The 53,618-nt window shown below is 67.2% G+C and carries 45 protein-coding genes and 1 tRNA gene (1 of these 46 only partly in view); 27 read left to right on the top strand and 19 right to left on the bottom strand.

Annotated features, from left to right (window positions below; translation table 11 throughout):
- Window positions 1–455 carry the beginning of an acyl-CoA dehydrogenase family protein gene (locus tag QSJ34_RS12410; RefSeq protein ID WP_285575644.1) on the bottom strand. Its footprint begins 691 nt before the window's first position, so the window shows 455 of its 1,146 coding nt (coding positions 1–455); its start codon is at window positions 453–455; the stop codon falls past the left edge of the window.
- A gap of 166 nt (window positions 456–621) precedes the next feature.
- On the opposite strand from QSJ34_RS12410, the gene QSJ34_RS12415 reads away from it, so the two are divergent.
- The 7 genes from QSJ34_RS12415 to hypD all read left to right on the top strand — a co-directional run bounded on the left by QSJ34_RS12415 (window position 622) and on the right by hypD (window position 9,577).
- The gene (locus QSJ34_RS12415; RefSeq protein ID WP_285575647.1) at window positions 622–1,977 is read left to right on the top strand and encodes an aminotransferase class I/II-fold pyridoxal phosphate-dependent enzyme; all 1,356 of its coding nucleotides are present in this window, start codon (window positions 622–624) and stop codon (window positions 1,975–1,977) included.
- 17 nt (window positions 1,978–1,994) lie between these two features.
- Window positions 1,995–2,762, top strand: a complete 768-nt coding sequence (locus tag QSJ34_RS12420) for an SDR family NAD(P)-dependent oxidoreductase (protein WP_285575650.1) — start codon at window positions 1,995–1,997, stop codon at window positions 2,760–2,762.
- Window positions 2,763–2,935: 173 nt separating this feature from the next.
- Window positions 2,936–4,318 carry an aminopeptidase P family protein gene (locus QSJ34_RS12425; protein ID WP_285575653.1) on the top strand — a complete coding sequence of 461 codons (1,383 nt, stop codon included), beginning with the start codon at window positions 2,936–2,938 and terminating at the stop codon, window positions 4,316–4,318.
- Between the two features lie 36 nt (window positions 4,319–4,354).
- A complete protein-coding gene (locus QSJ34_RS12430; RefSeq protein ID WP_285575656.1) occupies window positions 4,355–5,035 on the top strand; it encodes a GntR family transcriptional regulator in 681 nt (226 codons plus the stop codon).
- A complete protein-coding gene (locus QSJ34_RS12435) occupies window positions 5,032–6,315 on the top strand; it encodes a peptide MFS transporter (RefSeq protein ID WP_285575659.1) in 1,284 nt (427 codons plus the stop codon). The genes QSJ34_RS12430 and QSJ34_RS12435 overlap by 4 nt, the downstream gene beginning before the upstream one ends.
- Window positions 6,312–7,214, top strand: coding sequence for a glycyl-radical enzyme activating protein (locus tag QSJ34_RS12440; RefSeq protein WP_285575662.1), 903 nt, complete (start codon window positions 6,312–6,314; stop codon window positions 7,212–7,214). The genes QSJ34_RS12435 and QSJ34_RS12440 overlap by 4 nt, the downstream gene beginning before the upstream one ends.
- Window positions 7,211–9,577, top strand: coding sequence for a trans-4-hydroxy-L-proline dehydratase (hypD, locus tag QSJ34_RS12445; protein WP_285575664.1), 2,367 nt, complete (start codon window positions 7,211–7,213; stop codon window positions 9,575–9,577). The genes QSJ34_RS12440 and hypD overlap by 4 nt, the downstream gene beginning before the upstream one ends.
- 130 nt (window positions 9,578–9,707) lie before the next feature.
- Here hypD and QSJ34_RS12450 read toward each other — a convergent pair whose 3' ends face one another.
- Complete coding sequence (locus QSJ34_RS12450) at window positions 9,708–10,931, bottom strand: MFS transporter (RefSeq protein ID WP_285575667.1); 1,224 nt, start codon at window positions 10,929–10,931, stop codon at window positions 9,708–9,710.
- A gap of 49 nt (window positions 10,932–10,980) precedes the next feature.
- Window positions 10,981–12,177 (bottom strand): MFS transporter, encoded by a 1,197-nt coding sequence (locus QSJ34_RS12455; RefSeq protein WP_285575669.1) that lies wholly within the window; start codon window positions 12,175–12,177, stop codon window positions 10,981–10,983.
- Window positions 12,178–12,309: 132 nt separating this feature from the next.
- On the opposite strand from QSJ34_RS12455, the gene QSJ34_RS12460 reads away from it, so the two are divergent.
- Window positions 12,310–13,905, top strand: coding sequence for a methyl-accepting chemotaxis protein (locus QSJ34_RS12460; protein ID WP_285575672.1), 1,596 nt, complete (start codon window positions 12,310–12,312; stop codon window positions 13,903–13,905).
- An 84-nt stretch (window positions 13,906–13,989) separates the two neighbouring features.
- On the top strand, window positions 13,990–14,346 hold the full coding sequence (locus QSJ34_RS12465) for a CZB domain-containing protein (RefSeq protein ID WP_285575676.1): 357 nt from the start codon (window positions 13,990–13,992) through the stop codon (window positions 14,344–14,346).
- Here the strand turns inward: QSJ34_RS12465 and QSJ34_RS12470 are convergent.
- Window positions 14,343–14,495 carry a cupredoxin domain-containing protein gene (locus QSJ34_RS12470; RefSeq protein ID WP_285575680.1) on the bottom strand — a complete coding sequence of 51 codons (153 nt, stop codon included), beginning with the start codon at window positions 14,493–14,495 and terminating at the stop codon, window positions 14,343–14,345. The genes QSJ34_RS12465 and QSJ34_RS12470 overlap by 4 nt on opposite strands.
- Window positions 14,492–14,668: a hypothetical protein gene (locus QSJ34_RS12475; protein ID WP_285575682.1), complete on the bottom strand. Its 177-nt coding sequence runs from the start codon at window positions 14,666–14,668 to the stop codon at window positions 14,492–14,494. Before QSJ34_RS12475 ends, QSJ34_RS12470 begins: the two co-directional genes overlap by 4 nt.
- Before the next feature lie 68 nt (window positions 14,669–14,736).
- On the opposite strand from QSJ34_RS12475, the gene QSJ34_RS12480 reads away from it, so the two are divergent.
- The 5 genes from QSJ34_RS12480 to QSJ34_RS12500 all read left to right on the top strand — a co-directional run bounded on the left by QSJ34_RS12480 (window position 14,737) and on the right by QSJ34_RS12500 (window position 21,204).
- The gene (locus QSJ34_RS12480; RefSeq protein ID WP_285575684.1) at window positions 14,737–15,258 is read left to right on the top strand and encodes a DinB family protein; all 522 of its coding nucleotides are present in this window, start codon (window positions 14,737–14,739) and stop codon (window positions 15,256–15,258) included.
- A 93-nt stretch (window positions 15,259–15,351) separates the two neighbouring features.
- A complete protein-coding gene (locus QSJ34_RS12485) occupies window positions 15,352–16,257 on the top strand; it encodes a DUF3667 domain-containing protein (RefSeq protein WP_285575686.1) in 906 nt (301 codons plus the stop codon).
- A 248-nt stretch (window positions 16,258–16,505) separates the two neighbouring features.
- Entirely contained in the window at window positions 16,506–17,984 is a 1,479-nt protein-coding gene (locus tag QSJ34_RS12490; protein WP_285575690.1) for a hypothetical protein, read from the top strand.
- 48 nt (window positions 17,985–18,032) lie between these two features.
- Window positions 18,033–20,246, top strand: a complete 2,214-nt coding sequence (locus QSJ34_RS12495) for a TonB-dependent receptor (protein WP_285575694.1) — start codon at window positions 18,033–18,035, stop codon at window positions 20,244–20,246.
- A gap of 10 nt (window positions 20,247–20,256) precedes the next feature.
- Complete coding sequence (locus QSJ34_RS12500; RefSeq protein ID WP_285575697.1) at window positions 20,257–21,204, top strand: PKD domain-containing protein; 948 nt, start codon at window positions 20,257–20,259, stop codon at window positions 21,202–21,204.
- Window positions 21,205–21,245: 41 nt separating this feature from the next.
- Here QSJ34_RS12500 and QSJ34_RS12505 read toward each other — a convergent pair whose 3' ends face one another.
- A complete protein-coding gene (locus QSJ34_RS12505; RefSeq protein WP_285575700.1) occupies window positions 21,246–22,013 on the bottom strand; it encodes an outer membrane protein in 768 nt (255 codons plus the stop codon).
- Window positions 22,014–22,124: 111 nt separating this feature from the next.
- Between QSJ34_RS12505 and QSJ34_RS12510 the strand changes: the two genes are divergently transcribed.
- Window positions 22,125–23,003: a 2-oxo acid dehydrogenase subunit E2 gene (locus tag QSJ34_RS12510; protein WP_285575703.1), complete on the top strand. Its 879-nt coding sequence runs from the start codon at window positions 22,125–22,127 to the stop codon at window positions 23,001–23,003.
- A complete protein-coding gene (locus tag QSJ34_RS12515) occupies window positions 23,000–23,872 on the top strand; it encodes a phosphatase PAP2 family protein (protein WP_285575705.1) in 873 nt (290 codons plus the stop codon). Before QSJ34_RS12510 ends, QSJ34_RS12515 begins: the two co-directional genes overlap by 4 nt.
- Here QSJ34_RS12515 and dtd read toward each other — a convergent pair.
- Window positions 23,856–24,290: a D-aminoacyl-tRNA deacylase gene (gene dtd, locus QSJ34_RS12520; RefSeq protein ID WP_285575707.1), complete on the bottom strand. Its 435-nt coding sequence runs from the start codon at window positions 24,288–24,290 to the stop codon at window positions 23,856–23,858. The genes QSJ34_RS12515 and dtd overlap by 17 nt on opposite strands.
- Before the next feature lie 198 nt (window positions 24,291–24,488).
- Here dtd and QSJ34_RS12525 point away from each other — a divergent pair, with 198 nt between their 5' ends.
- The 3 genes from QSJ34_RS12525 to QSJ34_RS12535 all read left to right on the top strand — a co-directional run bounded on the left by QSJ34_RS12525 (window position 24,489) and on the right by QSJ34_RS12535 (window position 32,087).
- Window positions 24,489–27,224 carry a S9 family peptidase gene (locus QSJ34_RS12525; protein WP_285575710.1) on the top strand — a complete coding sequence of 912 codons (2,736 nt, stop codon included), beginning with the start codon at window positions 24,489–24,491 and terminating at the stop codon, window positions 27,222–27,224.
- Window positions 27,225–27,338: 114 nt separating this feature from the next.
- Window positions 27,339–30,038, top strand: a complete 2,700-nt coding sequence (locus QSJ34_RS12530) for a hybrid sensor histidine kinase/response regulator (RefSeq protein WP_285575713.1) — start codon at window positions 27,339–27,341, stop codon at window positions 30,036–30,038.
- A 54-nt stretch (window positions 30,039–30,092) separates the two neighbouring features.
- A complete protein-coding gene (locus QSJ34_RS12535; RefSeq protein ID WP_285575715.1) occupies window positions 30,093–32,087 on the top strand; it encodes a hybrid sensor histidine kinase/response regulator in 1,995 nt (664 codons plus the stop codon).
- 4 nt (window positions 32,088–32,091) lie between these two features.
- Here the strand turns inward: QSJ34_RS12535 and murJ are convergent, their stop codons facing one another.
- From murJ to acnB, 8 genes are all read right to left on the bottom strand, one after another.
- Window positions 32,092–33,693, bottom strand: a complete 1,602-nt coding sequence (murJ, locus tag QSJ34_RS12540; RefSeq protein ID WP_285575718.1) for a murein biosynthesis integral membrane protein MurJ — start codon at window positions 33,691–33,693, stop codon at window positions 32,092–32,094.
- A 117-nt stretch (window positions 33,694–33,810) separates the two neighbouring features.
- The gene (locus tag QSJ34_RS12545) at window positions 33,811–35,874 is read right to left on the bottom strand and encodes a TonB-dependent receptor plug domain-containing protein (RefSeq protein WP_285575721.1); all 2,064 of its coding nucleotides are present in this window, start codon (window positions 35,872–35,874) and stop codon (window positions 33,811–33,813) included.
- 214 nt (window positions 35,875–36,088) lie between these two features.
- A tRNA-Thr gene (locus tag QSJ34_RS12550) sits at window positions 36,089–36,164 on the bottom strand.
- Window positions 36,165–36,629: 465 nt separating this feature from the next.
- Window positions 36,630–38,060 (bottom strand): acetyl-CoA carboxylase biotin carboxylase subunit, encoded by a 1,431-nt coding sequence (accC, locus tag QSJ34_RS12555; RefSeq protein WP_285575724.1) that lies wholly within the window; start codon window positions 38,058–38,060, stop codon window positions 36,630–36,632.
- A gap of 2 nt (window positions 38,061–38,062) precedes the next feature.
- On the bottom strand, window positions 38,063–38,542 hold the full coding sequence (gene accB / locus QSJ34_RS12560) for an acetyl-CoA carboxylase biotin carboxyl carrier protein (RefSeq protein WP_420798852.1): 480 nt from the start codon (window positions 38,540–38,542) through the stop codon (window positions 38,063–38,065).
- 222 nt (window positions 38,543–38,764) lie between these two features.
- A complete protein-coding gene (gene nusB / locus QSJ34_RS12565) occupies window positions 38,765–39,232 on the bottom strand; it encodes a transcription antitermination factor NusB (RefSeq protein ID WP_285575729.1) in 468 nt (155 codons plus the stop codon).
- Entirely contained in the window at window positions 39,233–39,718 is a 486-nt protein-coding gene (gene ribH / locus QSJ34_RS12570) for a 6,7-dimethyl-8-ribityllumazine synthase (protein WP_285575730.1), read from the bottom strand.
- A 113-nt stretch (window positions 39,719–39,831) separates the two neighbouring features.
- On the bottom strand, window positions 39,832–42,408 hold the full coding sequence (gene acnB / locus QSJ34_RS12575; RefSeq protein ID WP_285575732.1) for a bifunctional aconitate hydratase 2/2-methylisocitrate dehydratase: 2,577 nt from the start codon (window positions 42,406–42,408) through the stop codon (window positions 39,832–39,834).
- 194 nt (window positions 42,409–42,602) lie between these two features.
- Between acnB and QSJ34_RS12580 the strand changes: the two genes are divergently transcribed.
- The gene (locus tag QSJ34_RS12580) at window positions 42,603–43,805 is read left to right on the top strand and encodes an HD-GYP domain-containing protein (protein WP_285575734.1); all 1,203 of its coding nucleotides are present in this window, start codon (window positions 42,603–42,605) and stop codon (window positions 43,803–43,805) included.
- Window positions 43,806–43,817: 12 nt separating this feature from the next.
- On the opposite strand, the gene ggt is transcribed toward QSJ34_RS12580, so the two are convergent.
- Window positions 43,818–45,530 (bottom strand): gamma-glutamyltransferase, encoded by a 1,713-nt coding sequence (gene ggt / locus QSJ34_RS12585; protein WP_285575736.1) that lies wholly within the window; start codon window positions 45,528–45,530, stop codon window positions 43,818–43,820.
- Between the two features lie 96 nt (window positions 45,531–45,626).
- Between ggt and QSJ34_RS12590 the strand changes: the two genes are divergently transcribed.
- The 3 genes from QSJ34_RS12590 (at window position 45,627) to QSJ34_RS12600 (ending at window position 47,340) form a co-directional block, all read left to right on the top strand.
- A complete protein-coding gene (locus QSJ34_RS12590) occupies window positions 45,627–46,112 on the top strand; it encodes a DinB family protein (RefSeq protein ID WP_285575738.1) in 486 nt (161 codons plus the stop codon).
- A 69-nt stretch (window positions 46,113–46,181) separates the two neighbouring features.
- Window positions 46,182–46,562, top strand: coding sequence for a tautomerase family protein (locus tag QSJ34_RS12595; RefSeq protein WP_285575740.1), 381 nt, complete (start codon window positions 46,182–46,184; stop codon window positions 46,560–46,562).
- On the top strand, window positions 46,552–47,340 hold the full coding sequence (locus QSJ34_RS12600) for an arylamine N-acetyltransferase family protein (RefSeq protein ID WP_285575742.1): 789 nt from the start codon (window positions 46,552–46,554) through the stop codon (window positions 47,338–47,340). The genes QSJ34_RS12595 and QSJ34_RS12600 overlap by 11 nt, the downstream gene beginning before the upstream one ends.
- Window positions 47,341–47,347: 7 nt before the next feature.
- Here QSJ34_RS12600 and QSJ34_RS12605 read toward each other — a convergent pair whose 3' ends face one another.
- Together QSJ34_RS12605 and QSJ34_RS12610 are read right to left on the bottom strand one after the other, a co-directional pair.
- Window positions 47,348–48,478 carry a rhomboid family intramembrane serine protease gene (locus QSJ34_RS12605; protein WP_285575745.1) on the bottom strand — a complete coding sequence of 377 codons (1,131 nt, stop codon included), beginning with the start codon at window positions 48,476–48,478 and terminating at the stop codon, window positions 47,348–47,350.
- Window positions 48,479–48,519: 41 nt separating this feature from the next.
- Window positions 48,520–49,191, bottom strand: coding sequence for an SDR family oxidoreductase (locus QSJ34_RS12610; RefSeq protein WP_285575746.1), 672 nt, complete (start codon window positions 49,189–49,191; stop codon window positions 48,520–48,522).
- 35 nt (window positions 49,192–49,226) lie between these two features.
- Here QSJ34_RS12610 and ybaK point away from each other — a divergent pair, with 35 nt between their 5' ends.
- The 3 genes from ybaK (at window position 49,227) to QSJ34_RS12625 (ending at window position 52,659) form a co-directional block, all read left to right on the top strand.
- Window positions 49,227–49,706, top strand: a complete 480-nt coding sequence (gene ybaK / locus QSJ34_RS12615; protein WP_285575747.1) for a Cys-tRNA(Pro) deacylase — start codon at window positions 49,227–49,229, stop codon at window positions 49,704–49,706.
- A 196-nt stretch (window positions 49,707–49,902) separates the two neighbouring features.
- Complete coding sequence (locus tag QSJ34_RS12620) at window positions 49,903–50,505, top strand: DinB family protein (protein ID WP_285575748.1); 603 nt, start codon at window positions 49,903–49,905, stop codon at window positions 50,503–50,505.
- 126 nt (window positions 50,506–50,631) lie between these two features.
- Window positions 50,632–52,659 carry a molybdopterin-containing oxidoreductase family protein gene (locus QSJ34_RS12625; protein WP_285575750.1) on the top strand — a complete coding sequence of 676 codons (2,028 nt, stop codon included), beginning with the start codon at window positions 50,632–50,634 and terminating at the stop codon, window positions 52,657–52,659.
- Here QSJ34_RS12625 and QSJ34_RS12630 read toward each other — a convergent pair.
- Window positions 52,656–53,297: a DUF5655 domain-containing protein gene (locus QSJ34_RS12630; RefSeq protein ID WP_285575752.1), complete on the bottom strand. Its 642-nt coding sequence runs from the start codon at window positions 53,295–53,297 to the stop codon at window positions 52,656–52,658. The genes QSJ34_RS12625 and QSJ34_RS12630 overlap by 4 nt on opposite strands.
- A 170-nt stretch (window positions 53,298–53,467) precedes the next feature.
- On the opposite strand from QSJ34_RS12630, the gene QSJ34_RS18575 reads away from it, so the two are divergent.
- Window positions 53,468–53,618: leucine zipper domain-containing protein (locus QSJ34_RS18575; RefSeq protein WP_420798853.1), on the top strand; the 151-nt coding region annotated here is incomplete at its 3' end.

Genomic DNA, 53,618 nt, shown 5'->3' on the forward strand with positions numbered 1-53,618 from the left:
CCGTTGATGATGTATTTATCGCCCTTCTTCTCGGCGCGGCAGCTCATGCCGCCGGCGTCGGATCCGGCATTGGGTTCGGAAAGGGAGAAGGCCGCGAACTTGGGTTCTTCGGCCAGCATGCCCAGCCACTTCTTCTTCTGCTCGGGGCTGGCGGCGATGAGCAGGGGCGTCATGGCCAGGCCGTTGGCCATGATGGAGGTGTAGAGGCCGCCGCAACCCCAGGACAGTTCCTCGCAGACGATGGCTTCCTCCATCTGGCTGGCACCGGGTCCGCCGCAATCCTCGGGCACGAGGGCCTGCAGGTAGCCGTAATCGAAGGCCGTCTTGTAGACGTCTACGGCCCATTCGCCGGTTTCGTCGTACTTGCGGGCCACGGGACGCATGACCTTCTCGGCGAAGGTATGGGCGCGTTCTTTTTCGGCCAGCTGCTCGGGGGAAAGGGTGAAACCAATCATGCATGCCTCTTGGAGAAAAAGGAGGGGAGGGGGCTGGGCTTTGGGGGAACCGAACCTCCAGTCTATCGCCGCCGCGGCCTCCGCCAAGAGTCGGGCCTCCTGACGCGGAGTAGGATGACGCCAGTCACACGGGGATCCCGCGTTAAACTCAAGGGTTGGAGCGCTCATGACCATTCAATTGACAGATCTTGGAAAAGCCGTGCTCGAAACCGAATACGCGGTGCGCGGTCCCATCGTGGCGCGGGCGGCCGAGCTGGAGAAGCAGGGACGCGAGATCATCTACTGCAACATCGGTAACCCGCAGTCCCTGGGGCAGAAGGCCCTCACTTGGAACCGGCAGATCCTCGCCCTCTGCGAGTATCCCGAGCTCATGACTCAGGCGCCCGGGGCCTTTCCGGCGGATGTGGTCGAAACGGCCAAGGCGATCCTGGGCGGCACCAGGCATGGCCTGGGGGCCTACAGCGAAAGCCGCGGGGTGCGCTTCATCCGCGAAGCCGTGGCCGAGTTCATCCTCGAACGCGACCACATCGGCGTGGATCCCGACGCCATCTTCCTCACGGATGGCGCCAGCAAGGGCGTGCAGACCATCCTACGCCTGCTCATCTCGGGACCCCAGGACGGCATCATGGTGCCCATCCCGCAGTACCCGCTCTATTCGGCCACCATCACGCTCTATGACGGACGCATGGTGCCCTACTACCTCGACGAGGCCAACGGCTGGAAGCTGAGCCACACCATGCTGGAAACCTCCCTGGCCCAGGCGAAGGCCCAGGGCACCCATGTGAAGGCCATCTGCGTGATCAACCCCGGCAACCCCACGGGGGCCGTGCTGGACGAAGCCAACATCGAGATGATCATCGCGTTCGCGAAGGAGCACGGGCTCTCGATCCTGGCCGACGAGGTCTATCAGGAGAACATCTACCTGGCGGGTGATGAGTTCACCTCGTTCGCCAAGGTGCTCCACCAGATGGACGTGAAGGATGTCTCCCTCTTCAGCTTCCACTCCTGCTCCAAGGGTTTCCTCGGCGAATGCGGCGTGCGCGGCGGCTACTTCGAGTACCGGAACGTGCCCGACGACGTGGCCGCGCAGATCCTCAAGCTGCAGAGCGTGAGCCTCTGCGCCAACCTCGCGGGCCAGACCGCCACCTACGCGATGGTGCGTCCCCCCAAGCCCGGCATGCCCTCGTACGCCCAGTACGCCGCGGAGAAGGGTGGCATCCTCGATACGCTCAAGCAGCGCGCCATCCTGCTGGCCGAGGGCCTGAATCGCGTGGAAGGCATCAGCTGCAACGTCATCGCGGGGGCCATGTACGCCTTCCCCAGCATTACCCTGCCAGCCGGGCGCTCGGATTTCGACTACGCCATGGCCTTGCTGGAACAGACGGGCATCTGCGTGGTGCCGGGATCGGGTTTCGGCCAAGCCGAAGGTACCGCCCACTTCCGCACCACCATCCTGCCCCCCACCGAGAAGATCAAGAAGGTCGTGCAGGCGCTCGGTGATTTCCATCGCACCTACAAGTGATTCACCAGGGAGTCCCCATGCGCCCCGAGCATCCCATCGTCCTGATCACCGGCGCCTCCAGCGGGTTTGGCGAAGCCATGGCCCGGCTGCTGGCCTCCCAGGGCTGCCATCTCGCGCTGGGCGCCCGTCGCGTGGAGCGCGTGAAGGCCCTGGCCGAGGAACTCCAGAAGGCCTACGGCATCCGGACCTTCGCGGGCTCTGTGGACACGCGCCACACCGCCAGCGTGGATACCTTCGTGGCCGAGGCCGTCGAGGCGCTGGGTGGCCTGCACGTAATCGTCGCCAATGCGGGCCTGGCCAGCGGCACCTTCAAGATGTGGGAGACGCCGGACGAGGATCTCGAGGCGATGATGCGCACCAACGTCGAAGGTGTGGTGAAGACCATTCGCGCCGGGCTTCCGCACGTGCGCAAGGCGGGCTGGGGCCACGTGTTCTTCATTGGATCCACCGCAGGGCACCAGGCCTACGAGGGCGGTAGCGTCTACTGCGCGTCGAAGTTCGGCGTGAAGGCCATGGCGCGCAGCCTGCGCCTGGAAGTGAACGGCGAGCAGATCCGTGTGACCTCCGTGGATCCGGGCATGGCCGAGACCGAGTTCTCCAACGTGCGCCTGAAGGACGACGCCAAGGCCGCCGCCGTCTACCAGGGCGTGAAGCCCCTCACGGCCTACGACGTGGCCGAATGCGTGCGCTGGTGCCTCATGCTGCCTGATCATGTGAACATCGACGAAATCCAGGTGAAATGCACTGACCAGGCCGCCGTCCACAAGCTGCACCGCCGATCCTAGGGCTGTGGCCTGCTTTGACGGGGTATTGATTCCCTCCGGACGTTTTTGAAGGTCATTTTTTAAAAGAATTGCCCGATCTGTTTTAGGAAATAAGAAGCAAAAAAGAGTATTGTCGAGTCCATTTCTGATATATTAAGGATCAGATCCGAAAGTCCCAGACCCGGGAGGTGTCCTTGTCCTCAACCCAGTGCCACACGGAAAGGCGGGTCCGCCTGCAGAAGCAGATGGAGGGCGGTCTGCTGCTTTTGCTGGGGAATGACGAGAGTCCCATGAACTACCGGGACAACGCCTATCCGTTCCGCCAGGACAGCACCTTCCTCTACTTCTCGGGCATCAACCGCCCCGGCTGCGCCATCGTGATCGATCTGGACGAGGGGCGGACGACGCTCTTCGCCGATGATGCGACGGTGGACGACCTGGTCTGGACCGGGCCGCTTCCCAGGGTCCAGGAGTTCGCCAGCTCGGCTGGCATTGCGGATTCGGCACGGTTCCATGCCCTGGGCGACGTGCTCCGCAAGGCCCAGTCCGCGGGCCGTCCCATCCACTTCCTGCCCCCCTACCGCGCCGAGCACCGGATCCTGCTGCACGATCTGCTGGGGCTTTCGCTCAAAGGGCAGAGCGCGGCCGTCTCCGTGCCCTTCATCCGCGCGGTATCCGAGCTCCGCATCCGCAAGAGCGCCGAGGAAGTGGCGGAAATCGAGCGGGCCGTGAACACCTCGGTGGACATGCACTTCGAGGCCATGGCCATGGCCCGGCCGGGCATGAAGGAATCGGACATCGCGGGGCGGATGACGGAGATGGCCATCGCCGCGGGCGGGGGCCTGTCCTACCCCGTCATCGCGACGGTGCATGGCGAGGTGCTTCACAACCATGACTACACGCACACGCTGAAGCCCGGCCAGCTCTTCCTGCTCGACGCGGGCGCGGAAACCGCGAGCGGTTACGCGGGGGACCTGACCACCACCTTCCCCATCGCCCCGACCTTCACGAGCCGCCAGCGGGACATCCACAACCTCGTCCTCAAGGCCTTCCTGGATGCGGTGGATGCGCTCAAGCCCGGCGTGCCCTACCGCGAGATCCACCTGATGGCCTGCCGCACGCTGGCCGGAGGGCTGAAGGACCTGGGCCTGATGAAGGGCAACGTGGGAGATGCGGTGGACCTGGGCGCCCACGCGCTCTTCTTCCCCTGCGGCCTGGGACATCTGATGGGCCTCGACGTGCACGACATGGAGAACCTGGGCGAGGTGTGGGTGGGCTACCAGGGCCGCCCCAAGAGCACCTTGTTCGGGCTGAAATCCCTGCGCCTGGCCCGGGAGCTGGAAGAATGCTTCGTCCTCACGGTCGAACCCGGGATCTACTTCATGCCCGGCGTGATTGATCGTTGGAAAGGCGAGGGGCGCTTCCTCGATTACATCAATTACGAAGCGCTCGATGCCTACCGGGATTTCGGCGGGCTGCGCATCGAAGAGGATTTCCTCATCACCGCAAACGGGCGTCGGCTCCTGGGCCGGCCCAAGCCGCGCACGGTGGAGGAATTGGAAGCGCACCGATCCTGAAGGACCTAGGCTGGACGATCGAGGGAGGTTCCAGGCATGACCCAAGGCAACCCGATCATCGTGAAGTCGCTGCGCGAGCAGGTCTACGAGTACCTGAGGGCCGAACTGAAACGCGGAAGCCTGGATACGGGCGCCTTCCTGGATTTGAACCGGCTCGCCGCTGACCTCGGCATCAGCCGGACGCCCCTGCGGGACGCCCTGATCCAGCTGGAGGTGGAGGAATTCGTCACCATCTCGCCCCGGCGCGGTGTGGCGGTGAGAAGCCTCGACCTGCGGGACATCCAGGAGATCTACCAGCTGGTGGGGGCCCTGGAATCCGCCGCTGTCCTGGCCGTCGGGCCCACCATGACGCCCTCGGATTTCGTTCATCTGAAGAATCTGGCCTACCGGACCAGGCGCGCCATCGACGAGGGCGACCACGAGGGCTACTACGAATCCAACTACGCCTTCCATGACTTCTTCCTCGACCGCCTGGGCAATGGGCGGATCAGCGCCCTCGTCCACTCGAAGAAGCAGCAGCTCTACGACTGGAACCGCAAGTTCGAGCGGCTCCACGTCAACTGGGAGCACAGCGGCATGAACGAGCACGAGGAGGTCATCCGCCTGCTTGAGACGGGGGCCTTCCAGGAGGCCGCGGCCTACCTGAGGGATGTGCACTGGGGCTTCAACGTGCAGGAATCCTTCGTCCACCAGGTCTATTTCCAGGAGCAGGGATGAGCACAACCGAACGGCATCCCGCGGGGCTCCGCACCCTGTTCCTCACCGAGATGTGGGAGCGCCTCGGCTTCTACATCCTCATGGCCATCCTGACCCTCTACATGGACCAGGAGATGGGGTGGAACGACGCCACCAAGGGCACCATCTACGGCGCCTTCCTGGGGCTCAGCTACTTCTTCCCCGTGGTGGGCGGCTGGCTGGGCGACCGGGTGCTGGGGCGCACGGGCACGGTGCGCACGGGGGCCGTGCTCATGACCCTGGGCTACGCGAGCCTGGGCTGCTCCTCGCGAGTTGCGGTCACGCCCTTCTTCGCGGGCCTGCTGCTGGTGGGCATCGGCGCGGGCATCCTCAAGGCCAACCTGTCCGTGCTGGTGGGCAGTTTGTATGAAGACCGGCCGCAGCTCAGGGACGCGGGCTACAACCTCTACTACATGGGCATCAACATCGGCGCCGCAGTCGCCCCGCTGGTGGCGACGGCCATGAGCATCTGGTTCGGCAGCTACCGGGTGTCCTTCTGGATCGCCGCCGTCGGGATGGTTTTCGCCCAGGTCTTCTTCCTGCGAGGCCTTCGGCATTTCCCCGCGACCAGCGCCGCAGCGGCGGAGCAGCAGCGTCTGGAGGATTCCGCGGCGCCGGAGGAATTCATGCCGCGCCTGCTCGCCCTGGGCGGGCTCTTCCTCGTGGCCATCTTCTTCTGGACGGCCTTCTACCAGAACGGCTTCGCCATGACGCTCTTCGCGCAGCGCTCCACGAAGGCCTACAACCTGCTGCGCCCCGAGACCTACCAGTTCTTCCAGCCCTTCTTCATCCTCGTCGTCACGCCGCCCATGCTGGCCCTGTTCGCGCGGATGAAACGGAAGAACTGCGAGCCCTCCACGCCCGGCAAGATCCTCGCCGGCATGCTCATCATGGGCGGCTCCATGCTCGTCATGGCCTTGGCCAGCCGTTTGGGCGGCAACCTGGACCGGCCCCTCATGTCGCCGGGCTGGCTCATCGGCGCCTACGGCTTCATCACGCTGGCGGAAGTGCTCATCTCGCCCATGGGGCTCTCCTACGTCTCCAAGGTGGCGCCGCCCAAGATCCGCGGCCTGATGATGGGCTGCTGGTTCGCAGCCACCGCCACGGGATCATACGGCTCCGGCTTCCTCGGGCGCAGCTACGGGCGCTTCCCCCACGACCACTACTACCTGCTACTGGCGGCCCTGCTGGGCTTCTCCGCCTGCCTGACCCTGCTCCTCTTCCGGCGCCTCAAGACCTTCGATACCCAGGTCGTCCCGTGAACACGGGCTTGGGTTCGGTCCCTGCGGGAAAAGGCCGGATCTTCAACATCCAACGCTACTCCCTCCAGGATGGGCCCGGCCTGCGCACCACCGTGTTCCTGAAGGGCTGTCCGCTGGATTGCGCTTGGTGCCACAACCCCGAAAGCCAGTCCCTGGCCAGGGAGCTGATCACCCAGGAGAACCGCTGCATCGCCTGTGGCAGCTGCTTCAGCCTCTGCGGACCGGGAGAGGATCCGAGCTCGCGACCCGAGGCCTGTGTGGAGATCTGCCCCACGGGCGCGCGGCAACTGCTGGGCCGCGACGTGGACGTGGACGAGCTGATGGATGAGGTGTTGCGGGATCAGCCCTTTTTCGATGAGTCCGGCGGCGGCGTCACCCTCTCCGGCGGAGAACCGCTGCTGCAGCCGGTCTTCGTGAAGGACATGCTCGCGGCCCTCCGGCGTCGCAGTGTGCACACGGCGCTCGATACCTGCGGCCTCGGGCGCTTGGAGGATCTGCTGGAGGCCGCGGCCCTGGCGGATCTGGTGCTCTTCGACCTGAAGCACATGGATGACGTCAAACACCGCGAATGGACCGGCGCGGGCAATGCCGCGATCCTCGCGAACCTGGAGTCCCTGGGCCAGGTGCATGGCCAGATCTGGATCCGCGTGCCCGTCATCCCAGGTGTCAACGACGACGTGGAGAACCTCGAGGCCACGGCCCGCTTCGTGGCCGGGATCCCCGGCGTGCGGCGCCTGGACCTGCTGCCCTATCACAGCACCGGCGCGGCCAAGTTCCGCCGCATCGGAAGGCAGTATCTCCTGGACCACGTCCAGCCGCCCACCGCCGAGCGCATGGTGGGCCTGGCGGATCTGTTCCGGGCCCACGGCATCCCCGCCACCATTGGAGGCAACCTATGAACGAGCGTACCGCCCGCCTGCGCCAGGAAAGCCTGGACGCGATCCCCTCCCTCAGCCCCGAGCGGGCGGAGCTGATCACGGCCTTCTATCGGGAACACCTGGGCAAGCACGCCATTCCCGTGATGCGCGCCCTCGCCTTCAAGTACATCTGCCAGCACAAGACCATCTGGATCGGCGAGGGCGAGTTGATCGTCGGCGAGCGGGGGCCGCGCCCCAAGGCCGTACCCACCTATCCCGAACTCACCTGCCATTCGGCGGAGGATCTGCGCATCCTCGACACCCGGCCCAAGACCCGCTACCAGGTGGACGAGGCCATGATCCGTGTCTATGAGCGGGAGATCATCCCCTTCTGGCAGGGCCGCAGCCTGCGGGACCAGCTCTTCCAGACGCTGCCCCAGGCCTGGCACGACGCCTACGAGGCGGGCGTCTTCACCGAATTCATGGAGCAGCGCGCGCCGGGCCACACCGTGCTGGACGACAAGATCTACCGGAAGGGCCTGCGGGATTTCCAGGCGGACATCGCCTGCTCCAAGGCGCTGCTGGATGTCGAAAAGGATCCCGAGGCCGAGGACAAGCGCGCCCAGCTGGAGGCCATGGACATCGCCTGCGAGGCGCTGATCCTGCTGGCGGAACGTCACGCCGCCGAAGCGGAGCGGCTCGCGGCCCAGACCACGAACGCCACCCGCGCCGCGGAGCTGCGGCGCATCGCCGAGGTATGCCGCCGGGTGCCTGCCCAGGCGCCGCGGGATTTCCATGAGGCGCTCCAGTACTACTGGTTCTGCCACCAGGGCGTCATCACCGAACTCAACGGCTGGGACGCCTTCAGCCCGGGCCACCTGGACCAGCACCTCTGGCCCTTCTACCAGCGCGGTCTGAAGGAAGGCAGCCTCACGCGTGAAGGGGCCCGCGAACTGCTGGAATGCTTCTTCGTGAAGTTCAACAACCACACCTCGCCTTCGAAGGTGGGCGTCACGGCGGCGGAAAGCGGCACCTACACAGACTTCGCCAACCTCAACCTGGCGGGGCTTCTGCCGGATGGCAGCGACGGCAGCAACGAGCTGACGGACCTGCTGCTGGACATCATCGACGAGATGCACCTGCTCCAGCCCAGCAGCAACGTGCAGGTTTCGCGCAAGACGCCGGACGCCACCCTCAAGCACGCGCTGAAGGTGATCCGCAACGGTTACGGCTTCCCCTCGCTCTTCAACGCCGACGCCGTGGTGGAAGAACAGCTGCGCCAGGGCAAGTCGCTAGAGGATGCGCGCGCCGGCGGGTGTTCGGGCTGTGTGGAGGTCGGCGCCTTCGGCAAGGAGGCCTACATCCTCACGGGCTACTTCAACCTCTCCAAGATGCTGGAGCTGGCCCTGCACGACGGCCTGGATCCGCGCACAGGGCGCCAGCTGGGACCGCACACGGGCGCGCCTGAATCCTTCCGGAATGTCGACGACCTCCTCCAGGCCTTCGAGGCTCAGACCCATCACTTCCTCGACATCAAGATCCGCGGCAACCAGGTCATCGAGCGCCTCTACGCCACGCGCATGCCCGCGCCCTTCCTGTCCGTGCTCACGGACGACTGCATCCGGAAGGGCAAGGACTACAACGCCGGCGGCGCCCGTTACAACAACACCTTCATTCAGGCCGTGGGCATCGGCAGCCTCACGGACAGCCTGTCGGCCATTCAGCAGCTCGTCTTCGAGCGGGGCGACCTGGCGCTGCCGGAGCTGGTCTCGGCCCTGGACGTCGATTTCGAAGGTCAGGAGGTCCTGCGCCAGCGCCTGCTGAACAAGACACCCAAGTACGGCAACGATGACGCGGCGGCGGACGACCTCATGGTCCGCGTCTTCCGTTTCCTCTTCCACGCCATCGATGGCCGGCCCAACACCAAGGGCGGCGCCTACCGGCTGGAGATGCTGCCCACGACCTGCCACGTCTACTTCGGCCAGGTCTGCCAGGCTTCGGCCGATGGCCGCAAGGCCGGAGAACCGCTTTCCGAGGGCATTTCGCCCGTGCAGGGCGCGGACCGCTCGGGCCCCACGGCCGTGCTGCGCTCCGCCGGGAAGATGGATCACGTGAAGACCGGCGGCACCCTGCTCAACATGAAGTTCACGCCGGGACTGCTGGAAGGCGAAGGCGGCATCGACCGGCTGCACCACCTCGTGCGGACCTACTTCAAGATGGACGGTCACCACATCCAGTTCAACGTCGTCACCGCCGCCAAGCTGCGGGAGGCCCAGGAGAAGCCCGAGAGCCACCGCGACCTCATCGTGCGCGTGGCGGGCTATTCCGACTACTTCTGCGACCTCTCCCTCGAGCTGCAGGACGAGATCATCCGCCGCACCGAGCACGACACGTTCGCGCAGTGAAGGGCTTCTAATCGCGAATGAACGCGAATGAAGTGAGATGAGTATCTGGGGATCCCAGCCGGTCACCCCAGTTTTTCATTCGCGCGCCCGAAGGGCGATTCGCGCCATTCGCGGTTCGCTTTTGAATCGTTCAGTCCCGGCCAAGCTTCAGGGCCACAGGCAGGGCGGCGAGCATGGCGAGGGCGCCGAGCGCCCAGCCCATGCGGTAGCCGTGGTGGCCGATGACCCAGCCGAGGGTGAAGCTGCCGAGGCCGATGCCGGAATCGAAGGCGAAGAGCAGGGCGCCGAAGGCGGATCCCCTTCGCTGGGGGTCGACGGATTCCAGCAGCTTCGCGTTGAGCAGGGTGTGGAGCATGCTGTAGCCCGCGCCGTAGAGCAGGGCTGAGGCCATGTGTCGCGCCATGCCGCCGGGCAGGGCCGCCAACAGGGCCATGCCGGCGAAGGCGCCGATCAGCATGCCCGGCAACTTGCGAATGGGACGCTTGCCGAAGCCCCGCTTCACCATGGCGATCCGCATGAGGACCATGCCTACGGCCATGAAGGAGAGGAAGGCTGAGGGCAGGGGCATGCCCAGGGCCAGGCCCTCCTGGGCCGTGTAGCTGCCGAGGGCGCCGTAGCCCAGGGCCACGCAGAACAGCACCATGCAAGGCGCCAGCACCACCGCATCGGGCCATTTGAAACCTTCGGCGCGGCCGTGGGGATGGTCCTTGGGCAGGATGCTGCCGAGGGCGCCCAGCAGGAGGAAGAGCAGGGCCAGGTACCACCCGATGGGCGCGAAGCCCCAATGCTGGAAGATCCACATGCCCAGCAGGGGTCCGAAGATGACGCCCCCCGGGCTGGCCAGGCCGTAGAGGCTCATGCCGTCGGCGCGGCGATCCTCGGGCAGCACGTGGGCCAGCGAGGCCAGCGTGGCCGTCAGCAGCCCCGACCAGACGACACCGTGGGGAAAGGCCAGGAGGTAGAAGCCCCACCGGACGGGCATCAGGGCATAGGCCGCGAGGAAGCCCGCATAGAGCAAGGCGCAGGTGACGACGAGGCGGCGGTGGCCCACCCGGTCGCCCAGGGGCCCTGTGAACAGCGCGCCGAGGGCGCTGCCCGCCGTGAAGAGGCTCATGAAGCGTCCGCTCTCCGCCAGGCTGGCGCCCAGTTCCCGCAGGCGCAGGGGCACCGTGGGGAAGAGCTGGAAGGCCGCGAAGAAGGTGACGAAGGTGAGGGCCCAAACCAGGGCGAACTGGCGGGTCAAGAGCCGGGGCTTGGATACTGACAGATCCGTCATGCGGCACCTCCGCCTAACGCACGCGGTGCGTGCTCCGGCGCGCTCCGCTTGCCGAGGCGGAGCCTCCCTGTGCCGCACCCTTCGGGCTTCGGCTTTGCCAAAGTGGCACTTCGCTCCTGCTGCGTGCTCATCCTTCCAGGATGCCAGATGGATCAGGCTCGGTTGTCATGGCCGCACTCCGCCGGACGATGCGGCGGGCCACGGGGATGGAGAGGGCCATGAGGACGGCGCCGATGGCCCAGCCGTGGCGGAAGCCCGAGTGCTCCATCACCCAACCCAGGCCCAGGGCACCGAAAGCGGTGGCCGCGTCGAAGGCGAAGAAGAGGGCTCCCACGGCGGCCCCGGTGCGTTCGTGGGGCGTGGTGGCGAAGATGTCCATGAGCAGCAGCGTATGCACCATGCCGTAGCCGGCCCCGTAGATGAGCCCCGCGAGCAGGTGGCGGATCATGCCGCCGGGCAGGAAGGCCAGCAGGGCGTACCCCGCGGAGGCCAGGGCGATCATGTAGGGCAGCAGGCTCACGGGGCGGCGGCCCATGCCCGTGAGGGCCAGCAGGCCGCGGATGGCCATCATGCCCAGGGCGAAGCAGGTGAGGAAGGTGGCGGGCAGGGCCATGCCCAGGGCCTTGGCCTCCTGGGCGCTGTAGGGCGGCATGGGGCCGAAGCCGAGTCCCACCAGCGTCATCACGGCCACCGTGCCCCAGACCGCGCGGTCCGGCCACTGGAAGGCCGCGGACTGGATCTCCCGGCTGCTTTCGCGGGGCAGGGATCCGATGAGCAGGTGCAGCAGGACGAAGACTCCCGCCAGTAGGACGAGCATCCAGGCGAAACCCAGGTGCGGCATGAGCCAGAGTCCCACCAGGGGCCCCACGGCGACGCCGCCGGGCCCCGTGAGGCCGAAGAGGGACAGGCCCTGGGCCCGGTGCTCGTGGGAGAGGATGACGCCCACCTTGGCCACGGAGGCGGTGCGCAGCGCAGACCACAGGAGGCCGTGTAGGGGCGCCAGCAGGTAGAAGACCCAGCGCACCCGCAGCAGCGCGTAGACGAGCAGGATGGCCACCACGGCGAAAGAGGCCACCCGCAGCACCCGGCGGGGCCCGAGGCGGTCTCCCATGGGCCCCGTGAACAGCGATCCGAAGCCCGAGCCCAGCATGAAGGCGGTCTGGAAGCGCCCGCTTTCGGCAAGGCTCGCGCCCAGTTCGCGCAAACGCAGGGGCACGACGGGAAACAGCTGATAACCCGCCGCGAAGACGAGGAAATAGAAGCAGCAGAGGACCAGGAACGGGGCCGTCAGGAGGCGGTTTTTGGGGGCGTCGGTTCGCGCCATGACTCCAGGATGACAGGCCGTGCGGCGGCCCGTTTTCCCGCGATTTCTCAAGAACCTCGAAAAAGGAACCGATTCGTCGTGAATCCGTCCACATGGTCTGTCATTTCACAGTTCGATCTCGGGGGTCTTCCCATGTTGAGCGCCCTGCTCCGAGGCTTGAAATTCCGAGGCAAGATCCTGCTTCTTTCAGGAGGCATCCTCCTGTTGTTCGGCGTCGAGCAGGTGGTCTTCGTGCTGCCGAACTTCCACGCCCAGCTGCAGGAGCATCGGCAGGAATCCGCCCGGTTCATGGTCGAGGCGGCCTGGGGCGTGCTCGGCGCCTTCCAGGCCCGCGAAACCGCGGGCGAACTGAGCCATGACCGGGCCATGGAAGAAGCCTTCAAGGCCATCAGGGCCCTGCGTTTCGAGCATGGAAACTACGTCTGGATCCAGGATTTCGACGCCAACATACGGATGCATCCCGCGCGGGCGGATCTGGTGGGCCAGTCCATGGCCGCCACCAAGGATGCGGAGGGGCGCACCATCTACCGAGAATTTTCAGATCTTGCGAAGGCCCAGCAGGAGGGCTTCGTCTCCTATTCATTCACGAAACCCGGCGTCCAGGGCGTGGTGCCCAAGGTCTCCTTCGTGAAGGCTTTCCAACCCTGGGGCCTGGTGCTGGGCAGCGGCATGTACCTGGATGATCTGGCGGCCGCTCAGCACCGCATGTGGTGGATCGTGACGGGAGGCATGGGCCTGGCGGTGCTGCTGACCCTTTATGGAACGCACCTCACCATCCACACGATCCGGGGAACCCTCGGCCGCTTCCAGAAGATCATGTCCGCCGCGACCACGGGGAACCTCACCTCCCAGGTCGAAATCAAGGGCTCGGATGAACTGGCCGACCTGGGCCGCGAAATGAACGACATGACCCTTTCCCTCCGCAAGGATGTGAAGGTCATCCTCGTCGCCTCCGAGCAGGTGGCTTCGGGCGCCCTGCAGCTTTCCAGCACAGGCGAGGCCCAGAAAACCGCCGCCGAAGACGTGGCGCGGGGTTCCGAATCCCTTCGCGTGTCGCATGCACGGACGACGGAGGCCCTGACCCGCCTCATGGAATCCATCGCCCTCGTCGACCGCACCGTGGGCGAGGCGCGCACCCAGGCCGAGACGTCGGTGCGGATCGCCGAAGAGGGCCGCGCCGCGGGGCAGGCCACCATCCAGGCCATGGCCGATATCCAGGTGGTGACGACCAAGATCGTGCAGGCGGTCCAGCTCATCCAGGACATCGCCCGCCAGACCAACCTGCTCAGCCTCAACGCGGCCATCGAGGCCGCCAAGGCCGGCGCCCAGGGCAAGGGGTTCGCCGTGGTCGCGGAAGAAGTGCGCAAGCTTGCCGAACGGTCCGCCACGGCGGCCCGCGAAATCGCCGGACTCACGGATCAGACGCATCAAGCGGTGACGCAGGGGCAGGAGACGGTCGCCACCAGCGAACAGGCCCTGGCCCGCCTCAGCGAGGGCATCTCGAGCCTCTCTGGCATGGTGGCCCAGATCGGCACCAGCACGACCCAGGAATCCGCCGCCGTCCGCGAGGTGGACGGACTGGCCCGGCTGGGTTCCGACGAAGCCATGCGCAATGCGGCCGCCTCCGAGCAGCTTTCCGCCAGCATCATCCAGGTGGCGCAGACCTCCCACGAACTGGCCCGCGTCGCCGATGGCCTGGCCCAAACCGTGAATCGGTTCCAAGTCTGAACCAAGCAAAAATCGGCGTTGCCGATCCGAACCGTAATCATGCCGGACCAGCGCCCGGCCGATGTCTGGATGCAGAGGTGACCCATGGATCTTCATCATGCCGTGCTCGTCCATCAGCAGTGGAAATCCCGCCTCAACCAGATCCTGGGTGGCACTTCCCAGGAGAAGTTGGATCCGGCCATCGTGAGCAGGGACGACCAGTGCGAACTGGGCCGCTGGATCCACGGTGAAGGCCGCAGGCAGTTCCACGACCTGCCCGAATTCCAGGAGCTCCAGCGCTGCCACGCGCATTTCCACGTCAAGGCCGGCCAGGTGGTGCGCATGGCGTTGAACGGCAACGTCAAGGCCGCCCAGGACATCTTCGATCGCGAATTCCCCGAGGATTCGAAGGAGATCGCCGTCGCCGTCCAGCGCCTCAAGCGCCTGGTCCCGGCCCACTAGCAGGGACGGATCAGCGGTAGCCGCTGCCGCCCGTGTCGGGGCGCCGCCGAGAACGAGTAGACCTGGTGGCGGACGTCGTCCTTGTTGGGGAAGTAGACCTCCGACCCCACGGGCACCACCTTCACGTAGGGCGTGAATTCCAGGTTCACCTGGTCCACTTCCTGGCGAGGTTGCGGCCGTAGGTCTCCCCGGAATCCAGCCGGGTGAGGTGGCGCTCGCAGGCGAGGTTCAACGGGACCGTCCTGGTGAGGGTGATGGCCAGCGCGGCCCGCGCCCCGCGGGAGGTTCCGGGCATGCGGTAGGCGAAGAAGCCGGGGCCCACGCCCGGTCCCGGTCGGCCACCCCTGCGCATTTGGGAGTATGCTTCCCGGACGCTTCAGGAGGACCCGCATGTTCCGTCGCGTGGACGACTTCAAGACCATCTGGCAGCAGGAGGCGGACAAGACCCTGGCCGTCTTCGGGGCCATTCCCGACGCGGCTGCCCATCAGGCTGTGGACCCCCAGCACCGTGACCTGCGACGCATCGCCTGGCACCTGGTGGAAACGGTGCTCGAACTGCCCCAGAACCTGGGCCTCCGGGTGAAGGGCACCGTGGGTCTCGGGCCGGACGGGTTCATCGCCGCGCCGCCTCCGCCCACCATGGCCGAGATCTCCGAAGCCTTCAAAGCCGCCAGCGAGTCCCTGCTCGATCACATCGGCAGCTGGAGCAACACGGAGCTGGGCCGCAATTTCAGCCTCTATGGCGAGACCTGGACGGGCGCCTTCGCCCTCTACGTCCTCGTGAGCCACCAGACCCACCACCGCGGCCAGATGACCGTGCTCATGAGGCAGGCGGGCCTGCACGTGCCCAGCACGTACGGCCCCACAAAAGAGGGCTGGGCGGAATTCGGGTTGGAGGCACCGAAGGTCTGAGGACGTCGAAGGCCTGAGAGAGCCGGGGGCTTCCGGCGCTTTCGCCGTGGCATCATGAAGCGCGGCGGCCCGGGGGGTGCGCCAGGAGCCTAGATGTCTGATGCGACGCCTTCCCAGCGCCTGTGCCTGAACTGCGAAGCGGAACTGCAGGGGACCTTCTGCCACCGCTGCGGGCAGAAGGCCCAGAACCGCCGCCTGCCGCTCAAGAGTCTGCTGCACGACGTCATGCACGACCTCTGGCACCTGGACCACAAGGTGCTGGAGTCGCTGTGGCTGCTGATCCGCCATCCGGGCTTTCTCGCCGAGGAATACCTGAACGGCCGCCGGGTGCGCCACCTGCCGCCTTTCCGGCTCTACGTCCTCAGCAGTTTCGCGCTCTTCCTCGCCTTTTCCTTCGTGCCCGTGGGCTCCAAGGGCGAGGGGGGCAAGCCCGGCCACGGGATCCAGCTCAAGACCTCCGGAACCGTTGGAGGGGAGGGAGCCGCCGAGGTCCTCACAGAGGCCGGGGTCGAGCCCGCCGCCGAGGCCCACCCCAAAAGGAAGGCGAACCCCCCCTGGGTCGACGCTCTCGTGGCCCGCGCCAAGCGTGCCAAGGAGGATCCGGACCGCTTCTACCACACCTTCCTGTCGAACCTTTCGAAGAGCCTCTTCGTGCTCATGCCCCTCTTCGCGGGGATTCTCATGCTGCTGCACCTGCGTTCGAAGACGCTGTTCGTCGATCACATGGTGATCTCCCTCCATCACCACGTCGTGTCCTTCCTCGTCATCCTCCTGCTGATGGGATTGGCGGCCCTGCCGGGAAGCGGCTGGGGCTGCCTGCCGGGATTCCTGCTCTTCTTTGCGCCCCCCGTCCACCTGGCGGTCTCGCTGCAGCGTCTTTTCAAGCGGGGCTGGGTGCGCAGCTTCATCAAGGCCGGCCTGGTGTCCGTGGCCTATGGCCTGATCCTCAGCGTCGCCCTGCTGGGCCTGACGATCCTCTCCCTGCCCAAGGCAGGCTGAGTCGAAACCTCGACAAGGCGGAGTTGGGACGCTGAGCGCGACGGCGGCGGTACGCCTGTTCGCTCCGGGCCCGGCCTGTGGACACGTGATTCCCGGCTTGACACAAAAGAGGGTGGGCATCAAAACTATGCCATCTTTTACCTAGTTCATTCCATGTACTGCACCCCAATGGCGGCGCCCATTGACGACCAGGTCGTATCCATGGGGAGTGGCTGTCTTCTTCCTCGACCAGTTTTTAAGGAGTTCCCATGCTGAGCCCTTCCTTGAACCGGAATCGAGTCCGCGCCCTCGTGGCCACGGCTGCAATGGCCTTCATGGCCGTGGCCGTGCCCCTGCGCGCCTGCTGTGACGATTTCTGGAGCTGCGTGGGCGCCGTGGCCACGGGCGGACTGTCCTGCGTGGTGGAGGACCTCATCAATTCCGTGAAGGCCATGGTCCAGAACGTGGAACACCTGGTGAGCACCCTCGCCCAGCAGGCCGCCGATGTCGTGAACCTGGCCAAGAGCGAGCTGAACGGGGCCGCGAACGACCTGCGCAACCTCGCCGCCCAGGCCGAGAGCGACTTCAACCATGCGGCCTCCATGGCCCAGTCCCTGGTGGATCACGAGCGCATGCCGGGGGCGATGGTGGCCAAGAACCTTCCGGGTGGCCTCGGTATGGCGACCCCGGCTCCCGGAGCCGCCGCCCGTCCGGGCATGGCCGTGGCGCCGGGGAAGGGGGGTGCTACCAAGGCTCCGGGCACGCCCATGACGCCGCAGGGCATGGCCATGGCGACGACCGTGGGGGAGATGCCGGTGGATCCGAAGGATGTGCTCGCCGCGCTCAACCGCGCCAAGGCGGCCATCGACGGGCTTCGTCCCGATGTGGCGGGACCTCTCAATTCGGTGCGCCAGTTCGCCACCACCGCCGAGCAGCAGGCCCTGGCGGCCGCTTCCTCCGCGGGCAACATCGCCCAGTCCGTCCTGCTTTCGCCGCTGCGCACCCTCGGCGGGATGCTGACGGATCTCATCAACCATCCGCAGAACATCTTCGATCCGTCCAGGATCGTCGACGACGCCATCACGTCGGTGACGAACCAGGTGATCGACACCATGAACCAGGTGCATGACGCGGTGATGACCCAGGCCAAGGGCACGCTGGACATGGCCCGCCAGCCCATGCAGGACCTGCTGGACCGCTCCGCCGCCGCCAAGAAGATGGCCGACGCCATGGACAAGCTGCAGAAGCGACGGAACAAGGCGGCCCTCGATGCGCTCGACGGCCTCATCCCCCGCGCGCCCCTGCCCGCCAGCCAGCTCGCGGTGCACGTGGCGGGCTACACGCACCCCTCCGGCATCACGGCCCTTGATCGAACCATGCTCCAGAAGGGCATGCTCGCGCCCTACAACCGCTTGGCTGCCTCCAAGCTGACGGCCCGGACCATGGGCACCCAGCTGGGTGCGCGCATCAAGAAGCCCTGGCAGGATTTCAAGCGCATGCAGGCTTCCACCGGCAAGCCCGTGCCCGAAGCCAAGCCCAAGGTGGATGCCGAAATCGAGCGCCGCTTCGCGGGCAGGACGCCCCAGCAGGCCGAGGCCGAGAAGCGCGCCATGCTGGCCGAGGCCCGCACCCGCTTCGGCAACGATCCCAAGACGCTGCAGAAGGTGGTGGAGCTCATCGAAGGCCACCCGCGGATCCGCGCCTTCGTCGGAGGTCCTGGACCCATGCCCGCCCGCGTGAACCAGTGACCCTTCCCGGCCCGCAGGGCCCCGGCTCTCCGACCTGAGAGGAGTTCCATGCGCCCCGTCGCCCTGCGGTCAGCCCTCGTCTTCCTGCTCGTCGCCTCGGCGGGCCGGGCCGAGGGCGCGGACGGACTGACTTTCAAGGCGCCCGAAAAAGCGGGTGACCCCTTCAAAGGAAAAGTGTCCGCGCCCAAGGACACGGAATGGGTGGTGATCTTCTACCGCTTGGCGGGCGAGGAGGATTTCAACAGCTTCAACCTCGACGCCCTGCCCGAGGGCGGCTTCGCGGGCGAGCAGGAGATCGCCGCGGCGCCCGGCGTCAAGATCGAGTACTACGCGGCCCTGCGCACGCCGGGTGGCATCACCTACCTGCCCAAGGATGCGCCCGGGAAGTTCGCCGTGCTGCAGATGCCCGGCGGCGCCGCACCCGCGACGCCTGCGACCCCCGCCAAACCCGGTGCCACGACGCCCTGGCCGGGCACACCCGCGGCGCCTGGAACGCCCGGCGCACCGGCCCTCCCGGGCGCCCCCGGAGCGAAAACCGGCGCGGCTTTTCCGGGTGCGCCGGGAAGCACACCAGGTCTGCCCGGAGCCCCCGGAACGCCGGGAACGCCGGGAACGCCCGGTGCGAAGGGTCCTGGCGCCCCTGGCCAGCCTTCCGGAACGCCCCCCCAGCCCTCGCTTCCGCTCAGTGGACCCATCTCCGGGGACCTGGCCGTGGAGCACCTGGTCCATCACATGCAGGAGGTTCCGGGAGAACCGAAGACCCAGGCCGCGGGCCAGGTTCGGCTGTACCACAAGGAGGACTGGTCCGACGGCAGCTTCCTCGTGGATGCCCGCGTGGTCTACACCAACCAGCCCATCCCCCAGGCCAACCCCCAACCCGGCGGCGATCAGCCCCGCTGGGGCCTCGGCGACTTCTCGGCGGTGCTCACCTCCGGCCACCAGAAGCTGCAGGTGGGCGACATGATGGTGCAGGAATCCGAGTTCACGCTCGGCGGCGCGGGCCGACGTGGCTTCGATTACGCCTATGCGGGCATGCCTTCCAACGCCCACCTCTTCGCGCTGAACACCCAGGCTCCGATCAACACGCGGGGCATCCTGTGGCCCGAGGCCGCCAGCGGCGTCTATGGCGGGTCCGTCGGCTACGGTTGGTTCAACGATGCGTTCAAAGCCAAGCTGATCTTCCTCTCGGGCAAGGATGATCCCGCCACGGCCGCCAACGCGGGCTATGCCTTTCCCACCACCATCCGCCAGGGATCCACGGGGGCGCTGACCCTCGATGGCCGCCTCCTGGAGAACCGCCTCAACCTCTCGGGCGAATACGCCCGCAGCCTCTACACCTCCGATACGCTGTCGCCCCTGCCCAAGGACACGGACCAGGCCTGGCGCGTCTCGGGCCTCTGGAACGACGGCGCCTTCAGCGCGCACCTGGGCTACCACGACATCGGCCGCGAGTTCGGTACCGTGGGCGTGGCCTACTTCGTGGGTGATCGCCGCCTGCTGGATGGCACCCTGGCCTGGACCAAGCCCGGCTGGAGCCTCAGTGCCCTGGTTTCGGACGAGCGCACCAATCCCACGGGCCAGCCCACGGCCTCGCCCGCCGGCGCGACGGGCCTCGACCAGGCCTGGAACCGCACCCTGGGCCTGGATGCGCGGGTGGTTCTCAATCCCCAGCTCGCCTGGCGCCTGGGCCTCCGGCAGGCCCGGCAGGAGGCCGTCACGACGCTGGATCCGCTGATCCCCTTCAGCAACAGCACGCGCTCGGGCGTGGTGACGGGGCTGGACTGGATGCTGCCGCCCCTCACGACGCTCTCCTTCAACGCCCAGTACGACCGCCTCGCCTCCCTGGGCGGCTCCGACGTGTCGGGCAACAGCCTCACGCTTTCCTTCGGAGGCGCGGTGGGCCTGGGCCGCTGGGGCCGCCTTTCGCCCAACCTGAGCTGGTCCCGCACCCTCAGCGATCCGGGCGATCAGAAGACCACCGTGGCCAACGCCTTCCTCAACGCCGAGCTGCTGCTGGTGCCCAACACCCTCACCTTCGTGCTGACAGGCGGCGAGTCCCATTCGGTGCTGCCCACCGGCGATACGCTCAACACCACCAACGTCGAAGGCACCCTGCGCTACCTGCTGGATGCCTGGCTGAAGGGCCGGGCCAAGGCTAGCGTCGGTCTCAAGGGCGGCTACACCCACTTCCCCTCCCTGGGCGGGGCCACGACGCCGGCCAACGACAACCGCGTCCTCCTCGTCCTCAACGTCTCGTTCTGAAGGAAGGAACATGCGAAGCATCCTGTGCGCCTTCCTCCTCCCCTTCGTCGTCGCCGCGTCCCTGGCGGCCCAGACCGCAGGGAGCATCTTCGCCACGCCGTCCGTGCCCATGCGGGGGGCGCCCGTGACCCTCATGCTGAGCGCCACCTCGCTGCCCGCCGGGGGCGTGAGGTGGGATTTCGGCGACGGGCAGGTGCAGTCCGGCGGGACGGTGACGAACCATGTCTACGCCGCCGCCGGGTTCTACGCCGTGCGGGCCACCTACGTGCCCTTCAGCGCCCAGCTCCCGGTGACCGCCCTGCTTCAACTGCACGTGTCCCAGCCGACGGGGCCCGCGGCCCCCTTCCTGCTCAGCGCCCTGCGCCTGCGCTGGGAAGACGGCCGCACGGACCAGTCCGTCGACCGCGGCTTCACGCCCCTCGTCGCCTACGTGGATCTCAAGTTCGAGGGCACAGGACTGCTGCAGGCGCAGTGGACCGTGGACGGCGTGCCTCTCGGCACCTTCGCCGTGCAGCTGGCCTTCGCGAATACGGCCCGGCTCGACACCCGCAACATGCTTCCCCTGCCCACCACGGAGCCTGGTGAGCACCTCGTCAGCCTGCGGATCCTGTCGCCCCAGGTCACCTTCACGGTGCCGACCATCCGCTACTTCGTGCGCCAGTCGGCCCAGGAACCGCCCCGCGTGGACGCGGTGCTGCCGGCGGTCCTCGCGCGCGGCCAGGATGTCGAAGTGCAGCTCCGCGGTTCCGGCCTCGTCAAAGGCGTAAAGGTGTCCTTCGGCCGGGGCGTGGCGCTGGTGGCCCCGCTGCGGTTCACGGGGCCCGGCCAGGCCACGGCGCGGATCTTCGTGTCGCCCACGGCCCGTGAGGGCCAGCGGAAGGTCCACGTCGTCGGGCCTTCAGGACGCTCCGAAGGCCCGGCCACCCTGCAGATCGTGCGCGTCGTGCCGGAAACCTAGAACGACCTTGCCCAATATCCAGAACCGCTTTGCCTGATGATCTAGAACCGCCTTCCCAGGCCCAGCCAGACGTTGGGCCCGGTGGAATCCGTGTCCGCCCGCACCGTGGGCGGCACCAGGGATCCGTGGGCGGGCACGTCGTGCTTGAGGCGCGCCCAGGTGTAGCTCGCACCCGCCTCGACGTACCAGGCGCGGCGCTCCGTGAGGTAGACGTCCACACCCACTCCGGCCGTGAGCATGGGGAACCAGCCGTGGTTGTCCACCTGCACGAGGGTGTCGTTCAGGGGGGCGAAGTTGCTCTGCATGGTGAGCGTGGTGTGGTCCTCTTCGTAGGCGACGCCCAGGCCCAGGAGGAGGAAGGGCGTCCAGCGGTGCTGCGTCCCCAGGGGCCGGTACTGGGCCACCGCCAGAAGGTCGGTGTAGAGGGTGTATTTCTGCTCGAAGGCGTAGGTCACCGGATCCTGGGGCGCGATGGTGACGAAGGTGGTGGTGCTCGTTCCGTGGATGCGGCCCTTCGAGACATCCCATTCCAGGCCCACCTTCCAGTGGGGATCCAGGTCGCGGAAGACCTGCAGGCCGAGGTTGAGGTTGGCCACGTCGTCCCAGGTCTTGAAGCTCGAACCCAGGGCCGCGTTGATGTCCTTGATCTGGCGGTTCGTTTCCGTCTGCTTGGGCCAGCTCTGCTGGAGGTAGATGGTGGCGGACCAGGGTCCCGGGGCCTCCTGGGCCGTGAGCGGGGCTCCCAGGAAAAGGCCCGCGGCAAGCAGGCCGGAGGCGGGCAGGGGGAGACGTACGGAGCGCGTCGTCATGGCATCACCGAAAGGTTGACCCAGGGATAGCCCTCGACGCATCCGGTGTCAACGTAAAGATGAGGTCGAGGTGGTCTTGACAGGGCGGGGCCAGGAGGCCAACCCTGATCCATGCCCCTCTTCAAGCGCCCTGACGGTGACCTGGTCCGCGACGAGGATCCGGTGCGCGGCATCATGCCCTACCTCATGCGGGGGCGGAACGAGAGCTGCGTCTACCACGAGACTGTCTACCGCATCGCCGCCACGCGGGTCTGGCTCAAGGCCTACAACCGCGCGCACCGCCCGCGTGCCACGCTCTTCCACCTCGTGGCCTACGCCTGCGCGGTGGCCCTGGAGACGCGCCCGCGCCTGAACCGCTTCGTGTCGGGGGGACGGCTCTACCAGCGGCGGGGCGTGTCGCTCTCCTTCGTCGCCAAGACCACCTTCACCGAGGAGGGCGCCGATGCCACGGTGAAGCTGGCGGCCCCTGCGGGCGAAGCCTTCCCCGCCTTCTCCGCGCGGATCTCGGCGCAGGTGGACGAGGCGCGCAGCACCGAGCGGGACGTGGACAAAGAAGTCGCCCTCGTCATGCGCCTGCCGGGGCCGATGGTCCGGCTGTTCGTGGGCCTGGCCCGCTGCCTCGATCACTGGAACCTCTTCCCGGGCTTCATGATCCGCGACGATCCCATGTTCGCGAGCCTCTTCCTCGCCAACCTCGGCTCCGTGGGCGTGTCCGATGCCTACCACCACCTCTACGAGTACGGCAACGTCTCCATCTTCGGCGCCGTCTCCGCGCCGCGCCGCGCGGCCTTCGCCACCCGCCATGGCGTGGAATCGGAGGAGGCGCTTTCGGTGCGCTGGACCTTCGACGAGCGCATCGACGATGCGTTTTCCTGCGCACGCTCCCTGGCCCTCGTGCAGAAGATCCTCGAGGATCCGGGCCGCTGGCTGGGCCCGCCGGAGGGCACGCCGACCTGGCTGGGCAGCGAGGCCGACGCGCGGATCCCATGAGCGGAGGGGCCCGACTGCGGCCTTCGGAGCGCCTCACGGTACTCGTGCTGGTGGGGCTGATCGGGGCCAGCCTGATCCTGCATCCCGCGGGCTGGGGTCTGCGTGCGGCCTTGTTCACCGGGTTGCTCCTGATGGTGCTGGGCCTCGGATACCTGCGGGAAGGGCCCGGGATGGCCCTCGTGCGCGACCTGGCGCCGGTGGCCGTGGTGCTGCTCGTGTTCCTGCTGCTGCAGCCCCTGGTGGGGGCGAATCCCGTGCGCTGGGACGGGGCCCTCGCGGCCTTCGACGCCCGGTGGTTCGGCCAGCTCGGCTCCGCCTGGCGCGGTGCCTTCGGGCGGCCCGCGGCCTTCACGGATCTCGTCTACCTGGCCTATGCCAGCTTCTACCTGCTGCCCCTGTCCGTGCCCCTGTTGACGCGGCTGCGCCTCGGTCCGGAGCGCTTCGAGGCGGTGGCCTTCCGCATCCTCCTCGGCTTCTACCTGTCCTTTCTCGGCTACTTCCTCTGGCCCGCGGAGGGGCCTCGCGTACCCAACGCCATGGCCGCGGCAGAGCTGGGTGGCGGCGCCGTCTCTCAGGTTCTTCGCGCCTTCCTGCGCGGCGCGGAGGCCACCACGCTGGACGCCTTCCCCAGCGGCCACACGGCCCTTTCCGTGCTGCCCGCCCTCCTGGCCACCCGGCGCTTTCCGCGGCTGGCGCCGCTGTTCTGGGCCTGGGCTGCAGCCATCGTCTTCGCCACGGTTTACATCCGCGTCCACTACGTGGCCGACGTGGCGGCGGGCCTGCTGCTGGCGGGCCTCACGCTGATCCTGGCACCCCCGCTGTCGTGGGCGCTGGGCGATCGGAGGCCGCCGCTCAGCGCTCCAGAATGAAGGTGACGGGCCCGTCGTTGAGGAGTTCGACTTCCATGTGCTCCTGGAAGAAGCCCGACGTCACGCGCGGGTGCTGGGCCTTCAGCTGATCGAGGAAGGTGCAGAACAGCGCGCGGGCGGCCTCGGGGGCCATGGCCGTGTCGAAGGAAGGGCGGCGGCCCCGCGCGATGCTGCCGGCGAGGGTGAACTGGCTGATGGCGAGGATCTCGCCGCCGACCTCCTGCAGGCCAAGGTTCATCTTGCCGTCTCCGTCCTCGAAGATGCGCAGCCCCGCGATCTTCGCGGCGGCCCAGGTGCAGGTTTCCGCCGTGTCCTCCCGCTCGAGGCCCGCCAGCACCAGCAGGCCCGGGCCGATGCTGGCCGTCTGGTCTCCGCTGCGGACGGTGGCGCGCTTCACGCGCTGGATGACGGCTTTCATGGGGGAACCCTCCGGCTTTGACTTTGCCATGGCGGGACGTCAGGCGAGATCCGGGTCCGCAGAGAAGGTCCCCACCGCCGACCCGGCCAAACCCGCCGTCCAACCCCCCGGGCGGGCCCATCCGAGGGACTTTCTCAACCGTCGGGCCGCTGGGGCGTAACCTGTTTTTCCAATCCCCCCTCAACAGGAGTCCTGCTCATGGCCCCCCATACCCTTTTGCCAAGTCTGTTGCGCTCGGCGCTGACACTGGCCCTCGTGCTGCCGCTCGGCGCCGAAGGCGCCAAATCGCCAGATGCTAAGGCCCCAGCGGCCACCGCCGCCAGGAAGTCCCAGCTTCCCCCGCTCATCGATCGGGACAAGTTCTTCGGCAACCCCGAGATCGCGGGGGCGCAGCTGTCACCGGACGGCACGTGGATCGCGTTCCTCAAGCCCTACAAGGACACGCGCAACGTCTGGGTGAAGAAGGTGGGCGAGCCCTACAGCAAGGGGCGGCTCATCACGGCGGATCCCAAGCGTCCCATCCCGGGCTTCTTCTGGAGCCGCGATGGCAAGCAGATCCTCTTCGTGCAGGACAAGGACGGCGACGAGAACTACAACGTCTACGCCGTGGATCCGGCGGCTCCGCCCGCCGCCGGAAAGGAAGTGCCCGAGGCCCGCAACCTCACGGCCGCCAAGGGCGCCCGCGCCCAGATCCTGTCGGTGCCCAAGGGTGATCCGGACACGATCTACGTGGGGCTCAACGATCGGGACGCCGCTTGGCACGACGTCTACAAGGTGAAGATCTCGACCGGCGAGCGCACCCTCGTGCGCAAGAACACCGAGCGCATCGCGGGCTGGGTGTTCGACAAGCAGGCCAACCTGCGCCTCGCCGTGCGCACCACGGAGAAGGGCGACACCGAGATCCTGCGCGTGGATCCCGAAGGCTTCACCAAGGTCTACGAGTGCGGCGTGTTCGAATCCGCGGGTCCCGTGGCCTTCCACAAGGATGGCAAGCGCGTCTACCTGGAGACCAACAAGGGCAACCGGGACCTGGCTGAACTGGTGCTCTTCGATCCCGCCACGGGCAAGGAGGAGAAGCTGGAATCCGATCCCAAGGGCCGCGTCGATTTCGGCCACGCCATGTTCTCGGACCTCACTGATGAGCTGATCGCCACGACCTACGAGGACGATCACACCCGCATTTACTGGAAGAACAAGGACTGGGAAGCCGACTACAAGCTGCTCCAGAAGAAACTGCCAGGCCGCGAGATCGGGTTCGGGTCCATGACGAAGGACGAGCAGCTGCTCATGGTCGCTACGTACAGCGACCGCGATCCCGGCTCGCGCTACCTCTTCGATCGCCGCACCAAGAAGCTGAGCCTCGAGTATGTGTCGCGCGAGGACCTGCCCCGCGAGCACATGGTCGCCATGCAGCCCATCCGCTACAAATCCAGCGATGGTCTCGAAATCCCGGCCTACCTGAGCCTGCCCAAGGGCGTGCCCGCGAAGAACCTGCCCCTGATCGTCTTCCCCCACGGCGGCCCCTGGGCCCGGGACAGCTGGGGCTTCAACAACTACGCCCAGTTCCTCGCCAACCGCGGCTACGCCGTGCTGGCGCCAAATTTCCGCGGGTCGACCGGCTACGGCAAGAAGTTCCTCAATGCGGGCAACAAGCAGTGGGGCGACCTCATGCAGGATGACCTCACCTGGGGTGTGAAGTACCTGGTGGGCAAGGGCATCGCCGATCCCAAGCGGGTCGGCATCATGGGCGGCTCCTACGGCGGCTACGCCACCCTCGCCGGTGTGGCCTTCACGCCGGACACCTACGCCGCGGCCGTCGCCATCGTCGGCCCCTCCAACCTGCTCACGCTGCTGGAATCCATCCCGTCCTACTGGGAAAGCTTCCGCATCGTCTTCCATGAGCGCATGGGCAACCCCAACACGCCGGAGGGCAAGAAGCAGCTGGAGCGCCAGTCTCCGTTGAACAGCGCGGACAAGATCAAGACGCCGCTCATGGTGGTGCAGGGCGCCAATGATCCCCGCGTGAAGAAGGCCGAAAGCGAGCAGATCGTCGTCGCCCTGCGGGACCGCCACTTCCCGGTGGAGTACCTCTGCGCGCCCGATGAAGGCCACGGCTTCCAGCGCCCGGTGAACAACATGGCGATGATGGCCGCCGCCGAGAAGTTCTTCGCCAAGTACCTGAAGGCCCGCTATCAGGAGGGCGGCAAGCCGGACGTCATGCAGCGCCTGCCGCAGATCACGGTCGATCCGAATTCCGTCGTGCTGGCCAAGAAGGCCGATGCGGCCTCCGTGGGCCTGCCCAAGCCCGTGGCCGCGCTCACCGCGGGCACCTACACCTATGCGGGCACCCTGGCCCTCGGGCCCCAGAGCATGAACCTCAGCATGGTCCGCACGGTGAAGGAAGAAGGCGGCAGCTGGGTGGTGACCGATGCGATGAAGCTGCCCATGGGTGAGGCCGTGGATACCACGACCCTCGCCAAGGGGAGCCTGGTGCCCCAGAAGCGCTCGGTGAAGCAGGGCCCCGTCACCATCGACATGGCCTTCGAAGGCAATGCGGCCAAGGGAACCATGGCCATGAACGGCGCGCCCAAGCCCTTCGACATCGACCTCGGTGGCCAGGCCTTCGCCGATGGCGCCGCCTCGCAGGAATCCATCGCCTGCCTGCCCCTGGCCGAAGGCTATGTCGTCACCTTCCGCAACGTAGACCTGCAGAAGCAGAAGGTCGAGCTGAAGCAGGCCAAGGTGCTGGGCCAGGAAGACGTGAAGGTGCCCGCGGGCAGCTTCAAGGCCTGGAAGGTCGAAATCACCTCCGCCGCCGGCGACCCCGGCAGCCTCCTGCAGTGGGTGGACACCGCCACCCGCAAAGTGGTGAAAACCGTCGCGACCCTGCCCCAGATGGGCGGCGCCGTGATGACGGTAGAATTGCAGAACTAACCGTTCCGTGACCCCAGACGGCCGGGCTTGCCCGGCCGTTTTGCTTGCCTTGAATCCCGCGGCCATGGCGCCTACTTTTAGGCCCCGGTGCCCCAACGCCGAAAAGAAAGCCTCATGACCGACCCCCACCTTCCGGACATCCGAACGGTCTTCGACGCGAGCCACCACTTCATGGGGCTGCTCTCGCCGGAGGGGAGACTTCTGGACGCCAACCGGACGGCCCTGGAGGCCGGGGGAACGACGCTGGAGGAGGTGAGGGGGAAGTTCTTCTGGGAAACACCCTGGTGGACGCACGATCCGCAACAGCAGGAGCGGCTCAAGGCGGGCATCCGGCTCGCGGCCCAGGGCGAATCCTTCCGCATGGAGACCACGCACGCGGCCGCAGATGGGAGCGTCCTCGTCGTCGACTTCAGCCTCCGCCCCCTGCGGGACGCGGAAGGGCGCGTGACGGGCCTGATTCCCGAAGGGCGGGACATCACGGACCTGGCCGCCGAGCGGGAGCAGCTGCGGCTTTCCGAGGCCCGGATCCGTTCCCTCGTGGAGCATGCGCTGGAAGCCATCGTGATGCTGGATGGGAGCACCGGCCACTTCACGGAAGTGAACGCCCAGGCCGTGGCCCTCTTCAAGATCGACCGCCAGCGCCTGCTGGGCATGACGCCCGCGGAGCTCAGCCCGGCCTTCCAGCCCGATGGCCGGCCCAGCCCGGCCGCTTCGGCGGCCTTCGTCCGACAGGCGCTGAATGAAGGCATGGCCATCTTCGACTGGACCCACCTGTCCGGCGACGGGCAGCTCATCCCCTGCGAGGTCCGGCTCCTGAAGCTGACCTCCTCCTCGGGCGATCTGCTGCGGGGCAGCATCGTGGATCTGCGCCCGCGGATGGCCAAGGATTCCGATGTCCGCGAAAGCGAGCGCAAGTTCCGGCTACTCTTCGAGCGGAGTGTGGAAGGCTTGCTGCTGCTGGATGGAGACCGCTTCACGGACTGCAACCAGGCCGTCCTCGACATGATGCGGTGCACGGAACCCGAATTCCTCCGCATGCATCCCTGGGAGTTGTCGCCGCCCGTTCAGCCGGACGGCCGGGCCAGCGACGAGAAGGCCCTGGAGATGATCGCCACGGCCCACGCCAAGGGCGTCCACCGCTTCGAGTGGATGCACCGGCGCATCGACGGCGAGGATTTCCCCGTGGAGGTGACGCTTCTCCCGATTCCCCTGGGCGGGAAGGAGATCCTCTTCACCTCCTGGCGTGACATCACCGAGGCCAAGGCCGCCGAGCGGGCCCTGAAGGCCAGCGAGGAGCGGTTCCGCGTCATGGTGCGCAATGCCCGCGACATCTTCGTCCTGGCCAACGAAAAGGGGGAGCAGACCTTCATCAGTCCGGTGGCCGAGCAGCTGACGGGCTACAAGGTGGAGGAGCTGCTGGGCGGCGTTGAGCGGCTGGTGCATCCCGAGGACTGGCCCGCGGTGCAGGCGGCCTGGGAGCAGGTGCTGAACCATCCCGAAACGCCGGTGCGGGTGGAATACCGTCACATCCATCGGACCCACGGCTACGTGTGGTTCGAGGCCGTGGCGCAGAACTGCCTGCAGGATGCGGCGATCCAGGCCGTGGCCATCAGCGTGCGGGACATCACCGCGCGCAAGCGGGACGAGCAGGAACGCCTGGGGCTCGAACGCCAGATGCTGCACACCCAGAAACTGGAAAGCCTGGGCGTGCTGGCGGGGGGCATCGCCCACGACTTCAACAACCTGCTTACCGCCATTCTCACCAACCTGAACCTGGCCCGGGAGCTGGTGGGGGCGGAGCACCCGGTCCAGAAGCAGCTCCGGGCCACCGAAAACGCCACCCTGAAGGCCGCCGAACTCACCCGCCAGATGCTCGCCTATTCCGGGAAGGGGCGCTTCGTCGTGAGGGTCCACGATCTCAACCTGGTGGTGCGCGAGATGACTCACCTGCTGCAGGTCTCCATCGCCAAGAAGGTGAAGCTGGCGTTCTCCCTGGAGGAGGGCCTGCCCCCCGTGGAAGCGGACGACGCCCAGCTGCAGCAGATCATCCTCAACCTGGTCACCAATGCCAACGACGCCATCGGCGATCACGAGGGCACCATCCACATCGCCACGCGATCTCGCTACCTGGACGAAACCTACCTGGCCACCGTGCTGCAGGGCCAGGGGCTGGAGCCGGGCCTGTACAGCGTCCTCGAGGTGAGCGACACGGGCGTCGGCATGACGCCCGACATCCAGGCCCGCATCTTCGATCCCTTCTTCACCACCAAGACCGCAGGGCATGGCCTCGGCTTGTCGGCCATCCAGGGCATCCTGAAGGGGCACCGGGCGGGGTTGAGGGTCTACTCCGAGCCCGGTCGGGGCACGGCCTTCCACCTCTACTTCCCTTCCTCTGGCGCGGCGCTGCCCCCGCCCCAGGTGCAGACGTCGGACCTGGATCAGACCTTCCAGGGCCTGGTGCTCCTGGTGGATGACGAGCCCTCCATCCGGGATTCGGCCTCCCAGGCCCTGGAAATGCTCGGATTCGAAGTGGAGACCGCCGAGGACGGCGCCGAGGCGGTGGAGCGGTTTTCGATCCGGCCCGAGGCCTACCGGGCGGCCCTGGTGGATCTGACCATGCCGCGGATGGACGGCCGCGAATGCTTCCAGGCCCTGCGGCGAATGCGGCCCGACTTGCCGGTGATCCTGTGCAGCGGCTTCAGCGAACAGGAATCCGTGAAGGCCTTCCTCGGCGAAGGGCTGGCGGGCTTCATCCAGAAGCCCTACAGCCTTTCCAAGCTGCGCCAGGCCTTCCGGGAGGCCCTGATGAGCTAGTCGCCGCAGGGTCGGGTGCCCGTTCACCGAACCGCATCATCCAGGAGGTGGCCGATGGGGGATGAGACGCGAGTCGAAGGCGATGGGGCCGAGGAGATCCGGCGCCTGAAATGGCGGATCACCACCCTGGAGGCGGTCGAGACCGAATGCACCCGTGCCCTGGCGGCCCTGGAAGCCAGCGAAGCCCGCTACCGAAAGCTGCTGGACGAGGCCGGCTTCCCCATCACCATCAGCACCACCGCGGACGGCACCATCCTGTTCGCCAATCCCCTGGCCTGCCGGATGTTCGGCCTGGAAGGCCCCCGGCCCGAAGGGCGCCGGATGACCGAGTTCTACCCGGATCCGGCGGAACGGGGCCGCCTGGTGGAACGCCTGCGCGCCGAAGGCATCGTCCGTGGCCAGGAAGTGATGATGCGGGACGGGCGGGACCAGTTGCGGCTGGTGATTCTCACGGGCTCCCTAATCACCTATGAGGGGCAGGAGGCGGTGCTCGCCACCTCGGATGACATCACGGAGCGGCGGCATGCGGAGGCGCTGTTCCGCTCGGTCGTCGAGACCAGCCCGGACGGTATCGGCATCGCGGATCTGGAGGGCATCATCACCTACGTGAGCCCGCGGCTGGTGCGGCTCTTCGGGTGCCTGCAGCCGGAGGACATGCTGGGCCGGAACTTCCGGACCTACATGGCGCCTGAAGAGCACGCGCGCATCGAAGCGCGGCTGATGGGCATCCTGAAGGGACAATATGAAGGGCCCACCGAGTTGACGGCGTTGCGAGGCGGCGGCACCTTCCCCACGGAAATCAGCGGGGAAGTACTGCGCGATCCCGGCGGCGCGCCGCGGGCATTCTTCTTCATCATCCGTGACATCAGCAGCCGCAAGCGCATGGAGCGCGCCATCCGCTGGGGCGAGAAGCTGGAAAGCCTCGGCCTCATGGCCGCGGGCATCGCCCACGAGTTGAACAACGCCTTCCAGGTCACCCAGGGCCATCTGGAGCTGGCTCTGGAGCGCAGCGAGGGGGATGCGCCGATGCTGGGCCTGCTGTCGGGCATCGAAACGGGCGTGGACCGGGCCACGGGGCTGGCGCGGGAGATGCTCGCCTACTCGGGGCAGACCCTCCGGGTGGATGCGCCTCTGCAGGTGGTTCATGTGATGGAGGAACTCCTGGCCCTTCGCCGGGAAGGGCTGCGACAGGGCCTGAACCTGGCGTTTTCGGCCACGGGGGAGCTGCCCGCCCTCCATGCGGACGAGGGGCAGGTGATGAAGGCGCTGTCCGCCCTGATCCTGAATGCCGTGGAAGGCATGGGGGAACGCGCGGGGACCATCACGATCACCGCAGAGCCCGTGGATCTGGAAGCGGCCGACCTCGCCCGGGGGTTCTGGCCCGTGCCGGGACGCGTAGGGCGCTTCGTCCGCCTGGAGATCGCGGATGGGGGAGAAGGGATTCCCAACGATCTATTGGAGCGCATCTGCGATCCCTTCTTCACGACGAAGGGGCCCGGGCGCGGCCTCGGTCTTTCCGTGGCGCTCGGCATCTTCCGGGCCCACTCGGCCTGCCTGGAGATCCAGAGCCAGCCAGGGCAGGGAACCACCGTCAGGGTCTACTTCCCCGCGTCCACCCAGGTCCCGAGGCCGGCGCTCCCCACGGAGGCGGCGCCCAGGCGGGCCTCGGGCGTGCTCGTGGCCGAGGATGACGCCATCATCCGGGATCTCGTGCTGCGCGTGCTGCCCAAGTGGGGATTCGAACCCATCTTCGCCGCGAAGAACGGCGCCGAGGCCCTGGAGCTGTTCCGCACCCATGCGGCGGAGATCGGCCTCCTCCTGACGGATGCCACCATGCCGGGCATGAGCGGGCCCGAGGCATTCGAGGCCATGCGCAGGATCCAGCCCGCCCTGCGTGCCGTGCTGATGACGGGCTATTCCGAATCCTTCGGACAGGGCACGGCGGCCACCTTCGGCTTTACCGGCTTCGTCCAGAAGCCGTTCTCCTTCGCCCAGTTGAAGGCGGCCCTGCTGGAAGCCACGTCGGAAGCCCCTCCGCCTCGATCCTGAGGGTTCAGCCTCGCTTCAGCTTGCGCTGGATTTTTCCCGTCAGCTCCCGGGCTTCGGGATGGCCCAGGCCTGCCGCGGCGATGCCGTAGCTCAGCGCGCAGAGGACGATGAGGGGCAGCAGGCGCAGGGCCAGCGCCGCGCCCTTGAAGGCGTGCGGCGCATCCAGCCCCAGCAGGTGCGCGCCGGCCCAGGCCAGCAGGCCCATGAGGGCACAGGCCGCGAGGGCGCGGGCGGTGGCGCCCAGCAGGGGACGCAGGTTCAGGCCCGGCAGGCGCGGGCGCAGGCGCAGCACCAGCAGGCTCATGCCCACCAGGCTGGCGAGGCCGTTGGCCAGCGCGAGCCCGCGGGTGCCCAGGGGCTTCAGCAGGGCGAGGCTCAGCAGCACGTTCAGCACCAGGGTGCCCCCCGCCAGGGCCGCGGGCCCGCGGTAGTCCTTGAGGGCGTAGAGCGCCTGATTGCCCAGGCGCTGCCCCGCGACGAAGACGAGGCCCAGGGATCCGAACAGCATGGTGATGGCCGTCCAGTCCGAGGCGGCGGGCGTGTAGGCGCCCGTGCGGAAGAGCAGGGCGCAGATGGGCTTCGACAGCACCGCGAGACCCACGGAGGCGGGCAGCACCAGCAGGGTCGAGGCCGAAAGCGACTGGGTGAGGCTGCGGTTCATGGCGGGCCAGTCGCGGGCCTCGGCCTGGCGCGAGAGCGTGGGCAGTCCGGCGGTGGCGAGGCTCATGGCGAAGAGGCCCATCACCATTTCGCTCATCATGCCGCTGTTGTAGAGCACCATCTGGGCGCCGTCGGGCAGGCTGGAGGCGAGCATGCTGCTGATGAGTGCATTGATGGGATAGATGCCCGCGGCGAGCATGCCGGGGCCCATCCGCTTGAGGGCCTTGAGCACCCAGGGATCGCGCAGATGCAGGCCCAGGGAGAGGCCGAAGCCCTCCTGGCGGATGGCAGGCAGCACCACCGCCAGCTGCAGTACGCCGCCCGCCAGCACGGCGAAGGCACAGATGACCGCGACGGTTTCGAAGGGCACGGGACCGTTCCGCTGAAGCAGGTGGAGGCTGGTCCAGCCGAAGGCGATGAAGGCCAGGTTCCAGAACACGGAGACCGAGGCCGCCAGGGCGAAGCGGTGGCGCAGGTTGAGCAGGCCCGTGAAGCCCGCGGTCAGGCTCACGAGGGCCAGGTAGGGGAACATGATGCGGCCGAGCTTGGCCGTGAGGTCGCCCTGGGCCTGGGGCCGCCAGAGGTTGAGCAGGTCCGCCAGGGGGCCCATGAAGAGCAGGGCGAGGATCACGCCCGCCAGCAGCAGCACGAGCAGGGTGCCCAGGAAGCGCGCGGCCACGGCCTTCACGGCCGCCTCGCCCTCCTTGGCCTCGGCTTCGGACAGGGTCGGCAGGAAGGCCGCCGTCATGGTGCCTTCCGCCGTGAAGCGGCGCAGCAGGTTGGGGAGGCGGAAGGCCAGGGCGTAGGCATCCGCCGCGGCGCCGGCACCCAGCACGTGGCTGAGAAAGAAGGTCTGGGCCAGGCCCGTGAGGCGGCTCAACAGCGTCATGAAGGACACGACGGCGGCCGAACGCATCAGGCTGGGTGGACGGGGGGTGTCGCTCATGCCTTGGAGATCAGCGGAAGGCTCGCCGCCAGGGCCGCAGGGGCAGGTTGCGCGGCGCTTGGCAGGCCCTGATCGTGGGAGAAAGGCATGCTTTGAGGATAGCGGAGGACGGGGAAATCAGAAGCGGTACGAGGCCTGGAGACCCAGCTCCCGCCGGGTGGTGTGGAGGACGAGGGCATTGCCCAGGGATTGGATCGTGGAGGGCGTGGCTTCGCGATTGGCATTCACGCCGTAGACGGACACCGAGATGCCGTTCAAGAACTCGAGCCCCACGTTGACGTGGAAGAGGGTCTGGGCCTCGCTGTCCTGCCGCGCCACCGCGGCGCCCAGGTTCGCGGATTGGGTGTAGGCGCCCACATGCTGCACGGCCAGGTAGGCGAAGAGGCGTTCCCACCGGTAGCGGGTCCAGAGGTTGGCCGTGAGCTTGGGGCTGAAGTCCGCCTGCTGATCCAGGCCGTAGAAGGGATCCTTGAAATCGCAGGTGGCGAGGTTGAAGCCCGCCAGGAGGCCGGTGGCCACTTCCCCTGTGAGCGAGACCTCCAGGCCCGTGTCGTCGTAGGCCTTGGGGTTGTTCAGGAATTGCGTTTCGGGCTTGCCTCCGATGAGGTTCCCCGTCCGGTAGCTGGAAATCAGGCCCTTGATGACGGTCTTGAAGAAGGTCACATCCAGGGAGGCCCGGGCCCAGGTGTGCCGGTAGCCGAGCTCCCAGGAATCCACGTCCTCGGGCTTCAGGCCCGGGTTGGGGATCAGCACGTAGGCCACCACGGCGTTGTTGATGGCGCCGTCCTTCTCCTGGATCATGGGGCTGCGTTTGGAGGTGAAGAATCCGGTGCGCAGCACCGAGGCCTCGCTCAGTTTCCAGACGAGGGAGGCGCGGGGGCTGGTGGTGCTGCCGCCCAGGGATTCGTTGGCGGCCCGGGCGCCGGCGGAAAGAATCAGGGGGCCCACGTTCCAGTCCAGGGACACGAAGCCTCCCGTGGCGCTGTTCCGCTCCTCCTTCAGGCCCAACGTGGGACTCCCACCGGTGTTGATCTTCTTGGTGTCGGCGCCGAGGACCATGTGGAAGGTGCCATTGGGATCCCAGTTCGCCTGGACGGAGGCGCCCTGGACCTTCTCGTCGAAGAAGTCATAGCCCCTCAGGAACCCCGGATCGGCGGCGAGGGAGGCGTTCCAGACGGCCGTGGAGGCGGGGTTTCCGGGGATCGGCTGCACGGCGCCGATGTGGAACTTCAGGAGCTTCTGGTTCAGGGTGGCTTCGGTCCTGAAGGTGGGCGACCAGATCTGGGACCAGCCGGCCTGGGCGATGTCCCGGCGGACGGCCTGATCCGGGAACTGGAGGATGGGGGCCAGGGTCGTGGGCAGGATCCCAAATTCCGAGAAGTGGCCGCTGTCCCCGGATCCGAACATGGCCCACAGCTTGGCGTTTCGGCCGAGCGACCACTCGGGCCGCAGGAAGAATTGGTGGTCGTGCATGGCATTGGGCTGGGACACCCAGATGTCCGGATGTGCGATCACCGGGACCACCTGATTCGTGTCGCGGTTGGACCCACCCGCGGCGGAGGCGACCACCGAGAAGGCGTCGCCGTTGTAGGCCGCGTAGGCCTGCTCGTGCGAGCCGCCGTGATCCGTGCCCGCCGCCCGCAGGCTGCCGGAGACGCCGCCGCCCTCGGCGCCGCGCTTGGTGAGGATGGAGATGACGCCCATCTGCGCGTTGGCGCCGTAGAGGCTGGAACTGGGCCCGCGCACGATCTCCACGCGCTCGATGGCATCGATGGGGATGGGCAGGCCGTTCCAGTCGATGGGTGCGGAAATGATGTTGAAGAGGGCCACGCCATCCACCAGCAGTTGGATGGTGCGGGCGTTGTCCGAAGGGTTGACGCCCCGGATCGTCACATTGGTGCGGACGGGATCTTTGTCCCACACCTGGAGGCTGGTGGCGAGCTTGAGGACATCCGTGAGCTTGAACACGCCGGACGCGCGGATCTGGTCCGAGGTGATCACTTCGACGGCCTGGGGGCTTTCGATGGGGCTCTGCAGCCGCTTGGAGGCGCTGATGACGGGCGTGTTCAGCAGCAGGAGGAGGGTCCCCTCGTCCTCCGGTGCCTCCTGCGCCGCCAGCGGCAGGCAGCCAGCCGCCCCCACGGCGAGCAGACGCAGGAGAGGGCGGGGTCGCAGGGCCATACCAACCTCCAGAGGTTCCTGGCTTCATGCGCAAGCGGGATGCGTGTCCCATCGACCATCCGTGGATGGACATGAATTCCTGCGGGTCTCGAACCATGAATGAGCAAAAAGCGGCTTCATGTGACCGTCGCAGTCCCTCCGGCGCCCACGCCTTGCGGAACCTCAGCCCCGATCCCCAAAGCTCCGTCCACACGGAACTTTGGGCTCGGCTGACTGGAGCCGCTAGTCGGAATTGAACCAACGACCATCCGCTTACAAGGCGGGCGCTCTACCAACTGAGCTATAGCGGCACGAACTCCAGTCTATCGGATTCCGCGGGATTCCTGAACTGGGGGGGAAGGCTGGGGGCCAGCCTTGTTGTGATGGATCAGTGGACGGGGCCCCGCGAGGGACGCTGTGCTGCAGCGCCCTGACGCCCTGGGGGGTGGGGGCCGACCTGGTTGTTATGGATCCGCGAACGGGTGCCCCGCTCGGAACGCTGCACTGCAGCGTCCTGACGCCCTGGGGGGTGGTGGCCAACCTGGTTGTTATGGATCCGCGAACGGGTGCCCCGCTCGGAACGCTGCACTGCAGCGTCCTGACGCCCTGGGGGGTGGTGGCCAACCTGGTTGTTATGGATCCGCGAACGGGGCCCCGCTCGGAACGCTGCACTGCAGCGTCCTGACGCCCTGGGGGGTGGTGGCCAACCTGGTTGTTATGGATCCGCGAACGGGGCCCCGCTCGGAACGCTGCACTGCAGCGTCCCTCGCGACCCGTTAGCGCGGATCCCCACTGGGATTCCGCTTCAGCTCTTCCATGAAGGTCTCCATCCACTTGGTGGAGAAGGCGCCGGAGATGAAGTCCGGGTGGTCCATGATGCGGCGGTGCAGGGGCGCGGTGGTCTTGATGCCCTCGATGACGAGGGTGTCGAGGGCGCGGCGCATGCGGGCGATGGCTTCGGTGCGGTTGGCGCCGTAGGCGATCAGCTTGGCCACCATGGAGTCGTAGTGGGGCGGGATGACCGCGTCCTGGTGCATGGCGGTGTCCACGCGGATGCCGGGGCCGCCGGGGAAGTGCAGGGCGGTGATGCGGCCGGGGCTGGGCGTGAACTTGAAGGGATCTTCCGCGTTGATGCGGCACTCGATGGCGTGGCCCTTCTGGATCACGTCCTCCTGGCGGAAGCTGAGCTTCTGGCCGGCTGCGACGCGGAGCTGCTCCTTCACGATGTCGATGCCCGTGACCAATTCCGTGACGGGATGCTCCACCTGGACGCGGGTATTCATCTCCATGAAGAAGAAGTCGCCGCGCTTGTCGAGCAGGAACTCGATGGTGCCCGCGTTGTAGTAGCCCACGGCCTTGGCGGCGCGCACGGCGGTGTCGCAGATGCGCTGGCGCAGCTCGGGCGTGAGCACGGCGCTGGGGCTTTCCTCGATGAGCTTCTGGTGGCGGCGCTGGATGGAGCATTCGCGCTCGCCCAGGTGCACCACGTTGCCGAAGAGGTCGCCCATGATCTGGACTTCGATGTGGCGCGGCTCCAGGAGGTACTTCTCCATGTAGACGCTGTCGTCGCCGAAGGCGCCCTTGGCCTCGGTGCGGGCCGTGTTGTAGAGGTCGGGCAGCTCTTCGGCGTTGTTGACGATGCGCATGCCGCGCCCGCCGCCGCCGGCGCTGGCCTTGACGATGACGGGGTAGCCGATCTGCTCGGCCACCACCAGCGCCTCTTCCACGGTCTCGACGAGGCCGTCGCTGCCGGGCATGAGGGGGACACCCGCTTCCAGCATGGTGGCCTTGGCCTGGGCCTTGTTGCCCATCTTGCGGATGATCTCGGCGCTGGGGCCGATGAAGGTGATGCCGCAGGCGAGGCAGACTTCCACGAAGTGCGCGTTCTCGCTGAGGAATCCGTAGCCGGGATGGATGGCCTCGGCCCCGGTGACTTCGGCGGCGGCGATCACCTGGGGGATGTTCAGGTAGGACTTCGACGAAGGCGCGGGACCGATGCAGACTTCCTCGTCGGCGAAGCGCACGTGGAGGGCGTTGCGGTCGGCCTCGGAGTAGACGGCCACGGTCTGGATGCCCATCTCCTTGCAGGCCAGGATCACGCGCAGCGCGATCTCACCGCGGTTGGCGATGAGCACCTTCTTGAAGGGCGGCGCGTCGACGTGTGAGGCGGAGGCCTGTGCAGGTTTGCGTTTGATGGCTGCGCCCATGGCTAGCCGATCCGAACCGCGAAGAGACGCTCGCCGTATTCGACGGGGGTGCCGTTCTCCACGAGCACCTTGACGATCTCGCCGGCGACGTCGCTTTCGATCTCGTTCATGAGCTTCATGGCTTCGATGATGCAGAGGGTCTGGCCCGGCTTCACGAAATCGCCAGGCGAGGTGAAGGGGGTGGCGGTGGGGTTGGAGGCCCGGTAGAAGGTGCCGACGATGGGACTGGTGACGTAGTGGATGCCGGGCTCGTCCGCGGGCGCGGCCGGGGCAGCCGGCGCCAGGGGCGCGGGGACTGCCGGCACGTGGTGGACCGGCGCGGGCGCCGCCATCACGATGGGGGCGGGAGCGGAGGCCTGGATGATGGGCGCCGGGCCGTCCTTGCGGATGCGGAAACGCATGTCGCCGGCTTCGAATTCGAATTCCTGGAAGGGCTCGCGACCCACCAGGGCGATGAGGCTCTTGATCTCTTCAAGGCCGATGGTCTGGACAGAAGCCTTGAGAGGGGCCTTGACGGTCGTTTTGGCGGTGGCCTTCGCGGCGCTGGGGGCCGGGGTCTTGGGCGCGGTCTTGGCGGCGGGACGGGGGGCCGGGGCTTTCTTCGCGGCAGCGGACTTCTTACGGGAGGTGCTCATCAGGGCTCCAACGGTCGGATCGGGCTGGGGAAGGGATCGAGCATACCAAACCAGGGTGAACGGGTCAGGTCACGATTCTTCAGTGGGCTCCACCACGGAAGCCTTCTTCTTGGCGCGAGGGCCGGTTTCTTCCGGGCGGAATTCTTTGCGGGCCGCATCAAGGATGCCATTGAGGAATTGCGTACCTTCCTGGTCGCTGAATTCCTTCACGATCTCCAGGGCCTCGTTGATGACGATGGGGAAGGGGACCTCCTTCACGAACATGAGTTCGTAGAGGCCGAGGCGGAGCAGGTTGCGGTCCACCGCGGCCATGCGGTGGATCTTCCAGTGTTCGGCGTACTTCGCCAGCACGCCGTCGATCTCGTCCAGCTGTCCGTGGACGCCGTCCACCAGGCGCCGCGCGTAGTAGAACGCGTCGCGGTTCAGGTCCTGGATCGCATAGAAGCCCGCGAACACCTGGTCCGGCTGGTAGCCGGTCAGGTCCATGGCATACAGCATCTGCAGGGCGTACTCCCGCCCCCGTCGACGAACTCCCATCTACTTGTGTCCCTTCTTGCCGCTGAGTGTGTGGGCCAGATCTACCATTTCGAGGACGCTCATGGCGGCCTCCCAACCCTTGTTGCCCATCTTGGCGCCGGCCCGGTCGATGGCCTGCTCCACGCTGTCCGTGGTGAGCACGCCGAAGGCCAGGGGCAGGCCCGTGTCGAGGGCCACCTGGGCGGCGCCCTTGGTGACCTCGGCGGCGATCATGTCGAAGTGGGGCGTGCCGCCGCGGATGACCGTGCCCAGCACGATGATGCCGGCATAGCGGCCGCTCTCGGCGGCCATCTTGGCCACCATGGGCAGTTCGAAACTTCCCGGGACGCGAATGAGGTCCATCTGATCTTCAGTGCCGCCGTGGCGGAGGATGCAATCCTTCGCGCCGTCGATGAGTCGCTCCACGATGAAGTCGTTCCAGCGCGACGCCACCAGCGCGAAACGATCGCCGGAATGGACGCGGATATGGCCCTCAAAGATCCCCATGGGAACCCCCCGAAAGGTGGTTAAGAACTGATGAGGCTAACACAGACAGCCCTGACGGTCACTCGGAAACGGCCCGGGACGTCGCCCCGGGCCGTTTCCGAGATCGGAAAAAACTAGATCTGGACCGTGTCGGCGATTTCGCGGAAATCGGCGATCTGGTCGAAGTTCATGTAGCGGTAGATGTCCTTGGCCTTCGCATCGACGACGCCGATCTGGGCCTTGTACTCGTCCACCGTGGGGATCTTCCCGAGGAGGGCGCAAATGGCGGCCAGCTCGGCGGAACCGAGGTAGACGCGGGTGTCGATGCCCAGGCGGTTGGGGAAGTTGCGGGTGGAGGTGGACATGGCCGTGGATCCTTTGCGGATCTGGGCCTGGTTGCCCATGCACAGCGAGCAGCCGGGCATCTCCAGGCGAGCGCCCGTGCGGCCGAGGATGCCGTAGTAGCCCTCCTGGGTGAGCACGTATTCGTCCATCTTGGTGGGCGGGGCGATCCAGAGGCGGGTGGGCATGTCGCTCTTGCCGTCCAGCAGCTTCCCGGCGGCGCGGAAGTGGCCGATGTTGGTCATGCACGATCCGATGAACACCTCGTCGATGGTGTCCCCCGCGACGTCGGACAGCTTCTTGATATCGTCGGGATCGTTGGGACAGGCCACCAGGGGTTCCTTCACGTCGGCCAGGTCGATCTCGATGACGGCGGCGTATTCAGCGTCCGCGTCGGGGGCCAGCAGTTCCGGCTTGGCGATCCAGGCCTGCATGGCCTTGATACGGTTCTCCAGCGTTTCGCGATGCTCGTAGCCGTTGGCGATCATCCACTTCATGAGCGTGATGTTGGACGTCATGTATTCGATGATCGGTTCTTTGTCCAAGCGCACGGTGCAGCCCGCGGCGCTCCGCTCGGCGGAGGCGTCGGACAGCTCGAAGGCCTGTTCCACCTTCAGCTTGGGTAGGCCCTCGATCTCGAGGATGCGGCCGCTGAAGATGTTCTTCTTGCCCTTCTTTTCGACGGTGAGCAGGCCCTGCTGGATGGCGTAGTAGGGGATGGCGTTCACGAGATCGCGCAGGGTGACGCCGGGCTGCAGCTCGCCCTTGAATCGCACCAGCACGGATTCCGGCATGTCCAGGGGCATGACGCCCGTGGCGGCGGCGAAGGCCACCAGGCCCGAGCCCGCGGGGAAGGAGATGCCGATGGGGAAGCGCGTGTGCGAATCGCCGCCGGTGCCGACGGTATCGGGCAGGAGCAGGCGGTTGAGCCAAGAGTGGATGACGCCGTCGCCGACCTTCAGCGAGACGCCGCCGCGGTTGGTGATGAAGGGCGGCAGCTCGCGGTGGGTCTTCACGTCCACGGGCTTGGGGTAGGGCGCCGTGTGGCAGAAGGACTGCATCACCATGTCGGCGGAGAACTGCAGGCAGGCCAGATCCTTCAGCTCGTCGCGGGTCATGGGGCCTGTGGTGTCCTGGGAACCCACGGTGGTCATGTGGGGCTCGCAGTAGGTGCCGGGGCGGATACCCGTGGTGCCGCAGGCGCGGCCCACCATCTTCTGGGCCAGCGAAAAACCCTTGCCCGTGTCCTTGGGGATGGCGGGCAGGCGGAAGATCGTGGACTCAGGCAGGCCCAGCGCCTTGCGGGCCTTGGTGGTGAGGCCGCGACCGACGATGAGGGGGATGCGGCCGCCGGCGCGGACCTCGTCGAAGATCACGTCGGACTTCACCTTGAACTCGGCGATGACCTGGCCGTTCTTCAGGGCCTTGCCCTCGTAGGGGCGCAGCTCGATGACGTCGCCCATCTCCATGCCGTTGACGTCCAGCTCGATGGGCAGGGCGCCCGCGTCTTCCATCGTGTTGTAGAAGATGGGCGCGATCTTCGAGCCCAGGCAGACGCCGCCGAAGCGCTTGTTGGGAACATACGGGATGTCTTCGCCCGTGAACCACAGCACGGAATTGGTGGCGGACTTGCGGCTGGAACCCGTGCCCACCACGTCACCCACGTAGGCGATGAGGTGGCCCTTGGCCTTGAGGGCTTCGAGCTGCTTGAGGGGGCCCACCTTGCCGGGGTCATCGGGGTTGATGCCGGGGCGGGGGTTCTTCAGCATGGCCAGGGCGTGCAGCGGAATGTCGGGGCGGCTCCAGGCGTCGGGGGCGGGGGACAGGTCGTCGGTGTTGGTCTCGCCACTGACCTTGAACACGGTGAGTGTGAGGCTCTGGGGCACTTCGGGGCGGCTGGTGAACCACTCGGCCTCGGCCCAGGACTTCAGCACGTCTTTCGCGTTCTTGTTGCCCGCATCGGCCTTGGCCTTCACGTCGGCGAAGGCGTCGAAGACCAGCAGGGTCTTTTTCAGACCTTCGGCGGCGATGGCGCCCACCTGGGAATCCTCCAGCAGGTCGATGAGGGGCTTGACGTTGAATCCGCCCAGCATGGTGCCCAGCAGCTCCGTGGCCTTTTCGCGCGAGACGAGGGCCACCTTTTCCTTGCCGCTTGCAACATTCGCCAGGAAGGCGGCCTTCACGCGGGCGGCGTCATCCACACCGGCGGGCACGCGATGGATCAGCAGGTCGATGAGGAAGGCCTCTTCGCCCGCGGGAGGATGGGCCAGCAGGTCCGCCAGTTCGTGGGTCTGGGCCTCGGTGAGCGGCAGGGGAGGGATGCCGAGGGCGGCGCGTTCGGCGACATGTTGGCGATAGGCTTGAAGCACGGTCAACCCCCCTGAGTGCGCCGCTGGGCGCGGTCCGATCTTCCATTCTACATCCCGCCGCTTCCGGGGCGGACCCTCACTTGTGCAGACATGGGGTCACTTGGGATGGGGGCCTGGCGTGGGCGACCGGAGATCGGGCCATGGCTCAACCTCCCACGACTCCGGGCCGATCCGGAAGGAACAGGAGTGGATGGATGGCAATCAAGCGTGTGCGGGTCGAGGATCTTAAAGAAGGCATGTTCATCCACGATCTGAACTGCGGCTGGCTCCAGCATGGCTTTCTCCGGCAGCAGTTCCTCCTGCGCCAGTCCAGCCAGATCAAGAAGATGAAGGACCAGGGCATGGACGAGGTCTATATCGACACGGCCCGGGGTGATGACGTGGCCGATGCGCCCACCCGCGAGGAGATCGACCAGCGGCTGGAGGCGCAGCTGAAGGAATCCGTGGCTGCGGGCGCCGCGGGCCTGCACGCGCGGGTTTCGCAGAAGGAGGAATCCGCCGCGGCGAAGCGGATCCTCGGCGAAGCCTCGGGCGTGGTGAACGGGCTGCTCCAGGACGTGCGGCTCGGCAAGCAGCTGGACCCCGTCAAGGCCAAGCCCCTGGTCAAGGCCATGCATTCCTCGGTGCTGAGGAATCCCGGCGCGCTCATCAGCCTCTCCCGCCTGAAGAGCGCCGACACCTACACCTTCCAGCACTCGGTGAGCATCTGCGCGCTGCTCGTCTCCTTCTGCCATTCGCTGGGGCTGGACGCGGCTTCGGTGGAGGAGGCCGGCCTCGGCGGCCTGCTGCACGACGTGGGCAAGATGAAGGTGCCCAACGAGGTGCTGAACAAGCCGGGTCGCCTCACGGAAGAGGAATTCAAGATCATGAAGTCCCACGCCTCCATCAGCCGGGAACTGCTGATGGGTGTGCCGGGCATCTCGGAGATGGTCATCCAGATCGCGGGCGAGCATCACGAGAAGATCAGCGGCGGGGGCTATCCGCTGGGCATCGCGGGGGATCAGATCTCGAAGATCGGACGCATGACCGCCATCGTGGACGTCTACGACGCGCTCACGTCGAACCGGGTCTATCACAAGGGCATGGAGCCTTCGGAGGTGCTGAAGAAGCTCCTGGAGTGGAGTGGCACCCACCTGGACGGCGACCTCGTGCAGCAGTTTATCCGCACCCTCGGCATCTATCCGGTGGGTTCGCTGGTGCGCCTCTCCAACGGCCGCCTGGCCGTGGTGGTGGAGCAGAATGAGGATCTGCTTCGACCCACGGTCCGCGTGATCTACGACATCGACCGGAAGATCAAGCTGGTGCCCCGGGACCTGCAGCTCACCTCGGGCGGCGAACAGATCGTGGACTACGAGGAACCCGCCGAGTGGAAGCTGGATCCGGCCTCGTTCCTCTGAAGCATTCTCTGATCAGTAGCCTGCCGCCTGGCCGTCCTTCCGTGATTCCGAGGCGCCGAAGTAGACCTTCTGGACCGGGTCCCAGCGGATGGCCTGGTAGCCACCGTAGCCGCCGAGCATCCAGCCCACGCCGTGGCCCATGTCCATCAGCGCGCGGACGGTCTCGTAGGGGAAGCCGCTTTCCAATTGCACCGTGCCCGGCAGCTTCCCCGCTTCGCCGGTGGGCTCGGGGGAGCCGTCGTGGCTTATGCGCGGCGCGTCGCCGGCCTCCTGGGCGTTCATGCCGAAGTCGATGAGGTTCATCACGACCTGTGCGTGGCCGATGGGCTGGAACTCGCCGCCCATGACGCCGTAGCTGAGGAAGGGCGCGCCGTTCTTCGTGATGAAGCCCGGGATGATCGTGTGGAAGGGGCGCTTGCCCGGCGCGTAGCTGTTGGCGTTGCCGTCTTCGAGGTTGAAGAGCTCGCCGCGATCCTGGAGGCAGAAGCCCAGGTCGCCCGGCGTCATGCCGCTGCCCATGCCGCGGTAGTTGCTCTGGATAAGGCTCACCATGTTGCCTTCGCCATCCGCCGTCGTGAGGTAGATGGTGTCGCCTTCCTTCAGGGGCGGGTGGCCCGCCTCGAGGCGGCGTGCGGCCCGCGATTCGTTGATGAGGGCCCGGCGCTGCGCGGCGTAGTCCTTCGACAGCAGCCAGGCAAGCGGAACCTTCATGTAGGCGGCATCGGCGTAGAACTTGGCCCGGTCCTCGAAGGCCAGCTTCTTGGCCTCGGTGAAGAGGTGGACATGGCGCGGGCTGCCGAAGGGGATCTTCGAGAAGTCGTAGCCCTCAAGGATGTTCAGCATCTGCAGTGCGGCGATGCCCTGGCCGTTGGGGGGCAGCTCCCAGACGTCGTAGCCGCGGTAGTTGACGCTGACGGGCTCCACCCAGTCCGAGTGGTGGGCGGCCAGGTCCTCGTAGCTCAGGAAGCCGCCCTGGGCCTTCATGTAGGCGTCTATCTTCCGGGCGATCTCGCCCTTGTAGAAGGCGTCGCGGCCCTCCTTCGCGACGAGCTCGAGCGTGTTCGCCAGCCGCGGGTTGCGGAAGACCTCGCCGCTCCTCGGCGCGCGCTTGCCGTCCACCGTGTAGGTCTCAAGGAAACCCGGGAACCTGCCCAGCACGGGCACGCTGCGTTCCCAGTAGTAGGCGACGAGCTCCGAGACGGGAAATCCCTCCCGGGCGTAGCGGATGGCCGGCGCCAGCACCTGGGCCATGGGGAGCCGGCCGAATTTCCGGTGCAGCTCGAACCAGGCGTCCACGCAGCCGGGCACGCTCACGGGCAGGGGGCCGTGGGGCGGAATGTGCTTGAGGCCCAGCTTCCTGAAGTGGTCGAGGCTGAGCGATTTCGGCGAACGGCCGCTGCCGTTGAGGCCGCGGAGCTGCTTCGTCTTGGCGTCCCACACCATGGCGTAGAGGTCGCCGCCCATGCCGCTGCCCGTGGGCTCCATGAGGCCCAGGGTGGCGTCGGCGGCGATGGCAGCGTCCACCGCCGAGCCGCCCTGCTTGAGGATGTCGAGGGCCACCTGCGTGACCAGGGCCTGGCTGGTGCAGGCCATGCCGTGCTGGGCCGCCACCTCGGAACGGGTGGCGAAGGCCCGGCCCGTCACGCGATCACCGGCAGACAGCGGCTGGAACACCAGCGGCTGGAACGCGAGCGCGAGTGCGAGGCATGCGGTCGGAGTGCGCATGGGACCTCCAGAGGGTGTCCCATGAAAGCATGTTTGCATCGCAAAATGAGGCTTCATTTTCTGGGCGGAGCGTCCATGCTGGAACCGAGGTGTCCCATGTCCTTCGATGCCGCCACCCGCAAGACCTTCCTCCGCCGCTACGCGGAGGGTCCCGCCCTGCTGCGCCGGGCCTGGGCCGAAGTGCCCGCCGAGGCCCGCACCTGGCGGCCCGCCGCCGGCAAGTGGAGCGCCCACGAGGTGGTGGTCCACTGCGCGGATTCCGAGACCTATTCGGCCATCCGCATCCGGCTGCTGCTGGCCGAGCCCGAGCCGCTCATCGTGGGCTACGACGAGAACGCCTGGGCGCAGCGCTTCGACTACCACGCTTCGGATCCCGAGCTGGCAATCCACCTGGTGGAGACGGTGCGGGCCCACACCTCGGCCCTGCTGGAGCGGCTGCCGGAGGAGGCCTGGGGCCGCATGGGGCGCCACACGCAAAGCGGCGCCTACGGCACCGACGACTGGCTGCGCAGCTATGGCGAACACCTGGAGATCCACGCCGCGCAGATCCAACGCAACCTCGCGGCCTGGCGGAATCGATAGCGTGACAAGGCGGCGACACGGGCGCGGGGCCGCCGTGGCTAGAATGGTCGATTCTTGCCAAGGAGCCCCATGCCCCTCGTCCGCATTTCCCACCGCGCAGGCGTGAGCGAGGCCTACCGCCAGGCCCTGTCCGACGGCGTCCAGGAGGCCCTGACGAGCACGGTGAACGTGCCCGCCGACGACCGCTTCCACATCCTCACCGAGCACGCCGCGGGCCTGATCTACGATGCGAATTATTTAGGCATCGAGCGTTCGCCGGATTGGGTGGCCATCCAGATCACGCTGCGGAGTGGCCGCACGGTGGAGATGAAGCAGGCCCTCTACCGGAAGATCGTGGACAACCTCGCCGCAAATCCAGGCCTGCGTCCCGAGGACGTGCTCATCTGCCTCGTGGAAAACGAGCTGGCGGACTGGTCTTTCGGCATGGGGGAAGCCCAATATGTCCGCTGAACTGGATCTGCAGGCCTACCTCCGGCGCGTGGGGCTCGTCGCCGCTCCCACGGCGGATCTCGCGGGACTGAGGGCCTTGCACCTCGCGCACGCGACCTCGATCCCCTTCGAGAACCTCGACATCCAGATGGGCCTGCCCATCCGCATCGACCTGGCCTCCATCCAAGCCAAGCTCGTGCAGCGTCGTCGCGGCGGCTACTGCTTCGAGCAGAACACGCTGTTCCTGGCCGTGCTGAAGGCGCTCGGTTTCGACGTGTTCTCGGGCGAGGCGCGGGTGCGCCTGGGCACGACGGACCTGCTGCCCCGCACCCACATGTTGCTGATCGTCCAGCTGGAAGGCCGGCCCTGGCTTTGCGACGTGGGCTTCGGCGGCCGTGGTCTCCTGCATCCCGTGCCCATGGACGGCGAAGCGCACCGGCAGTTCCTGGACACGATGCGGGTAGTGGAGGAAGGTCGCCTGCGGGTGCTCCAGTCGCTGAACCAGGGCGCCTGGGAGGATCTCTACGCCTTCGAGCCCGAGCCGCACACTTCGGTGGACTACGAGATGGCGAACCACTACACGAGCACGTATCCGGAGTCGCGCTTCATCAAGACGCTCACGGCCCAGTTGCCGAGCCCCGAGGTGCGCCGCATCCTGCGCAACCGGTCCTACGCCGAGATTCGCGGCGATCAAGTGGAAGGCCGGGAACTGGCGCGAGAGGAGGTGGTTCCGATGCTGCGCGACGTGTTCGGTCTCGAGGTGCCGGAGGGCGCCACTTTCCGGGGCCTGAACGATTGAAGAGGGTCTAGTTGCCGAGGGCCTTCAACTGGGCTTCGGCATCGGCATGCAGGGCGTTGGCCCGTTGGACGCCCTGCATGTCCTCGTGGAGAAGGGCTTCGGCAAAGGCGGCCCAGGCGCGTTCGCGGGTTTCGGCGTAGCGGTCGAGGCGTGACACCAGGTTGGCCTGGGCTTCGGGCAGGCCGCGAAGCGATTTCAGTTGCAGCCGGGCCGAGTGCCAGGGTGGGAGCACGTCCGTTTCGATGAGCCGCGCGAAGTCCGCATCGGCGAGGGCGCCGGCCTTCGCTCTTTCCAGGGCGGCGTTGTAGCGGGTCCGGACCTGGGTTTCGGTCTCAGTGAAGTGCGCGAGCTCCTGCTGAAGGTTCACGACCCTGGGGCGGGACACCGCGGCCAGCGCCAGCAGGGCCAATCCCGCGACCAGGACCTGGAGAGCGATGCGGAGACGGGCTTCGCTCCCTCGGGCGTGCAGACATCGGGCCATCACCGCCCCGCAGGCCAGGCCGCCGGCGAGACCGCCCAGGTGACCCGCCATGTCCAGCCCGCGCTGGGTCAGGCCCCAGACCAGGTTGTAGCCGAGGAACACCAGGGCATCCTTCCTGAGCTTTCGGGCCACGTCCGGCGGCACGTCGCGGGCGCCCGCGAGCAGGTACCCGATGAGGCCGCCGTAGAGTCCGAAGATCGCGCCGGAGGCCCCGGCCGACGTGATGTACGGGTTCCACCACATTGACGCGATGCTGCCCGCGATCCCGGACAGCACGTAGAGCGTGGCGAAACCCGCCCGGCCGAGCAGGCGTTCCATGAACCGCCCGATGCCCCAGAGGACGGCCATGTTGAACAGGATGTGGATGAGGCCGATGTGCAGGAACGTGCACGTGAAGAGGCGCCACCACTGACCGGAGGTGGTGAGGGCTCCCTGGTTCGCGCCCCAGTGCAGGAGGCTGGGAACATCCGGCTGAAACAGGGACACGCCGCCCAGCAGCATCGCGAGGAAGACCGCGATATTCGCGCCGATGATGCCGAGGGTGAGCCAGGGGGTCGGCGCCTTCTCGGCCAGGTGGTTCTGGAACGGATCCAGGCGGGCCTCTGCCGCCTGATCCGGGGCGCTGGTCGGATCTTCCGAAACCGGGCTGCCATCCATCGCTGCGCGCTCCAGGTCAGAGGCTTTCGCGCCGTCGGGCCCTACCATGGGATCCGGGCGCCGTCCCGCCAGAAGCCGCCCGTCAGGTCCGGCGCGGCCTTGAGCACCAGCCACAGGATGCTGTCCGCGCCCTGCTGCAGGCTGCGGGGCGCCGAGGGGCCGCCCATGTCCGTGCGCACCCAGCCGGGGCAGACGGCGTTCACACGGATGCCGCGAGGCTTCAGCGCCGCCGCCAGCTGCACGGTGACGGCGTTGAGCGCGGTCTTCGAAATGCAGTAGGCCGGGGCCCAGGTGGAAGAGGCCGAAAGTTGGCCGCCGCCGCTGCTGACGTTCACGATGCGCCCGCCCTTGGGCATGAGGGGCGCGAAGGCCTGGGCCACGCGCAGGGGCCCGATGGCGTTCGCCTCCAGGCTGCGGCGCAGCACGTCGGGCGGCACATCCATCAGCCCCATCTCCTCGTCGAGGAGGATGCCCGCGTTGTTCACGAGCACGTCCAGGCGGCCGTACCGGCGTTTCACCGCGTCGGCCGCGGCGAGGATGGCCGTCTCGTCCGTCACGTCCAGGGGCAGGATCTCCACACCGGGCAGAGACTTCATCTTCGAAGGATCACGCACGCCCGCCAGCACCGTGTAGCCTTCCTCGGCGAGGCGGCGGGCCACTTCGCGGCCGAGCCCGCGCGCGGCGCCGGTGACGAGGGCGATGGGTGCGTTCATGGTCCTCCCGGGTCGGATCGTGGAATGATGATGGCATGTCCAAAGCTCCCTCCACCAACGCCACGCGCCTCCTGAAGCAGGCGGGTCTGGCCTACACCGAACACCTCTACCGCTACGAGGAGCACGGCGGCACGCGGGTGAGCGCGCAGGAACTGGGCGTGGATGAGCACGCCGTCATCAAGACCCTGGTGATGGAAGACGAAAAAGGCGCACCGCTCATCATCCTCATGCACGGCGACCGCGAGGTGAGCACCAAGGAGCTGGCCCGGCAAATCGGCGCGAAGACCGTGCAGCCCTGCAAGCCCGACGTCGCCAACCGCCACAGCGGCTACCTCGTGGGCGGTACCAGCCCCTTCGGCACCAAGAAGGCCATGCCCATCCACGCCGAGGCCACGATCTTCGACCTGCCGCGTATCTACCTGAATGGCGGCAGCCGGGGCTTTCTCTTGGGACTCGATCCGAGGGACCTGGAACGGGTGCTGAAGGTGACGCGCGTGAGCGTGGCGATTCCCTAGGCGCCGACCCAGGCGGACGGTTGGCGTTTCATTTTCGTCCAAGTTCGCCCACAGCTCGTTTCAACCAAGGCGGCGTGATGGTTTCACGGGTGCGGACCTCCTCGGTGGATTCCGGGCCGGGTGAGGAAAGCTGTGGTTGTTGGCACATGAAAGATCATTCGGGTGTAGGATGACGCTTCTTTCCAAGGAGCCCGCTATGAAGACGCCGATCCTCTCCCTCCTCCTTGCCCTTCCGCTGGCCGCCCAGGCGCCCGCGGCGAAGGCTCCCGCGGCCAAGGCACCTGCACCGGCGGCCGAACCCAGTGTCGGTGTGGCCATGGACGGCACCTATCAGTGGGTGGCCGGCCAGTTCATGGGCGCCGCCGAGGCCATGCCCGAGGACAAGTTCGACTGGGCGCCCACCCAGGGCGAATTCAAGGGCGTGAAGACCTTCGCGCAGCAGGTGAAGCACGTCTCCGCCGTGAACTTCTTCATCGGTTCCCAGATCCTGGGCGAGAAGCCTCCGGCGGAAGTGGGCAATCCTGAGATGGGCCCCGACAGCCTCAAGACCAAGGCCGAGATCGTGAAGTACATGAAGGATTCCTTCGCCTACGCCCGGAAGGCCATCCAGAGCATCACGGCGAAGAACGGCACCCGGGCCGTGAAGTTCCCCTTCGGCGAAGGCCCCGACATGACGCCCATCGGCATGGCCACGCTGCTGGCCTTCCACGGCATGGACCACTACGGCCAGATGGTGGAGTACCTCCGCACGAACGGCATCGTGCCCCCCGCCAGCCGTCCGAAGCCTGCGGCCCACTGATCCGATGACCCGACTCGCCTGACGCGAGGTCGTGGCATGCCCCGGTAGGCCGTCCAAGGCGGAGCGGGAGATCGGGACTCCCGCTCCGCCTTCGGCCGGGGGATGATAGAGGATTCCGGGGATTCTATGGCCACCACTACCCATCGCTCCGTCTGCCCCTACGATTGTCCGGATGCCTGCGGGCTCGTCGTTCAGGTGGAGGACGGCCGCGCGGTGGACGTGTCGGGGGATCCCGAGCATCCCTTCACCCGCGGCATGCTCTGCCCGAAGATGAACCGCTACCAGGACACGGTGCATCACCCGGAGCGGTTGACGACGCCCCTCCTGCGCGTGGGGCCCAAGGGCGCGGGCGCTTTCGCGCCCATCCCCTGGGGCGAGGCCATCGACCGCATCGCCGATCGATGGCGGGGCATCATCTCTGAGCACGGCGCCGAGGCCATCCTGCCCTATTCCTATGCGGGCACCATGGGCCTCGTACAGCGCACGGCCGGGCACGCCTTCTTCCACCGCATGGGCGCCTCCCGCTTGGATCGCACCATCTGCTCGCCGGCCAAGTCCGCGGGCTGGTCGCTGGTGATGGGCAGCACGCCCGCGCCCCATCCCGATGCCTGCCGCCACAGCGACCTGATCCTGATCTGGGGCCAGAACGCCGCCGCCACGAATGTCCACGGGCTGCACGCGGTGCGGGAGGCCAAGCGTCAGGGCGCCAAGGTGTGGCTCATCGACACCTACATCCACGCCACGGCCCCCCTCTGCGACCGCGTGGTGACGGTGAAGCCAGGCTCGGACTCAGCCCTGGCCCTGGGCCTGCTGCACCTGCTGGACGCGATGGGACTGGCGGATGAGGCCTTCCTCGCTCGCCACGTGGTGGGCCACGAAGAGCTCCGCGCCCGCATCCTGCCCGACTATCCACCCGAGCGCGTGGCGGCGCTCACGGGGGTGCCCGAGGCCACGCTGCGCGAGTTGGCTGAGGCCTACGGCCGGGCCCGGGATCCCCACATCCGCACGGGCAATGGCCTCTCCCGCTACGGCAACGGGGCCATGACCCTGCGCACCATCGCCTGCTTGCCCGCCTTTGTGGGCGCCTACGCCAAGCCCGGCGGCGGGGCCTTCACCTCCACCGGCACGAGTGCGGTCTTCCCCATGGAGGTCCTCACCCGGGAGGATCTGCAGCCCGGTCCCACGCGGATCATCAACATGAACCGCCTGGGCTGGGCCCTCCACGAGCTGGACGCTCCGAAGGTGGCCTCGCTCTACGTCTACAACGCCAACCCCGCCGCCGTGACGCCGGACCAGAACGCCGTGCTGGCGGGCCTGGCGCGAGAGGATCTGTTCACGGTGGTGCACGAGCGATTCATGACGGACACGGCCCAGTTCGCCGACCTCGTGCTGCCCGCCACGTCGTCGCTGGAGCACAGCGACCTCTACCGCTCCTACGGCAGCTACTGCGTGCAGCGGGTGCAGGCGGCGGTGCCGCCCGTGGGGGAGGCCCGATCGAACCTGGACGTGTTCCAGGGTTTGGCCCGCGCCATGGGCTTCACCGAAGAGGTCTTCTCCCAGTCCGCCGATCAGCTCATCGATGCCCTGCTGGCCACGCCGCATCCCTGGCGCGAGGGGATTTCCGCGGAGCGTTTCGAGCAGGGCCTCGCCGTGGAATTGAATCCAGGCATCGGCACGGATTCCGGCTCGGAGCCGCGCTTCGGCACGCCCAGCGGCCGCATCGAGATCCTCAACCCGCGCGACGCCGAACCCCTGCCGCGCTACCTGCCGCCCCACAGTGCCTCGGATCCCCATCCGCTGCAGCTCATCACGGCGCCCGCGCTGCAGGGCCTCAACTCCACCTTCCACGAGCGCGAGGAGCTGCGGCGGCGCATGGGCGTTATGGCCGTGCAGCTGAACCCGGAAGAAGCGAAGGCGCGAGGCCTGCGCGACGGCGACCCCGTCACCGTCTTCAACGAGCGGGGCGAGGTCGCCTTCCACTTGAAGGTGACGGACAAGGTGCCGGTGGGTGTGACGGTGGCCGAGGGCGTGTGGTGGCGACGCTACGCCCCGGGGGACCGCACGGTGAATGCGCTCACCTCCCAGCGCCTCACGGACCGCGGCGGCGGCAGTACTTTCTACGACAACCGGGTGGATGTGCGGGCGGCGTCCTAGCCCTTGGCATCCCGCTCGTAGGCGCGCTTCAGCCAGGCTGAGGCGAAGGCCAGATCGGCCTCGCTGGTGATTTCCATTTTGTGCGTGATGCGGTCCTTCTTGGCGAAGCCGCCGGTGTCTTTCAGGCGCGCGTCCGCATCCTTCACGCTGGCCGGATCGCCGAGGGCCAGGCCCAGGTCCAACCTCGAGGCGAAGGGCTTTACCTCGGCAAATACGTGGTGGCGGTAGAAGGGCACGATGGTTTCGCAGGGACAGACCCGGACGTCTTCACCCAGGCTCCGCGCGAGGTCCGTGAGGCGTTCGAAGAGGGGCCGCAGCGCGGCCTTCCTGCCGCCGTACTGGGCGTCCACGTAGCCCGGGGCCGCGGCGAGGTAGCCCTCGGGCGTGTCGTCGAAGGCGTGTCCCGGCGCGGCCCCGGCCCGCTGCGCCACGAAGGAGGCCTGGTTGGTGCCGAGGCCCTGGGTCTTCAGCCAGGCCACCAGGGGCTTGGGCTCCGCGGGGCCCTGGGCCCGGGCCAGGTCGACCCAGGCTTCGACGGTGCGGCCGGTCTTGGCCTTGAAGTTGGCAAGAACCGCCTGGACGTAGGCCACGCTGGGATGGAGATCGTAGGGCGCAGAAGGGCGGGGGAGTGTCGGCATGGGGGCCTCCGGCCTGAGTGTAGCTGTCCTGAAAGGGGGGACCGCCCGCTCGCTGAGGCTCGCTCTCCATCTTTCACAGGCTCGACTAGATGTAAGTGCCAATCAGGTTGTTCACCCGAGCTGATCTGGGAAGCTGAAAGTGCGACCAAACAGCTTTCAGAGGTGCTCGGGTGAACCTCCACAGTTCAGCAAAAACATGCCCTGCCAGTCGAGCCTTATTGATCCGACGAGTCCTGGATGAGGGTTGGACGGTCAAGGCTGCCGCCAATTCGATTGGCCTCAGTCCACGCCGAGCCTATGCGTGGTTGGCTCGATTCAAGG

This window comes from Geothrix limicola, assembly GCF_030268085.1.
Taxonomy (GTDB): Bacteria; Acidobacteriota; Holophagae; order Holophagales; family Holophagaceae; genus Geothrix; species Geothrix limicola.

What these genes read in the sequence shown, in the direction of transcription:
- QSJ34_RS12415 (WP_285575647.1), top strand. Translation starts at nt 622, where the DNA reads ATGACCATTCAATTGACAGATCTTGGAAAAGCCGTGCTCGAAACCGAA.
- QSJ34_RS12420 (WP_285575650.1), top strand. Translation starts at nt 1,995, where the DNA reads ATGCGCCCCGAGCATCCCATCGTCCTGATCACCGGCGCCTCCAGCGGG.
- QSJ34_RS12430 (WP_285575656.1), top strand. Translation starts at nt 4,355, where the DNA reads ATGACCCAAGGCAACCCGATCATCGTGAAGTCGCTGCGCGAGCAGGTC.
- QSJ34_RS12435 (WP_285575659.1), top strand. Translation starts at nt 5,032, where the DNA reads ATGAGCACAACCGAACGGCATCCCGCGGGGCTCCGCACCCTGTTCCTC.
- hypD (WP_285575664.1), top strand. Translation starts at nt 7,211, where the DNA reads ATGAACGAGCGTACCGCCCGCCTGCGCCAGGAAAGCCTGGACGCGATC.
- QSJ34_RS12455 (WP_285575669.1), bottom strand. Translation starts at nt 12,177, where the DNA reads ATGGCGCGAACCGACGCCCCCAAAAACCGCCTCCTGACGGCCCCGTTC.
- QSJ34_RS12460 (WP_285575672.1), top strand. Translation starts at nt 12,310, where the DNA reads ATGTTGAGCGCCCTGCTCCGAGGCTTGAAATTCCGAGGCAAGATCCTG.
- QSJ34_RS12465 (WP_285575676.1), top strand. Translation starts at nt 13,990, where the DNA reads ATGGATCTTCATCATGCCGTGCTCGTCCATCAGCAGTGGAAATCCCGC.
- QSJ34_RS12480 (WP_285575684.1), top strand. Translation starts at nt 14,737, where the DNA reads ATGTTCCGTCGCGTGGACGACTTCAAGACCATCTGGCAGCAGGAGGCG.
- QSJ34_RS12485 (WP_285575686.1), top strand. Translation starts at nt 15,352, where the DNA reads ATGTCTGATGCGACGCCTTCCCAGCGCCTGTGCCTGAACTGCGAAGCG.
- QSJ34_RS12490 (WP_285575690.1), top strand. Translation starts at nt 16,506, where the DNA reads ATGCTGAGCCCTTCCTTGAACCGGAATCGAGTCCGCGCCCTCGTGGCC.
- QSJ34_RS12495 (WP_285575694.1), top strand. Translation starts at nt 18,033, where the DNA reads ATGCGCCCCGTCGCCCTGCGGTCAGCCCTCGTCTTCCTGCTCGTCGCC.
- QSJ34_RS12500 (WP_285575697.1), top strand. Translation starts at nt 20,257, where the DNA reads ATGCGAAGCATCCTGTGCGCCTTCCTCCTCCCCTTCGTCGTCGCCGCG.
- QSJ34_RS12505 (WP_285575700.1), bottom strand. Translation starts at nt 22,013, where the DNA reads ATGACGACGCGCTCCGTACGTCTCCCCCTGCCCGCCTCCGGCCTGCTT.
- QSJ34_RS12510 (WP_285575703.1), top strand. Translation starts at nt 22,125, where the DNA reads ATGCCCCTCTTCAAGCGCCCTGACGGTGACCTGGTCCGCGACGAGGAT.
- QSJ34_RS12515 (WP_285575705.1), top strand. Translation starts at nt 23,000, where the DNA reads ATGAGCGGAGGGGCCCGACTGCGGCCTTCGGAGCGCCTCACGGTACTC.
- dtd (WP_285575707.1), bottom strand. Translation starts at nt 24,290, where the DNA reads ATGAAAGCCGTCATCCAGCGCGTGAAGCGCGCCACCGTCCGCAGCGGA.
- QSJ34_RS12525 (WP_285575710.1), top strand. Translation starts at nt 24,489, where the DNA reads ATGGCCCCCCATACCCTTTTGCCAAGTCTGTTGCGCTCGGCGCTGACA.
- QSJ34_RS12530 (WP_285575713.1), top strand. Translation starts at nt 27,339, where the DNA reads ATGACCGACCCCCACCTTCCGGACATCCGAACGGTCTTCGACGCGAGC.
- QSJ34_RS12535 (WP_285575715.1), top strand. Translation starts at nt 30,093, where the DNA reads ATGGGGGATGAGACGCGAGTCGAAGGCGATGGGGCCGAGGAGATCCGG.
- murJ (WP_285575718.1), bottom strand. Translation starts at nt 33,693, where the DNA reads ATGAGCGACACCCCCCGTCCACCCAGCCTGATGCGTTCGGCCGCCGTC.
- QSJ34_RS12545 (WP_285575721.1), bottom strand. Translation starts at nt 35,874, where the DNA reads ATGGCCCTGCGACCCCGCCCTCTCCTGCGTCTGCTCGCCGTGGGGGCG.
- accC (WP_285575724.1), bottom strand. Translation starts at nt 38,060, where the DNA reads ATGGGCGCAGCCATCAAACGCAAACCTGCACAGGCCTCCGCCTCACAC.
- nusB (WP_285575729.1), bottom strand. Translation starts at nt 39,232, where the DNA reads ATGGGAGTTCGTCGACGGGGGCGGGAGTACGCCCTGCAGATGCTGTAT.
- ribH (WP_285575730.1), bottom strand. Translation starts at nt 39,718, where the DNA reads ATGGGGATCTTTGAGGGCCATATCCGCGTCCATTCCGGCGATCGTTTC.
- QSJ34_RS12580 (WP_285575734.1), top strand. Translation starts at nt 42,603, where the DNA reads ATGGCAATCAAGCGTGTGCGGGTCGAGGATCTTAAAGAAGGCATGTTC.
- ggt (WP_285575736.1), bottom strand. Translation starts at nt 45,530, where the DNA reads ATGCGCACTCCGACCGCATGCCTCGCACTCGCGCTCGCGTTCCAGCCG.
- QSJ34_RS12590 (WP_285575738.1), top strand. Translation starts at nt 45,627, where the DNA reads ATGTCCTTCGATGCCGCCACCCGCAAGACCTTCCTCCGCCGCTACGCG.
- QSJ34_RS12595 (WP_285575740.1), top strand. Translation starts at nt 46,182, where the DNA reads ATGCCCCTCGTCCGCATTTCCCACCGCGCAGGCGTGAGCGAGGCCTAC.
- QSJ34_RS12600 (WP_285575742.1), top strand. Translation starts at nt 46,552, where the DNA reads ATGTCCGCTGAACTGGATCTGCAGGCCTACCTCCGGCGCGTGGGGCTC.
- QSJ34_RS12605 (WP_285575745.1), bottom strand. Translation starts at nt 48,478, where the DNA reads ATGGATGGCAGCCCGGTTTCGGAAGATCCGACCAGCGCCCCGGATCAG.
- QSJ34_RS12610 (WP_285575746.1), bottom strand. Translation starts at nt 49,191, where the DNA reads ATGAACGCACCCATCGCCCTCGTCACCGGCGCCGCGCGCGGGCTCGGC.
- ybaK (WP_285575747.1), top strand. Translation starts at nt 49,227, where the DNA reads ATGTCCAAAGCTCCCTCCACCAACGCCACGCGCCTCCTGAAGCAGGCG.
- QSJ34_RS12620 (WP_285575748.1), top strand. Translation starts at nt 49,903, where the DNA reads ATGAAGACGCCGATCCTCTCCCTCCTCCTTGCCCTTCCGCTGGCCGCC.
- QSJ34_RS12625 (WP_285575750.1), top strand. Translation starts at nt 50,632, where the DNA reads ATGGCCACCACTACCCATCGCTCCGTCTGCCCCTACGATTGTCCGGAT.
- QSJ34_RS12630 (WP_285575752.1), bottom strand. Translation starts at nt 53,297, where the DNA reads ATGCCGACACTCCCCCGCCCTTCTGCGCCCTACGATCTCCATCCCAGC.